Source organism: Mesorhizobium sp. LHD-90, from assembly GCF_030929505.1.
Taxonomy (GTDB): domain Bacteria; phylum Pseudomonadota; class Alphaproteobacteria; order Rhizobiales; family Rhizobiaceae; genus Kumtagia.
Map to the genome: position 1 here is coordinate 111847 of NZ_JAVFVV010000008.1, position 57671 is coordinate 169517.

Here is a 57671-nt window from a genome sequence, read left to right on the forward strand (position 1 = left end):
GGCGCGCCGGGCGCCCATTCCGATCGGCTCGATCAAGACCAACATCGGCCACACCGAACCCGCCTCCGGCCTGCTCGGCCTGATGAAGGCGATGCTGGCGCTCGAGAACAACTATTTCCCGGCCTCGCTGCATTTCGAGACGCCGAACGACGCCGTCGACTTCAACGCGCTCAACGTCCATGTGGCGGCCGAACCGATCGAGCTGCTGCACGGGAAACATGCGCGGCTCGCCGGCGTGAACTCCTTCGGCTTCGGCGGCACCAACGCCCATATCATCATCAGCGACCCGCAGACACCGCGCGAACGCGAGAAACCGGAAGCAGCCGGCAGGGTGTTCCTCGCCAGCGCGCATACGGCATCCGCACTGGATTTGCTGCTGAAGTCCTATCGGGCCACGCTCAAGGACGCGGCCCCGTCCGAACGGCGGCCGTTGATCGCCGCCGCCGGGGCGAACCTTCATCCGCTCAAGCATCGTTTCGTCGTGGCCAGCGACGATCCGGAAGCGATCGTGAAGGCGATCGATTCACGCACTCGCGACCGCGACAGCCGCGAGGCCGTGCAGGCCGAGGCGATCCACGACAACGCCAAGATCGCCTTCGTGTTCTCCGGCAACGGCTCGCAATGGGCGGGCATGGCGATCGACGCCTATCGCCGCAACACTGCCTTCCGCGACCGCTTCAACGTCATCCATGCGCTGTTCCAGGTACGTTCGCAGATCAGCCTGATCGATCTCCTCTTCGACGCTGAACTCGAAACCAAGCTGCAGGATACCAAGATCGCGCAGCCACTGCTGTTCGCCATCCAGGCGGCATTGGCCGATGTGCTGTCGCTGCTCGGCGTCAAGCCGGACGCCGTCTACGGGCATTCGGTCGGCGAAGTTGCCGCGGCTTACGTCTCCGGCGCGATCTCGCTTGTCGACGCGGTCTCGGTGGTGGCGAAACGGTCCTACCACCAGGACAGGCTGGCCGGGCTCGGGCGCATGGCCGCGATCCAGCTTTCGCCGGACGACGCACTCGCCTTCGTGCGCCGTCACGGCCTCGACGAGATCGCCATCGCCGCGGTCAACGCCAAGGGCTCGGTCACCGTCTCCGGTCCCAGCGAGCAGATCGTGGCGCTGAAGGAAATCATGAAGGCCGAGCGCGTGGTCGGCCAGGTGCTCGACATCAACTACCCGTTCCACCATCCGCTGATCGAGGTGGCCAAGGACGATTTCCTGGACGACATGTCGCAGATCGCGCTGCGGCCGTCGCAGGTGCCCTTCATCTCGACCGTCACCGGCGACGTACTCTCGGGCAACAGCCTCGACCCCGCCTATTGGTGGAGCAACGTCCGCGAGCCGGTGAATTTCCTCGGCGGCACGGCCACTGCCCTCGATATGGGCTGCACGCTTTTCGTCGAGATCGGCCCGCGGCCGATCCTCACCTCCTACCTGCGCGACACGATCAAGGACCGCGCCGTCGCGGCGTCCTCGATCCCGTCGCTGACACGCGAGGAAAGCGCTACCGATCCGGTCTCCACCGCCTATTCGCGCGTGCTCGCCAATGGCGGCGTCTTCGACCGGCGCAAGGCCTTCGGCCCGCGCAACGCCAGGATCGCGCTCCCTGCCCTGCCCTTCGAGCCGGTGCCGATGCGGCACGAATTCACCACCGACGCCATCGACCTCTACGGCCGCCTCGACGCTCCGCACACGCTCGCCGGCTGGCGCATCGACCTTTCCGGCGGAAGCTGGAAGAACCACATCGACGCGCATCTGTTCCCGGACCTGGCGGAACATGTGGTCGACCACAAATCGATCCTGCCAGGCAGCGCCTTCCTCGACATCGCGCTCTCGGTGGCACGCCAGTTCCTCGGCTCCGACGCGATCGAGGTGTCGAATCTCGAAATCCTGCGGCCGCTGGAACTGTCTGAAAGCCACCTGCGCGAACTGTCGACGACGGTCTTCGGCGATACCGGCGACGTCGAGATCAAGTCGCGCGACCGGCTGAGCAGCGACGACTGGACGCTGCATGCCATGGCACGCTGCCGCAAACTGTCGGCCGCGCAGCCGGCGCCAGTGGCGCCGGCCTGGAAACGCGTCGACACCAGGATCGTCAGCGGCGCAACTGCCTACGAGACCGCGCAGCAGTTTGGGCTGGACTACGGCCCGACCTTCCGCCTGATGCGCGAGGCGTCGCGCACCGACGACAAGCGCATCGACGTCGCCATCCTGCCACCCGAGGCTCCGAAGAACCAGCATGTAGGCTACAGCCTGCATCCCGTTTCGGTCGATGCGGCCTTCCACGGCCTTGTCGCCATGTTCGGCGAGCTTTCCGGCGATAGGCGCGGCGCGCCCTACATCCCAGTGCGATTCGGCACGGCCCGCCTCTATCGTCCCGGCGCGACGATCATGCGCGCCATCATCAACATCGAGCGGGTGTCTTCCGGCTCGATCAAGGCAGGTTTCACCTTGCTCGACAAGGCGGGTGAAGTCGTTGCGACCCTCGACGACTGCCGGTTCAAGCGCACCTTCCTGCGTCAGCAGAAGCCGCTGGAGGACGTGAGCTACCACCAGACGCTGGTGCCGAGCCGCCTGCCGACTTTTGCCGCCGGCGCCCGCGCCGCGGTCGGCGGAGAGCCCGCACGATTCTTCCCTGCACCCGCCGAATCGCAGGGCGACAGTTCCTCGGACATGCTGCAGGCCGCCATCTATCGCGCCAGCTTCGAGATCGCACGCAAGACCAGCCGCGGCGTCGGCGTCGTCGCGATCGACTCGCTTCCCGGCGACCTCGGCTTCCAGCGTTTCCTCGCCAACGGCCTCTACCTTCTGGAAGAGGTCGGGCTCGCCGAGCAGAGCGAGGGCAACTGGACGATCGAGGCCGATTGTTCGCTGCCCTCCGTTCCGGCCATCTTGAACGCGATCTACCGCGAACGGCCGGACCGGATCGCCGAGGTCGTCGCCGTCAACGACGTCTATTCCGAGGCGATGCAGCGGCTCGACGCCCTTCACGCGCCATCCGCGGCCGACGCCCGGCAGGACGAGGCCGGCAAGCCCAAACCGTCCGTCATCAGCGACACGATGCTGGAGAGCCTGCGGGTCCATTCGCCGGCGAGCGTCAGCCGCGTGGGCCGAATGCTCGAAGCCCTGGATGCGGCGGTCGAAGCCCGGAAAGCAACGCATCCGGTGCGGCGCATCGTCGAACTGGGCACGGTTTCACGCTCGGTCACGGCGAGCCTGGCGCGCATCGCCGCGCAGGCGGGCGCGGCCTTCGTCGCGGTCGAACCCCGCGACGCCGCGTTCGGGGAACTGTCGATCGCCTTCGAGAGCAATCCGCATGTGACGGTCGTGCGCCCTGCCGATCTCGCACAGGCCGGCGCCGTAGACGTCGTGGTCAGCGCCGCCGACCATGTGTTCGAACTGCTTGGAAGCGACGGGATGAGCGCCGCCATCGCCTCGATCAGCGGCGCCGGCACGCAGCTTCTGCTGTGTGCTCCGGCGCCGAGCGCCTTCAGCGATTTCGCCTTTGGCCTCAACGACGGCTGGTTCAGCCGCAGCAAGGGCGTCGAGTTCCCGATCGGGCAGCTTGCCTCCTCCGAGGACTGGCAGTCGCTGCTGCGCTATCTGACCTTCGACGACGCCTCCGTCGCGCGTCATGACTTGCCGCACGGCCCGATGATTACCGTCGAGGCCGTGCGCCGCGGCGAAGCCGGAGCCGTTCTCTCCATCGGAAAGCAGCCCGCGCTCGTTCTCCATGACGGCCGCCTGCCCGCCAAGGTCAGGACCGCGCTCGAGGACAACGGGATCGGCTTCCTGCGCTTCGCCGGCTCCGCCGACAAGGACCGCGCCGCCCTGACAACCGCCCTTGAGCGGTTCGGCGAAGGCGACGTGACCATCGTCTATCTTCCGGAGGCCGCGGAGGGAGACGGAACTGAGCGGCTTCAGCGCAGCGTGGTCGGGCTCGGCCTGATTGCGGAGGTGCTGCGGGGCCTCGCCGCGACGGACGCTTCTTCTCGCACGCTGCGCCTTGCGGTTCCCGCTTCGCCGGACGGGGCTGCGCTGCACGCCTCCGCCAGCGACGCCGGCCTGTGGGCCTTCCTGCGCGTGCTCCGCAACGAATACGAGGCCATCGAGGTGCATTCGCTCGACTTCTCCGGCGTGCCGGGCTGGAGCGTCGCGACCCGCATCGGCCGTGCGCTCGCTCTCGTCAGCGCCGGCGGCGACAACCGCGAATGGGCCTTCGACGCCGCCACCGGCGAAGCCCTCGAGGTACGCGTCGTTCCGGGTCCGGTCGCCGAAAGCCAGGCGCTGACGTCGGATTTCGAGGCCGCCACGGTGCGGCAGCGCGTGGCCTCGCAGGTCGCCAGCATCGCATGGCAGACCACCGTTGCCGCTGAACCCGGACCGGACGAGATCCGCATCGCCGTCAAGGCGACCGGCCTCAATTTCCGCGACGTGATGTGGGCGATGGGCATGCTGCCCGAGGAAGCGCTTGAGGACGGTTTCGCCGGCCCGACCATCGGCATGGAGTGCGCCGGCCATATCGACGCGATCGGCGCCGGGGTGACCGGCTTCGCGATCGGCGACGCGGTGATGGCTGTGGCGCCGGCCGCGTTCTCGACTCATGTCTGCGTGAAGCGGTCCGGCGTGGCGAAGCTGCCGGCCGGCGTCGATCCGGTTGCCGGCGCGACGCTGCCGGTCGCCTTCCTTACCGCCTACTACGCACTTGTCGAACTGGCGCGCCTGCGTCCCGGTGAAACGGTGCTCGTCCATGGTGGCGCCGGCGGCGTCGGCCTCGCAGCCCTGCAGATCGCCAAGGCGAAGGGCGCGAAGGTCATCGCCACGGCCGGGTCGACCGAAAAGCGCCGGCTGCTCGAGACGCTCGGCGCAGACCACGTCTTCAATTCGCGCACGCTGGAATTCGTCGACGACGTCCTTGCCGTGACCGGCCAGGTCGGCGTGGACATCGTGCTGAATTCGTTGTTCTCCGAGGCGATGGAACGCAGCCTGTCGCTGCTGAAGCCGTTCGGCCGCTTCCTCGAACTCGGCAAACGCGACTTCTATTCCGACACCAAGATCGGCCTCAGGCCGTTCCGGCGCAACGTCAGCTATTTCGGCATCGACGCCGACCAACTGCTCAACACGCTGCCGGACCTGAGCGCCAGCCTGCTGGCCGAAATCTCGACGATGTTCGAGAAGGGCGATTTGGCGCCCCTGCCCTATCGCGCCTTCCGGCACGACGAGATCGTCGGCGCCTTCCGGCTGATGCAGGGATCCGGCCATGTCGGCAAGATCGTCGTGACGGCGCCGGTTCCTGGCAGGGACCTTGTGCTGACGGCGCCCCGCTCCGGCCTCGCGCTGGATCGCGAGGGCATGCATCTGGTGCTCGGCGGCATTGGCGGCTTCGGACTCGCGGCCGCCAACTGGCTGGTCGAGCACGGCGCGCGCAACCTCGCGCTGTGCTCGCGGCGCGGCGTGCCGGACGAAGCGACCACGGCGGCGATGCGCAAATGGTCGGCCCGCGGCGTGGCCACCAGCGTCCTGGCCTGCGACATCACCGACGAGGCCGCCGTCCGGCGCATGCTCGACGAACTGCGCGCCCAGGCACCGCTGAAGACGGTGCTGCACGCGGCCATGGTGCTGGATGACGGACTGATCGAGAACCTGACCGAGGCGCGCGTGCGCGCTGTGGTCGAGCCGAAGGCCAAGGCCGCCGCGATTTTCGACCGGCTGACCCGCCAGGACGAAATCGACAACTTCATCCTGTTCTCCTCTGCCACCACGGTCGTCGGCAATCCGGGTCAGGCCAATTACGTGGCGGCGAACGGCTATCTCGAAGGGCTGGCGCGGGCGCGGCGGCGCGACGGCCTGCCGGGCCTGGCGATCGGCTTCGGCGCCATCTCCGATACCGGCTTCCTTGCCCGCAACACCGAGGTCAACGACATCTTGTCGAAGCGCATCGGCAAGACCGGCATGACCGCAGCCCAGGCGCTCGCCTATGTCGAGGACTACATGGTCCGCGATCCGGGCACCGTCGAAGCGGCGTCCGTGGCGATCGCCGAGATCGACCTCGCCATGGCCCGCCATCTCAAGACCGTTGCGACGCCGCTGTTTGCCGTGGTCGAGCGCTCCGCCAAGACCCAGTCGTCGGCCGGCGACGGTGAGATGATCGACCTCGTCGCACTCGTGGAGGGCAAGAGCCAGGAGGAAGGCGAGCTGCTGATCTTCCAGCTTGTCGCAGGCGAGATCGCCGCGATCCTGCGGGTGCCGGTGAGCGATGTTTCGCCGCTCAAGGTGATCAAGGATGTCGGCCTCGACAGCCTGATGGCTATGGAACTCGGCATGAGCTTCCGCCAGAAGACCGGCTTCGAGATGCCGCTTTCCAGCGTAACCCAGAGCACGACGGTCGGCGACGTGGCACGGAAGCTCTATCTCAAGATCACCCAGCGGGCCGGGACGGACGGCAGCGAAAAGGCGGATAATGCGGTCGTCGACCATCTTGCGACGCGCCACACCAATCCCGGCAAGGCAAGCGCGTAATGACCGACGGAGCGAACCAGAATTCCCGCGCTGTTCGGGATCAGGTGCTGAGCTTCATGAAGGATCATGCGCGGCCGGCCGGAGGCAAACGGGCCGCCCGCCCGGCGGTGGCGCCGCAGGTCAATCTGGCGCCCGCCTTCACCGACCTGCCGGAGCACAAGCAGATCGTGGCGCAGGCGGCAGCGGGGGACCAGCTCGGTATCGACAACCCGTTCTTCCGCAGCCATGCCGGGGCGGCCGGTGCGACGACCGTCGTCGACGGCAGGACGCTGATCAACTTCGCCTCCTACGACTATCTTGGCATGAACCGTCATGCCGAGGTTCTCTCGGCCGCCAAGAACGCAGTCGACCGCTACGGCATATCGGCATCCGCAAGCCGGCTCGTCGCCGGTGAGCGCCCCATCCATGGCGAGCTGGAATCCAAGATCGCCGGCTTCTACGGCGTGGAATCCGCCATCGTCTTCGTCAGCGGCTATCTCACCAACGTCGCCACGATCGGCACCCTGCTCGGCCCGGAGGATCTCGTCATCCATGACGAGTTCATCCACAACAGCGCGCTGATCGGCGCGAAACTGTCCGGCTCGCACCGTCGGCTGTTCCGCCACAACGACATGGACGACCTGGAGCGCGTGCTGCGTTCGGTGACGGGGCGGCACCGCCGGGTTCTTGTCGTGGTGGAAGGCGTGTATTCGATGGACGGCGACGTCGCCGACCTGCCCAGGCTGATCGAGCTCAGATCGCAATACGGCTTCTGGCTGATGGTGGACGACGCACATGCGCTGGGCGTCATCGGCGACACCGGGCGGGGCACCGCCGAGTATCACGGCTGCAACCCGCGCGACGTCGACATCTGGATGGGCACGCTGTCGAAGACGACGGCGAGCTGCGGCGGTTATGTCGCCGGCAGCGAGGCGCTGGTCACGCTGCTCAAGGGCAGCGCCGGTGGCTTCATCTACAGCGTCGGCCTCGCGCCGGCGCTTGCGGCGGCCGCCTGGACCTCGCTCGACCTGATCGATCGCGAGCCGGAGCGGGTTGCGCGCATGCGCCGCAACGGCCACCTGTTCTACGAGCTCGCCCGCAAGCGCGGCCTCGACACCGGCGTCAGCGTCGGCTGCTCGGTCATCCCGGTGATCATCGGCGATTCCTTGCGCGCCGCGCAGCTTTCCAACGACCTGATGGCGACCGGCATCAACGTCATGCCGATCATCCATCCCGCCGTGCCGGAGGGGCTGGCGCGGCTGCGCTTCTTCATCACCAGCGAGCACACGCCCGAGCAGATCGACTATGCGGTCACGCAGACGGCGGAGAAGCTGGAAGCGCTGGTCGAGCGCAATTTCGGCATTGGCTCCGTCGACATCGAGGCGGTGCTGCGCAGGATGGCCGCCGAAGCCTGAGCCGCGTGACGATGATGACCGGCTTTCGCTGCCGCGGCATCGGTCGGTGCCCAATGCCTGCCGGCAAAAACCCACCCGTTTGCAGCCTCAGAAATTATCCTTGTCCGGCCGGCGGCGCTGAGGCTCGTCCACGAAGCCGCCCGGCTGGTTGACCGTGTTCTCGTGCAGGCGTTCAGCGATGCTTGCCGCTCCCGCATTGACGCCTGATTCTGAATAAAAGTTGCCGCGCACATGGACGGTCGCGGCGATCAGCCGCACGAAGGCAGACACGAGTTTCGCATCCGGCGTCTTAGCCTCACGCCAGAACCGGTCGAGCGGCTGATCGTCGGTCATGCCCGGAACGTCGTAGATCGCCAAGCCAAGCGTCTTTACTGGAATGCCATGTTGCAGCCCGACCATGCCGGCTGTGGAATTGATCGTCACCACGCCTGCCGAATGGGCGATCATGCGATTGAGATTGCCGCCATCGATGAAATGGACGCGGTCGGCGACCCCATGACGCTGCGCATGCACCTTGATCTCATGCGGCCATTTGATCAGCCCGTTGTCGAGCGGGTGGACCTTGATCAACAGCCGGGCGTTCGGGTCCGCATTGTCGGCGAAGGACGAGATGACCAGCTTGATCGCCGTGCGCTGGCTCCGGAAGACCGAATAGCTGCGAATCTGGTAGTCCGTCTCCAACTGGAGCGGCATCACGAAATAGGGGGCGGAGCCATTCACCACCTTGGCGATGGTGGCCTCGGCCTCCTTTGCGCGCCGCTTTCCGCTGAGCAGCCGGCCGATCCATCCATAATATTCCGCCAGCGGGTGGAAGATCGCATGCCAGCGGTAATGCGGGTAGAAGAACCAGGCAAAGACGTTCGGCAGGTTGAACATCAGATCGAAGACGGCGTCCGACAAGAACGTCTGGCTGTAATGCGCGCGCAGGTCGGGTTCCGGAAGGCCGGCGGCGGCGCTTAGGATCGTCGCCGGATTGGCCGGGAAATGCGAGTGGTGGCCACTGCCACCCCTTTCGATCCGAATCCAGTCCGGCCGCAGATAGCCCATCTCGACGGCATAGACAGCGATCCCCCGCGCCTTGGCGGCGGCGATGGCGTCAAGGTGGTGGGGCCGTTCCTCGCCGAGCAGTACGAGGCCGGTGACGCGTTCGCGATCCATGATCGCCGCGACGAAGGCCGGCCAACGATCGAGACGGCCGCGATAGTTGATCGCGCCGGCACGGCGCCAGAACACCCAGTCGCCGGCGCATAGGTTGATGCGGATGCAGCGGTGGCCAAGCCGCTCCAGATTGTCGCCGATCCGCGCGAACAGCGGCGACGACGGCCCCTGCAGGAACAGGAACGTCTGCCGCTGCGTCGCCTCCCCGGCCTCCGCCGTCATCGCACCGCCCCGGCGGCGGAGATGCCGGCCAGCCCGTTGTCGAACCCCGCATGCCGGACCATGTCGGCGATGATGCGCCATGGCGCCTTCTCGGCCGGCGCTCTCGCCTGCATTGTCCCCGCCGCCGCGCGCGCCATCGGCACGATCAGATAGTCGGTGCGCGGGTCCGGAAAGGGATCGGCGAAGGACTTCAGAATTGGCGCATGGTCGCCGTAGAAGGCGAGCCAGATCGGACGATCCATGCGGTCGAGTTCGTCGGCGAGATGGCCGAGCGCGGCGTCGGAGCGTTCCAGGATCGCCAGATAGATCTGCAGCGGATCGTCGGCGGCGCCATGGCGGCCGGGCTTCCACGGTCCATGATTCTCCATCGACGCCGCGAACAGGAACTGGCCCTTGTCGGCATGGTCGTCGCGGCAGCAGTCCACCACCCTTTTCGAGAGCGTCAGGTCGGAGACGTAGGGTCCCTCGTGTTCGCGGTCGTGGTCAAAGGCGTCGAGCATGGTGAGCGCATCGAAACCAAGTTGCGGGAGGGCGCGGTCGCGCGAGAAGAACTGTCGGTCGTAGGGGTGTATAAAATGCGTCGACCAGCCCGCCTTGCGAAAACGATTGGGCCAGGCGACGTCCGCATAGGGGCCGGCGCGCAGATAAGGATGCGCGGCGTCCGGGCCAAGCTGTTCGGGCGGCAGGCCGGAAATCACCGAGAATTCCGTGCGCAGCGTGTAGCCGCCCTCGAAGATGCTGGACATCCGGCCCCATTCCGTCGCGCGCTCGCGCAAGCGGTCGAGATTGGGCAGCGCCAGCGGCGAGACGCCGAAATGGCGCATGTCCATGAAGGATTCCGACTGCCAGATGACCACCAGCGGCCGGCCGTCCTGCGCGCCCGCGATGGCCGGCGCGGCGATGCCGGGCTCGGCCGGCGCCAGCAACGGCGCCGGCCGCGTGCCCAGCCAGGCCAAAAAGCTGCAGGCGACCGCGGCCAGCGTTCCTAGCCTTACGGTCAGCAGCTTGATGTCCTGCCCGCCGGTCACGGACGCCGAGATCGTGGCAAGCATGCGCCGGGCGTGAGGCTCGAGCGGCAGCAGCCACGGAACGGCCGCCACCAGCACCATCAGCGCGATCAGTGCCGGCCGGTTCATCGCCGGGAGGACGGACGGCTCGAAGATCATGAACAGCGCCGACGCGCCGAAGACATAGGTAAACGCACCGGCCCAGAAGGCGACGTTCAGCCAGTTGGCGTAGAACAGCTCCTTGTGCCGGAACACCAGCATGACCAGCGCGATGTCGGAAAACACCAGGGGCTCGCGGATATATTCGTATTTGGCGCGCGAGATCAGCGTGAAGATTACAAAGGTGCTGACAGTGCCCGCCGCGGCGTAGAGCGGCCGCCAGGAGATGGCGAAGAACAGTGCGAAGATCACTGCGGCCACCACCGCGCGCACCAGCAGATCGGCCAACCGGCTCGCGTGCGGTGCTGGACGGTTTGCGGCCCGCACCTTTGCCGGCAAGGCAAAACGGTCGAGCGCCACCGTCACGGCAAGAGCGACGGCAAAGCTTGCCGCCACCAAAACCAGAGGGTGCCCGAAAGGTGCCAAATTCTATCCCCGTGAAGATGCCATCGCCATCGGATCGCATCCGCCAATAACAGAACGGCCGAACTCCCTCCGGTATTGCCGCCGGCGCGCGGTGTACGCACTTTTTCGGCGGCAAATCAAGGTGACATTCATGCGCGAGCCGACGACGGACCGGCGCGCGAATTGTTGCGCCGCCGCAGCCATGCTAACGACCTCGCGAATGGATCGGGCATGGCGCACGTCATCATAACCGGAGGTTCGAGCGGCATCGGCGCGGCGCTGGCGGAAGCTTGCGCGGCGCGCGGCGACGCCGTGTCGCTGATCGCCCGCAGCCAATCGCCGCTGGACGATGCGCGCGCCCGGCTGAATGCGCTGTTCGGCAAGTCCGGCGGCCGCTTCCACGCCGAGGCCGCCGACGTCGGCGAGGCGGCCGCAATCGCCGCCGCGATCGGGCGCTGCGAGGCGGCGCTCGGACCGTGCGAGACGCTGATTTGCTCCGCAGGTATCGTCGCGCCGGGCCGCTTCGAGGACCAGCCGGCCGACGCGTTCGAAAACCAGATCCGCACCAATCTGTTCGGCACGGTCAATGCGGTGCGCGCGGTCTATCCCGGCATGCTGGCGCGGCGAAGCGGCAAGATCCTGATGATCGGCTCGGGCGCCGGGCTGATCGGCATATTCGGCTACACCGCCTACTGCGCCTCCAAATATGCTGTGGCGGGCTTCGCCGAGGCCCTGCGCGCCGAGGCCCGGCCTTGCGGCATCACGGTGTCGATCTGCTTTCCGCCCGACACGGAAACGCCGCAGCTTGTCGCCGAACGGCCGATGCGCCCGCGCGAGGCCGAGGCGACGATCGGCACGGCCGGCCTGTGGTCGGCACCGGCGGTGGCGCGCGCCGCGCTCGCAGGGTTGGACCGAGGGCGATTCGCAATCTATCCGGGCATGCAGATGAAAATGCTCGGCATGTTCGGCTCGGTGGCCATGCCGTTCCTGCGCCCCTGGTTCGACCGCCGGATAGCGGCGACACGCCCGACATTCACCGAAAAATCCTGACGCGCCGCTCACCGCGCCAACAGCGCCTCGACCTCGGCAAGCGTCGGCATGGACGGTGCGGTGCCCGGCCGCGTCACCGAAATGCCGGCAACCGCGCAGGCGAATCGCACGGCCGCCAGCGGCTCCAGCCCACGCGACAGGCCGACGGCGAAACCGCCGTTGAAGGCGTCGCCCGCCCCGGTCGTCTCGACCACCGGCCCGGCGGCAAACGCCGGCACCAGTTCCGAAACCTTGCCGTCGTGCAGCAGCGCGCCTTTCTCGCCGAGCGTTATCAGCGCCGCGCCAGCGCCCTTTTCCAGGAACACCGCCGCCGCGCGCCGCGCATCGCCCACCGTCTCGACCCTGATGCCGGTCAGTTCCTCGGTCTCGGTCTCGTTGGGCGTGACGTAGTCGCAAAGCGCGAAGATCGCGTCCGGCAATTTTGCCGCCGGCGCCGGATTGAGGATGGTGGTCACGCCGGCGGCCTTGGCGATCTCCAGCGCGTGGATCGCCGCGTCGATCGGCTGCTCCAACTGGGTGACGAACACGCCGGCCGAGCGGATCAGCTCCGCATTGCGGTCGATGTCGGCCGGGGAGATCAGCATGGCCGCGCCGGGCGAGACGATGATGGCGTTGTTGCCGGTGCCTTCCTCCAGGAAGATATAGGCCGCGCCCGTATAACTCTCCGGCGTCTCGGTGACGGCCGGCCTCACGCCCGCCTCCTTCCAGGTGGCGAGCGCCATGTCGGCGAAGGGGTCGCGTCCGAGTCTCGTGATGAAGCTGACGTCGGCGCCGAGCCGCCCGGCGGCAACCGCCTGGTTCGAGCCTTTTCCGCCCGGTCCGAGCTTGAAGCCGTTGCCCAAAATGGTTTCGCCCATGCGCGGCTGGCGGGCGGCGCGATAGGCGGTGTCGGCGACGAACACGCCAAGGATGACGATCGGCTTGGGCATGATGTCACGCGTCCGGCGGGATGACGCCCTTGCGGAAGGCGAAGCAGCCGTAGAAGCGGCGCTCGCCGGTCTGGATCACGCAATAGGCCTGTTTGGAGCGCTCGTAGAAGGCGTAGCGCTCGACCGATATCATCGGCCAGGATTTTTTCTCGGCCGCGTCGATCTCTTTCTGCACTTCCTGCTGCACGGCGGGAATCTCGTCGGGCTTGCCGACGATCTCCATGCGCGCCGCGGCGTCGTCGACAAACGTGTCGAGCGGATAGACCGACAGCACCGCCTTCACCACTTCGGCGGCGGAAGCGTCGATCCTGAGCAGCTTTCCGAGCCGCGTCTGCCTGGCGACCGAATCCGACGGGAAATTCGTGTCGGCGATGATCAGGTCGTCGCCATGGCCCATGGCCCGGAGCGCCCGGAGCACGTCGGCGTTGAGCAGCGGGTTTATTCCCTTCAGCATTAAATCTCCTCCCGAACATCTTTGCAGCGCGCCCGCGGACGGACCGCCGAAATTCCTAAAGCCGCTTGCCTGTCGCCGGATCGAACAAGTGAACGGCTTCCACGCGCGGACGCAAGTTCAGCGTGTCGCCCGGCTTGAAATTGTGCCGTTCGCGGAACAGCGCCACCAGTTCGCCGCTACCGAAGCGCAGGAACACCATGGTCTCCGAACCGGTCGGCTCGACGACCTTGATCTCCGCCGGGAACCCGTCCGCTGCAAGTTCGAGGTGCTCCGGGCGCACGCCGTAGAGTACGTCCTGGCCATCGGCCACCTTTACGCCGGCGGGGATGGGCATCTTGACGCCGTCGATGTCGACCGCGCCGCCGGAAACCCTGCCCTTCAGCATGTTCATGGCAGGTGAGCCGATGAAACCGGCGACGAACACATTGGCGGGGCGATCGAAAAGGTCGAGCGGCGCACCCATCTGCTCGATGCGGCCGGCCTGCATCACCACGATCTTGTCGGCCATGGTCATCGCCTCGACCTGGTCGTGGGTGACGTAGATGGTGGTGGTCTTCAGCCGCTGGTGCAGTTCCTTGATCTCCGTGCGCATCTGCACGCGCAGTTTGGCGTCGAGGTTCGACAGCGGTTCGTCGAACAGGAAGACCTGCGGGTCGCGCACGATGGCGCGGCCCATCGCCACACGCTGCCGCTGGCCGCCCGAAAGCTGGCGCGGGTAACGTTCGAGATAGGGTTTCAGATCAAGGATTTCGGCCGCTTTGCTGACGCGGTCCGTGATGATTTTCGGATCGGTCTTACGGAGCTTCAGCGCGAAGGCCATGTTCTGCGCCACCGTCTTGTGCGGGTAGAGCGCGTAGTTCTGGAACACCATGGCGATGTCGCGCTTGGCCGGCGGCAGGTTGGTCACCTCGCGCTCGCCGATGGCGATGTTGCCGCCGCTGACGCTCTCCAGGCCGGCCACCATGCGCAGCAGGGTCGACTTGCCGCAGCCGGAGGGGCCGACCAGCACCACGAAGGCCCCGTCGGCGATGTCGACGCTGACCTCGTGCAGCACCTTGACCGGGCCAAAAGCCTTCGAAACGTTCCGGATCGCTACCTGCGCCATCGCTCCCCCGCGTGTCGGCCATGGCCGATTTTTGCGGCGAAGCTAACCAACCGAAGACGGCAAGTCCACAGCCGAACATCCCCCGACCCCGCGTTTTGTGACGGAGGACAACACGCCGGCCGGAATCGTCGAAACACCTGCGAAGCACGTCGAGATCGACGCCGTTGCCCGGGTTCACATCCCGGCGTCTATGCGACATTGCTGCGCGTCGGTGCTGGCGCGATCTCGACACGCTCCGGTGCGCGCAGTTCCGCTTCGAAAATGCAGACAAGCCCGGATTGCTCGAACCGTATTTCCATGTTGCCGCCGGGCTCGGATGAAAGAACACGCTTGAGCATTCGCGACCCGAAACCTCTGTGCACGCTCGCCTTGACCGGTGGACCGCCCCGCTCCTGCCATTTGATGCGCAGGCGCTGCGTCCCCTCGCCCCCTTCGACGGCCCACGAAATCGAAACGCTCCCGCTGGCGTCCGACAGCGCGCCGTATTTGATGGCATTGGTTGCAAGTTCGTGGAAGGCCATCGCCAGGGACAGGGCGAGGCTCGGCCGCAAGCGGACAGGCTCGCCGGCAATTTCGAGCCGGGCGATTTCGACATGCGGCCTCAGGGCGCCGATAACCACCTCGTCCAGGTCGGCGCCGCTCCAGTTTTCACTCGTCAGGATGTCATGCGCCTGAGCAAGCGAAGCCAGACGGCCTATCAATGCCTCGTTCGCCTGTTGCAGGTTCGTCGAGCCGCGTAGCGTCTGGTTGGCGATCGCCTGCACCACAGCAAGCGTATTCTTGACGCGATGGTTGAGTTCCTTGACCAGCAACCGCCTGTGCTCTTCGCTGCGTTTGCGTTCGGTGATCTCCATGCTCACCTGGACGGCGCCCACGATAGCTCCGGTGGCATCCCGGATGGAGCGCGCGCTGGTGAGCAGGACACGTTTCTCGCCATTCGGCAGCAGGTAGTCGAATTCCTCGTTGCTCGTCAGTTCGCCGCGCATGGCTTTGGTGAGCGGGCGGTCGTCGCGACTCACTTCCTGGCCGTCCCGGAAGGCGAGCGTGTCGATGACGTGATCCGGCGTGCCGATATGCTTCGCGGCATCGGCCGGCAGGCCCATCAACTCCGCCGCGAAGCGGTTGCGGATGACTTCGCGGCCGCGCGGGTCATAGGTGAACCAAACCGCGACCGGAACGGTCTCCAGCACGGATTGCAGTTCGTTGGTGCGTTCGGCCAGAACCTTTTCCGCAGCGACCATCGCATCGGAAATCTGCGCGAATTCGCTGACCGAAGTCTGCAGCGGCGCGACCGGCCGACGCTGGCCCAGCGCCTCGGCCCGTGCCGCCAGTTCCGCCGTGGTCTTGGCGAACCTGTTGCCGACGAAATAGGCCAGCGCCGCCGAAACGAGCACGGCGGCGAGACCTGCGGAACCGATGGCCGCCGCCGAGGACCACAGCGGCGCCTGGACTGTCGATAGCGGCACGTTCGCCGCGTAGAACCAGCCTGAGAAATCCGAGCGATAATAGCCTGCGAGCAGCGTGACGCCCTGCAGGTTGCGCGACGTGAAGGTGCCGGACGATCCGACCACTTTCTCCAGATATTCGGGCAGGCCGGGCTTGCCTGTCGTTTCGTCGTGCAGTTGCGAGCGCGCTACATAGCTGCCATTGCGGTCGCCAATGGCTACGATCCAACCGGCCGGAACGACCGGAAGCATCGCATCGCGCAAGCGGCTGGTCGGGATGGTGATGGCAAGGAGCCACTCTTCGTCCGCCGGCCCGTGCAAAGGCAACGCCACCGCGACGCGGTGTTCGCCCGACACGGGGTTGGCATACACGTCGCTTACCAGGCGTTGCCCGGCCTTCGCCTTCTCGACTTCGGCCGGCGCCAATGGCACGGCCGGCGGAAGACCGTCTGCGAAGGGCCTTTGTGTGTTGAAGAGCTGGCGGCGGCCATAGTCGCGCAGCAGGATCTCGCTGTCGGTGCGACTGACGAGACGCTGCGCCTCCTGGTGCAGCGTTTCGAGATCTCCCGCTGCGAGCGCAGGCGACTTGCCAAGGCCGTCCACCACCGTCAGCAACTTGCCGAGTTCGCCTTCGACAACCAGAGAAGCGGCCCGCGCTGCCTGCAAGGCTTCGCGCTGAAAGCGCTCGCGCTCATTCTCGGCATACTGGGCGAGAAGGTAAGCCCCGAACAGCCAAAGAGGCACCACCGCGGCGGCGATAAGGCCGAGCAAATGCAACCGCGCCGACGCTCGTGGCAAGCCCGAAATCCTCCCGTTGGGCGTAGTACCATAACCAACCCAGATACGACGGCAAGGCAGCTCATTCTTGCGTACCGCGTCACTCGGAAACGGATCTGGCCGAACCGCTCCTGACGCCTTCAACCAGGCCCAACGCATGCCAATCCCTGGCCTTCGATGAAACCCACGAAAATGCCTATCAAACGGGAAATGGAACGTCTGTTCCGTGGCTTCGATCGGCCGGATCAATTTCCGCCCCCTCGTTGACTCGGAAACGACTTGTGAGAATAGTGTCTCGAACTCACGAAACGACGATGCGCCGACAGACGCGCGACAACAAACGCCCGTCCGGAATCGGTGCAGGGGGAACAACCAAACGAAAATTGCCGGCCGGCCGGCCGCGACAGATTTTTGAACTCATGTCCGGGAGGAAAACGACATGAAATTAGGTCTCTACAACCAGTTGGTCCGCATGGGCGCGTCGCGACGCGACGTGCTCAAGGGCGCGGCGAGCATGGCGGCGGTCGCCGCGGCATCGTCCGCCGGGCTCGGCGCACTCACGGGAGAAGCTTCGGCGCAGGACAATGTGCGCGCCGAAATCCTGAAGATTCCGGGCGTCGGCAAGGGCTCGCCCACCGACGCCGATTGGCAGAAGGTCGGCGAACTCTGCCTCGGCGCCACCAAGGCCAACGTCAAGGAAGGCGAATTCGCCGGCGTCGAGCTGACCTTCATGGGGCTCAACAACCAGAATCTCCACAACTTCCTGTTCCGCGGCTTCCTGAAGCCTTGGGAGGCCTACACCGGCGCCAAGATCAACTGGATCGACCTCGCCCAGGCCGACTACAACGCCCGCCTGCAGCAGTCGATCGCCACCGGCACGGTCGACTTCGACATCCTGCAAATGGGCGCGCCGTTCGAGGGCGACACGGCCGGCCGCGGCCTCCTCGACGAGATGCCCGACTGGGTCGCGACCCAGATCGAGGCCGACGACCTCGTCAACTATCTGAAGGCGCCCGTCGGCACCTGGGACGGCAAGACCTATCGCATCACCATCGACGGCGACTGCCATACCTTCGCTTACCGCAAGGACTATTTCGGCGATGGCTCGATCAGCGGAATGGCCGATGTGCCGAAGCACTGGGAGGATTTCCCGGCGCTCGCCACCGCGCTCGCCGGCAAGAACGACCCGATCACCGGAACGCCGGCGTTCGGCTTCCTCGATCCGTTGAAATATCAGTGGGGCGGCTTCGGCTTCTATTTCCTCGGGGACCGCGCCTCCGCCTATGCCAAGCATCCGGAAGATGCGGCCTGGCTGTTCGACCCCGACACGATGAAGCCGCGCGTCAACAACCCGGCCTGGGTGCAGGCGATCCAGGACGTGTTCGATCTGGTGAAGGCCAACGCCTATCCGCCGGATCAGCTCAACGCCGATCCGAACGCTACCGCCTTCTCGCAGTTCCTCGGCGGCACCGGCGCGGCGCTCTGCTGGTGGGGTGACGTCGGCTCCAACGCCCGCACGTCCGACACTTCCGTGGTCGGCGACGTGGTCGGCTTCTCGATCAACCCCGGCGCCAAGCGTGTCTACAACGCCAAGACCAGCGCTTGGGAGGAGAAGGAGAATTTTGCTCCGAACATGGCTTATATCGGCTGGGGCGTTTACGTCACGAGCCGGGTCTCGGCCGACGAGAAGAAGCGCAAGGCTGCCTGGTCCGCGGCCGCCCACCTCGGCGGCAAGGACCTGTCGCTGTGGACCGCGGCGTATCCGTCGGGCTTCCAGCCCTACCGCAACTCGCACTTCCAATACGCGGAGTGGGAAGCGGCGGGCTATGACCGCGCCTTCGTCGAGGACTATCTGGGCTCGAACCTCGACAGCTACAACCACCCGAACGCGGCAATCGAGCCGCGCATCCCCGGCATCTTCCAGTACTACTCGATTGCCGAGGACGAGTTGGTTAAGGGTGTCAACGGCCAGTATCCCTCCGCCCAGGCGACTGCCGACGCTATCGCCGCGGCATGGGAGAAGATAACCGACCAGATCGGCCGCGAGAGCCAGATAAAACTCTACAAGGCCTCGCTCGGCATGTAGCTTGGCCGAAAGGCCTGAATATCGTCCCGGCGGCGCTGCCGCCGGGCTTTTTTTGACCGGCAAGCCGCGATAGGCTTTCCCTTAACGTATTGTCTGGAACGACCGCGTGTCCGAACAAGCCACGGCCATAGCCCAGAACATGTCGCTCGGCGCCGCGCTCGACACCATCGCGCCCGGTCGCCGGCGGCTGGGCCGCATCATTATGATGCTCGCCACGGCGGGCCTCGCCATCGTCGCTCTCATCCAGATCCTCTACGCCGCCGGCGCCATCGGCTTCGGCTTCTCGACCTGGCGGCCGCTGCTTTATGCCTACATCCTGTGGGGTGTGGCACTCGGCGTCGGCCAGGTGATGACGCGCGGCGAGGAAGGGCACCGCGCGCTGTTCCTGCTGCCCGCGGTACTCTTCACCGTCGCAATGGTGGTGTTTCCCACGCTGTTCGGCTTCTACATCGCCACGCTCGACTGGAATCTCAGCGGCACGCCGAAATTCAACGGTCTCGACAATTTCTGGCAGATGCTGCGCGACCCGTTTTACAGCAACGCGCTGCTCAACATGGTTTTCTACGTCCTGGCGGTGTTCGTCGAATACGTCATCGCCTTCGGCCTGGCGCTGCTCTTGAACGCCCAGATCCGCGCAAGAAAATTCTTCCGCGTCGTTTTCCTGCTGCCGCTGATGCTGTCGCCCGTCGCGGTTTCATGGATGATCGGCAAGTCGCTGATGGAATACCGCTTCGGCCCGGCAGCCACGCTGGCGCGAAAACTCGGCTGGGACAACCCCGCCTTCTTCGCCACGCCGTGGACCGCGAAAATATCGATCATGCTGCTCGACGCCTGGACCTTCATCCCCTTCCTGATGATCATGCTGCTTGCGGGGCTGCAGGCGATGCCGCGCGATATACTGGAAGCAGCGAAGGTCGACGGCGCCACCGCCTGGCAGACGTTCTGGGGCGTCACTTTTCCGCTGATGCTGCCGGTATCGGTCACCGCCCTCATCCTGCGCATCATCTTCAAGCTGAAGCTGGCCGACATCGTCATCACCGTCACCTCCGGCGGCCCCGGCGGAGCGACCGACACGGTCACCAGCTTCATCTTTCGCGAGTACCGCGACCGCTCCAACGTCGGTTACGGCACCATGCTCGCCATGGTCTATCTGATCATCATCATCGTGTTCGTGACGCTGCTGCTGAAACTCGCGAACCGCTTCGTGCGCAACGTCACCTGAGGATTGCGGATGACCGCCGAAGCCATCGAACACACCCCCTCCGAAGTCCGCTCGCCGGCCGCGTTCTTCGCAAGCCGAGTCTTCATCTACGGCGCGCTGATCTTCTGGGCCTTCGTCTGCCTGTTTCCGATCTACTGGACGATCACCACCTCGTTCAAGACGGCGCCCAACGTCACCCAGGGCCACTTGATTCCCTTCGTCGACTTCACGCCGGACTGGCGCGGCTGGCGTTCGCTCGGCCTGTCGCCCGACACGATCGGCAGTACCTCCACGGTGCGCGACGAATTCCTGAAGCGTTTCTTCAATTCGGTGATCACCTCGATCGGCGCCTCGGCGCTGGCGATCGTCATCGGCAGCCTCGCCGCCTACGGGCTCACCCGCTTCCGCTACAAGTTCATGTGGATGAAGAACGAGGACATTTCCTTCTTCTTCCTGTCGCAACTGATCCTGCCGCCCGTCGTGCTCGCCCTGCCCTTCCTCGCGCTCTACAAGGGTCTCCACCTGCTCGACACGCGCATCGGGCTGATCCTGCTCTACACGCTGATGGTGCTGCCGATCGTCATCTGGATCATGCGCGACCAGTTCAACTCGATCCCGGTGGAGCTGGAGGAAGCGGCCCTCGTCGACGGCCTGTCGGTGTGGGGCGCATTCTTCCAGATCGTGCTTCCCATCGCGCTGCCCGGCATGGTGGCCGCCTTCATCCTGTCGATGGTGCTGTGCTGGAACGAATATTTCTTCGCCGCGCTCCTTACCTCCACCAACGCCAACACCATCCCCGTCATGGTCGCCAGCCAGACCGGCTCGCAAGGCATCAACTGGTGGTCGATGGCCGCGCTCTCCACCGCCGCCATCGCCCCGCTGGCGATCATCGGCGTGCTGCTCGAACGCTATCTTATCAAGGGCATGACGGCGGGGGCTGTGAAGTAGAGGTAGAGCCCCCTCAGGCCGGCTCGATGTCGGTCAGGGCAAAATCGTCGCCCTTGTAGAGCAGCGGCTGTCCGAAATGCCGGCTGCACGCATACGCAAAACAGTCGCCCATGTTCAGCCGCGCAGGATGCCGTCCCTTGCCGTAGCGGTCGAACGCCTCGAGCGCGAGCTTGGTAGCTGGTGGTGGCACCGCGACCAACTGGATATCGCCGCGCTCGAGGTAGCGTTCGACCGAGCGCGTAGCCTCCGGGATTGGCATGCCATAGACCCGCGCCAGCGCGACCGTGGTTTCCCAAACCGCCATGGGCGAGATGATCTTGGCGCCGCGGGCCTCGAGCTTTTCGAGGATCAGCCCGGCATCGGGTTCGCTCGTAAGTACGGCCGTCAGAGCCGACGCATCGACGAACATCAGTCCCGCTCGTAGAGACTGTCGATGAACGCCTTGTCGGCCGGCCGCGCGCGCGACGGGTCGCCCTTCGCTTTCAATTCCCTGACGAAAGCCTTGGTGAAATCCGCCAGACTTTCCTTGCCGGCTTCCCGCTTCAGCTCATTTGCGAGCGCCTCATGTACGGCCTCGGTCAATCCCACGCCCTTGGTGGCCGCGACCTTGCGGGCAAGAGCTTCAGTCTGCGGGTTCCTTATGTGGAACGCCATTGGCTAGCCTCCTCTGGCTAGCCGTGTATACCGCTGCGGCTAGCCCGTTTCAAGACAACAGCAGCCGCAGCCGATCCAGAATCATCTCCACGCCCTTTCCACCCAGTTCGGCGTTGGCGTTACTGGCGCTCGCCGTGTACCAGCCCTTGTTCTCGGCAGTCCGATCCATCTCCACGGCTTCCGGGCACAGCGCCAGCATCAGCGACGTCTCGCCTTCGCCGGCGTGGTCGAACGGGAATTTCCCGAACATTTCAGGCCCCATAAGAGAATGCACCTGCACCCAGTTGAACGGGTTGGCGCCGGCCGCGTGGTCGGCATAATAATTGGCCGAGGCCTCGTCGCCCCACCAACCCTCGCCATGCTCCTTCTCAAGGAAGCGGAAGATCGCCTGCCGCCCGGCCGTCTTGAACGCCAGATCGGTCGGCATGCCGGCGACGAAATTCTCGGTCTGGTGATGAATGATCGCATGGATGTTGCGGAAACCAATGCGCAGCAGCGAGTAGAAAAAATCCTCACCGAACGCCGCCAGCGCCTTGCCGCCGACCTGCACCGAGCCGTTGCCTTCCGGCTTCTCCACCGCATAGCTCGCCGCGCCGTAATAGAACGACGGCAGGATGACCAGCGGCGTCTCCTTCTCGATCAGGTCCAGCGTCTTGGTGACAGCCAGCGTGTCCATGCCGACCGCCATGTGCTCGCCATGGTATTCGAGCACGCCGAGCGGCAGCGCCACCGGCCAGTTTTCAGCGATCGCCTGCCGGATCTGGTGTGGGAGCATCAGTTCGTAGCGCATGGGCTACTCCATGTTGGTATGCCGCGCCCGTATCTCTTCCGGCGAGGCGTTTTTCAGCGCCTTCAGTTTCAGCACCATCACCTCGAACAGCACGAACAGCGCGCCCTCGAAGGCCGAACCCATCGGCAGCACCGAGGTTTTGGCCGCGCCCCGGTCGCTGGCCATGGTCTGCGCCGGGATGAGCAGCGTCACGTCGGCCAGCTTCGCCGCACTACCGTGCGGCTCGGCCGTCAGCGCGACCACCGTGGCGCCGGCGTCCTTCGCCACCTGCATCAGCGTCAGTACCGTCGTCGTCTCACCCGGCCCGGAGGAAGCGAGAAAAATGTCGCCCTTGCCCAGCGGCGGCATGGTCATGTCGCCCACCACGCCGACCGGCATGCCGAGATGGAACAGGCGCATCGCGAAGCCGCGCATCTGCAAGCCTTCGCGCCCGAGCCCATGGGTGCCGATGCGCCCGGCCTGCGCCAGCATCTTGCAGACCTGGTCGACCTCAGTCTCGTCCACGCGGCCGAGCACCGCTCCCAACTCGTCCAGCGCGGTTTTGAACAATGTCGTCATGGGTCCGTTGAGATTCCGGTCAGGGTGAGGCGAAAATGGTGTTTTGTCGGGGTCGCAAAGCGACGAGCGGAGTGTACGTTTCGGTACACGAGCACCGGAAGCGCAGAAAAGCGCCATTTGCAGCCCACCCTGGCTGGAATCTCAATGGATCCATCATGATAATTCCGCCATCAAGTCCTTCGTCTGGCCGTAGACGCGCTTGAAGATTGAATACTGCTTGTCATAGACCCCGCGGAATTTCCCGCGCGGCGAGACTTTTCGCGCCGTCGGGTTCCACGCGCCGATATCGCTCTTTTTCGCCGCGCCGATCGCCAGCGCCGCCAGAAAAGCGTCGCCATAGCTTGCGCCGAACGAGCGCTCGCGCACCGTCTGCGGCATGCCGGAAACGTCCGAGGTCGCCTGGAGCCAGACGGGATTCTTGGTGCCGCCGCCCACCGCCAGCAGCGTTTTCGGCGCCTCGCCGATCTCGCGATAGGTTTCGAAGATCCAGTTGGTACCGCAGGCGATGCCTTCGACCGCCGCGCGATAAAGGTCGCCGCGACCGTGCGTCAGGTTCAACCCGAAGATCACACCCTTGGCGTTCGAGTCGTGGATTGGCGTGCGCTCGCCGGACAGGTGCGGCAGCATGATCACGCCGTTGGCGCCGGGCGGCGATTTTTCCGCCTCCTTGGTCAGCGTGCGGAATGCGCTTTCGAACGGCAGATCCTTCGCAAACTGGTCGCGGAACCAGTGGGTCAGCGTGCCGCTGGTCGCAAGGCCCGACATCGAGGCGTGCTCACCGGGAAACAGCCAGGGCGCGTACCAGAGCCGCCCGTCCTGGATGCGCCTTTGCGACAGCATGATGATGAAGATGGTCGATCCGTACATCACCATCATGTCGCCGGCTCTTGTCACGCCAACGCTGAGCGCTTCGGCGGCCGCGTCGATGGTGCCGGCAATCACCGGCGTGCCTGCCGCCAGCCCGGTCTCCCGCGCCGCCTTCTTCGTCACCTGCCCGGCTATGTCGGTCGTCCACAACACTTTTGGCAGCCGGTCGGGCTCGATGATGTCGGGCGCCAGTGCGGCGCTCCACCCTTTCACGTCGATCTCGTAGAGTGGCGAAAAATTCGCCGCCGAATAGTGGTCGACCACGCATTCGCCGGTCAGCTTCTGCACCAGATAGGTGGTCGAGGTGACGACTTTCGCCGCCTTTTCATAGAGTTCCGGGCGATTCTTCTTCAACCACAGGATTTTCGGGCCGACCGATTGTGTGGTCAGCGCATTGCCGCAACGGTCGAGGATTTTTGTCGCGCCGATCCGCTCCGTCAGTTCCTCGATCTCGACCACCGCCCGGTTATCCACGCCGTAGAGCGCAGCGTTCGACAGCGCTTCCCCTTCGGCATCGACCGGCAGCATGCAAGGGCCGATGGCGCTGGTGCCGATGGCCTTGATCGCCTTGGGGTCGATGCCGCTTTCGGCCAGCATCTTTTTCGAGATGAAGCAGAAATCGCCCCACCAGTCCTGCTTCGGCCGGTGTTCGGCCCAGCCGGGCTGCGGCACCAGCATCTTGTGCGGCCTTGCCGCCGTGGCGACGACGTTGCCCGATCCGTCGACGATCGCGCCTTTCGATTCGAAGGTTCCGATGTCGATGCCGAGTGTGTAGCTCATGCGATGAAATCGTCCCGCTCCAGGCTGAAACCCTTGTCGATCGAAGAAATCCCCGCCACCAGCAGGCGCGTAAGCTGCTCCAGATCGCCGAGATCGACTACCTCCAGCGAAGAGTGCGAATAGCGCATCGGAAAACCGACATCGATCGATGCTACCCCGCCCTCCACCAGTTGCACGTATGAGGAATCGGTCAGCGCGCCGGTATGGGCGCTGCGCTGCAACGGGATGTTTTCAGCCCGGCTCGCCGTCTCGAACAGCGACACCAGCGCCGGATGGGGAATCGTGCCGTTCAGCGTGCCGCGCCCGTGGAAGGAATAGAGGCTCATGCCCGGGCCGCCGCCCATGGTCACATTGCCGCGATAGGCCATGTCGGGCGTGTCGGTCGCAAGCAGCAGGTCAAGCTGGATGCAAATGCCTGGCTTCAGCACCTGTGCGGCCGTCAGCGCGCCGCGCAGGTTGAATTCCTCTTGCACGGAAAAGACAAAATGCACGGTCGCCCGCCTGGCGGCCTGGACAAGAGCCCGCGCCGCCTCGACGATCACCGCGCAGCCGGCGCGGTCGTCGACCGAGGTTCCGGCGATGCGCGTCTGGGAAAGCTCGATCACCTGCGGCCTATAGACGATCGGCGTGCCGATCAGCACGCCGGCGGCCTCCGCCTCGGCGCGGCTCGAAAAGCCAGCGTCGATATAGAGGTCCATATAGGGCACGACCTTGTATTTCTCGTCCGGCGTGGTGGCGTGGTGGCTCTTGTTGGCGATCAGGCCGACACGGTCCCTGCCCTCGCCGATACAGATCGTCACCGCCTGCGACGGCAGCGCCCGCTCGGGCACGCCGCCCAGCCGCTCGACGCGGATGAAACCGTCGTTCTCGATCTTGCGCACGACGAAACCGAGCTGATCCATGTGGGTGAACAGCATGACATCAGGCGCGCCCGTTTCGCCCTTCAGCGTGGCGATCAGGTTGCCGAGGCGATCGGTGGTGGTCGTCAGTCCCAGGGCTCGCAGTTCGGCGGCCAGATAGCGCCGCACGCGGCCCTCATGTCCGCTGAGGCCGGGGATCAGCATCAACTCGGTGAGGAGCGTGCGGAGGCGGTCGTGCATGGAGATGTCGTTAGCCATGGAGGCCTCTCCGTGCTGTTCGATGTGCCTTATGCACCCCCTCACCGGCCCTTCGGGCCACCTCTCCCCCTGCCCGAGGGAGAGGAGCGCCGGCCGCAAGATGAGCGCCAATCGCCGAAGCTGCTCTCCTCTCCCCCGGGCAGGGGGAGAGGTGGCCCGAAGGGCCGGTGAGGGGGTGCTTCAACTCCTCCAAAGTGAATTCCCTCACGCGCCCCGCGCCGCTCTTGCGAGCCGCATGAACTCCGCCGCGCGATCCGGGTCGACCGCGTTCCACGTATTGCCATCGACCTTCAGCGACGAACCGACGATGACGCCGTCGGCGATCTTCAGCACATCTGCGATCGTCGCGTGCTTGACGCCCGTGTTGGCCAGCACCGGCGTGGTCGGCAGCACCTTCTTGACTGCTTCCAGATCGCTCATCGAGGCCGCCTCGCCGGTGATCTGCCCGGAAACCAGGATAGCGTCCGGGATGCTCGAAAACACCGCCGAGCGGGCGCGGTCGGGCAGCGAGCGCTGGTCGAGCGAATAGGCGAATTCGGCCGAGACGTTGTAAAGCAGCGCCAGGTCGGAGCGATGCAGCCGGTCGCGGTAGCGCATCGCCTTGCCGGCATCCGGCGTCCACGGCCCCATGTCGGAAGCGTAGGTGCCCGTGAAAATCTCGCGCACGAAGGCCGCGCCCGTCGCAGCGGCCAGCGCGACCGACGCCATCGGATCCCACAGCACATTGACGCCGAACGGCACCGTGATCTTGTCGCGCACTTTGCCGATCACATAGGCCATGGTGGCGGTGGAAGCCGTATCGACCTGGAACTCGTAGGGCCGGTCATTCTCGTTGCCGAACATGACGGCGTCCACGCCGGCTTTCTGCAGGGCGCCGAGGTCCTTGGTCACGCCGTCGATCAGCGCCTCCAGCCCGCCCTTGGCGTCGTAGAGGGGCGACCCCGGCAGCGCGCCGAAATGCACCATGGCGATCACCGGCTTGCCGGCGCCGAAAACGTTCCTGAATTTCTGGGTCACTCTTGCCTCGAACCGCTTGTTTCCGGCGCATGCTTAGCAACCGGAAAAATGCCTGTCCAACGCTTCCACGGACTTTTGGTCGTACCACACAGTTGCTAGTGTCCGGTCCAAATTCGGAGAGGGAACGGTATATGAAAGTCAGGCATTTCGACCGGATCGGCAATGGCGGTCTGGATTTCACCGAACTCGGCTTCGGTAGCGCCCCGCTCGGCAACCTCTACCGCTCCATCTCCGACGACGACGCCCAGGCGATCCTGGAGAAAGCCTGGGATACCGGCGTGCGCTATTACGACACCGCGCCGCTCTACGGACTCGGCCTCTCGGAAACCCGGCTCAACCGCTTCCTGCGCGGAAAACGCCGTGACGACTATGTGCTGTCGACCAAGGTCGGCCGCCTCATGCGCGTCTCGACGCCGGAGGAGCGCACCGGCATCGGCAAGTTCTTCGACACCCCGTCGCGCCGCGAGGTCTACGACTACAGTTTTGACGGCGTCATGCGCTCCGTCGAATTCTCGCTGGAACGGCTCGGCATCGACCGTATCGACATCCTGTTCGCGCACGACCTCGACATCTTCACCCACGGCAGCAAGCAGGCCGCCGACGCCCGCATCGAGGAATTCATGCGCTCCGGCTATGGCGCGCTGGTCTCGCTGCGCGACCAGGGAGTCGTCAAGGCGATCGGCGGCGGCATCAACGAATGGCAGATGGCGCAGACGCTGGCCAAACGCGGCGACTTCGACCTGTTCCTGCTCGCCGGCCGCTATACGCTGCTCGAACAGGAGGCGCTCGACACCTTCCTGCCGCTTTGCCAGAATCGCGGCATCGGCATCGTGCTTGGCGGTCCCTACAATTCCGGCATTCTCGCCACCGGTGCGAAGCCCGGCGCCTTCTACAACTATTCCGAGGCGCCGCAGGAGATTCTCGATCGCGTCACCCGCATCGAGGCGGTGTGCAAGCGCCACGGCGTCCGGCTGATCGAGGCAGCGTTGCAGTTTCCGCTTTCGCATCCTTCGGTCGTCTCGGTCATTCCGGGCGGACAGCGAGTCGCCGAAGTGGAGAGCAATCGCGCGCTCGTCGAAACGAAGGTCCCGGCAAGCCTATGGGCCGATCTGAAGGCGGAAAACCTGCTCAGAAAGGACGCTCCGACAAACTGATTGCGGGTTTCGACAGGCGTGCGCGGCGCAAGGCGTTGAAGTTGTTGATTCTTCCGGACTTCACGCGGTCCCGGCGCGAGGCGTCCGGGCGCTTGGCGGGGCATGGAGCAATGCCTCTAAGTCTTTGAGAGAAAACGGAAAATGGAAAAGATCACCGATTGGGACGATGCCTACGCCAACCGCGCCTACATCAACGACGCAGATATCATCGTCGACGGGTGGCCGGTCGATGCCAAAACCTTCCGCGACACGCTTTCGCGGCAGGGCCGCATGCGCGCCGACATCGCCTACGGCCCGCATCCGCGCAACCGGCTGGACCTGTTCTTGCCTGAAGGAAAGCCACTAGGGCTGGTGGTAATCGTTCACGGTGGCTACTGGATGTTGTTCGACAGCAAGACCTTTTCGCATCTGGCCAAGGGCGCGGTCGAGCGAGGCTTCGCGGTCGCCGTGCCGAGCTATGTGCTGTGCCCGGAAGCCCGCATTTCCGACATCACCAGGCAGATCGGCGACGCCATTTCCGTCGCCGCAAAAGAAATCGGCGGCCCAGTTCATCTCACCGGCCATTCCGCCGGCGGGCATCTGGTCTCGCGCATGGTCTCGGCGACCTCGCCGCTTTCGGGTAACCTGTTGTCCCGGCTGCGAAAAACCGTCTCTATTTCTGGTGTCCACGACCTGCGCCCGCTGCTCAACACCAGGATGGTCGAAACGCTGAAGCTGGACTTGGCCGAGTCCGAACGCGAGAGCCCGGCCCTGCTTTCGCCTCTCGACGGGACAAAGATCACCTTCTGGGTCGGCGGCGACGAGCGCCCGGAATTCGTGCGCCAGACGCAATTGATGCAGGACGCTTGGAGCGGCGTGACGCCGGACATCGTCATCGAGCCGGCAAAACACCATTTTAGCGTCATCGAAGGGCTGACCGACCCCAACCATGCTCTGGTCCGTTCGCTGCTTGCCCTGTAAGAAGGGTCGCGTAGACAACCGGAGTTTCCATGCGAGCCGTCTTCGTCCAGCTTCAATGCGTTCCGGGCAAGACCTATGAGGTCGCCAATGCCCTGTACGAACGCGAGGTCGTGTCGGAACTCTATTCGACCAGCGGCGAGTACGACCTCTTGATGAAGATCTACCTCGAGGACGAGGTCGACATCGGCAAATTCATCAATGAAAACATCGCCAACGTGCCGGGCATCGTGCGCTCACTGACGACGCTGACTTTTACGGCGTTCTGAGCGAACCGTCTACGAGACCGTTCTGACTGCGGCCCCACGCTCGGCGCGGCGGGCCGCGATCTGCCGCATGGCAGCGACGCGGCGGCCAAGGATCTCATTGCGCATCGCCATCAGGTGCAACGCAAAGAACAGCACCGTGAAACCGACCGCCATCACCAGCAGCGGCCACAACAGGCTCGGATGGATGGTCGGTCCGTCGAGGCGGATCACCGAGGCGGGCTGGTGCAGCGTGTTCCACCATTCGACCGAGAACTTAATGATGGGGATGTTGACGAAGCCCACCAGCGTGATGATCGCCGCGGCGCGGGCCGAGCGCGCCGGATCGTCGAGCGCCCGCGTCAGCGCGATGATGCCGAGATACATCAGGAACAGCACGAAAACGGAGGTGAGGCGGGCGTCCCATACCCACCAGGTGCCCCACATCGGCTTGCCCCAGATCGAGCCCGTGAGCAGCGCCAGCACGGTGAATGCAGCGCCGATCGGTGCGGCGGACTTCAGCGCGACATCGGCGAGCGGGTGACGCCAGACCAGGGTGCCTACCGCCGAGATCGCCATCAGCGTGTAACACATCATCGACAGCCAGGCGAACGGCACGTGGATATACATGATCCGCACCGTGATGCCTTGCTGATAGTCTCCAGGCGCGGTGAAGGACAGATAAAGGCCGAAGGCAAGCAGAAGCACCGAAGCGGCGACAAGCCACGGCAGCAACCGGCCGGCAAGCATCAGGAACCGCGTCGGATTGGCGAGTTCTGTCCACCACCCCGTGCCGGAAACCCTGTCGCTGCCGCTTGTCTCGCTCATCGGCTTTACATAGCCCGCGCGCCGTATCGCCGCAACGCGACGAAAGGTCGAAGCTGCTTTCCGTTCCGCCTACGGTTCCCGCGCAGCCTCAGGCAGCCTCGTCCTTCAGCGAGATGCGGCTCAAGCGGCGGACCTGGTCATCCGACAGCAGGCCGCCGGCGCGCAGCAGCGCGGCGAAGCGGCCGTTCCTCGCCGACAGTTCGCCGAAGCCGCCCATCTCGACGACGCGGCCCTTGTCCATGAAGATCACGAGATCGGCGTCGCGCACGGTGGTCAGCCGGTGCGCGATGATGAACGTCGTGCGGCCCTTGCGCAACGCGTCGATGGCGTCCTTGACGCGAGCCTCGGTCTCCACGTCGAGGGCGCTGGTCGCCTCGTCGAGGACGAGGATAGGCGCGTTCTTCAGAATGGCGCGGGCGATTGCCACGCGCTGGCGCTCGCCGCCCGACAGGTGGCCGCCACGCTCGCCGACCCGGGTGTCATAACCTTCGCTCTTGGCGAGGATGAACTCCTGTGCGGCGGCCGCCTCGGCGGCGGCGTGGATCTCGACATTGCGCGCGCTGTCGCGCCCGATGCGGATGTTGTCCTCGATCGAGCGGTTGAAAAGGCCGGCATCCTGGAACACCGCGGCGATCGACTGCCGCAGCGAATGCTTGGTCACCGTGGCGATGTCGGTGCCATCGATCAGGATGCGGCCGTGCCTGGGCGTGTGCACGCGCTGCAGGAGGTTGATGAGCGTCGTCTTGCCCGCGCCGGTCGGGCCGACGATGGCAACCGTCTGGCCTGCCTTCACCTCGAAGGAAACGTCCTCGAGGCCTTCGCCGGTATCGGGGAAGGCGAAGCTGACATCGTCGAACCGCACCTGGCCGCTGACGTTCTCCAGTTCGCGGAGGCCTTCCGGCTCGGCGGCGACCGCGGCGGCCTGCTCCAGATCATAGAACGCCTCGAGCTTGGCGCGCGCCTCGAAGATCTGGTTGGCAAAGGCCGAAAGCTGGTCCAGCCTGCTGATCAGCAGCGTAGCGAAGCCGGTGAAGGCGACGATGTCGCCGATGCGCAACTGGCCGCTCTGCACGAGCAGCGCGCCGATCAAAAGCACGACCATCATCGAGATCGTCGCCGACAGCCGATGCAGTGCGCTGGCCAGCGCCCACCAGTCGAGCACCGGGAACTGCGCGTCGAGCAGGCGGCGCGTGTAGGTCTTGAGCGCCTCGGTCTCCTGTGTGACGCGGTTGTAGCTCTGCAGCACGGTGACGTTGCTCACAGAATCGGTGACGTGGGAGACGACCTCGTGGAAGTGCGTCTCGACACGCGCCTGGCCGTCCTTGGTCTTGCGCATCACCAGCCGGCCGACCGCGACATAGACCACGCCGAGCATCAGCAGCACACCGGACATGCGCAGATCCATGGCCATGGCCGTCGGGATGAGCAGCAGCAGCGCGACGGCCGTCGACAGGTGGGTGCGCATGAATTCCAGCCAGAGGGCGAACAGCGTCTCGACGGCGCGCAAGAGCGTGTGGAGGGCGTTGGAGGTGCCCCGCTTTTGATGCCAGGAGAGCGGCATTGAGATGACCCGCTCGAAGGATTCGCACAGCACCGAAACACGGCGCGCATGCGCCAGGCGGTCGGCGCCACGCGCGACCAGAACGAATGCGACGATGTTGAAGGCGCCGAGCCCGGCCCAGAGCGCGAGCGAGTCGACGAGGTCGTCCTTGTTGGCGATGGCGTCGATGATCTGACCGAACAGAACGGGCTCGGCGATGGTGACCATGCCAAGCGCGACATTGGCGGCGCAAATCAGCGCCACCTTGTGCTTTTCAGCCGCAAGGTACCTCAGCGCCCGCCAGTACACCTCAAACAAAGTCACGTGATTACCTCATACGTGAAACATTGTGCGTTGCAGCAATCCGGGAAGACGTACTGGCTGCGGCTCCGCACTTCAATGGCCGACTACACATCGGGTTCCCCCAAATCGAACAAAAGATCACAACATCGCGCAACTTTTCGTGATCGGATAACGATTTGAGATATAAGGAAAAATGGCCACGCTGCGGCAGAATAATGGCGGATTCTGACCGATTTGTGATCTTAGCCTTTGGCACCCTTCAGTTGTATGACGTTCGACCGTTCGTCGGCCTGAGGCCGTTTCTCCAGGCGGAAGCGCCCCGCCTTCGCCTTCTTGCCATTGACCTGAACGTTCACCTTGCCCGTGCCGGCCTCGCGCGAGACCTTTATCTCGTAGCGCTTCCCTGCAACGGTCAGCGTCGCCGAGAAACCGTCCCAGGCGTCGGGAATCGCTGGTTCCACAAGCACTTCGTCGCCCTTGCGGGTGATGCCGAGAATGCCTTCCACCGCCGCGCGATAGAGCCAGCCGGCCGAGCCCGTGTACCAGGTCCAGCCGCCGCGCCCGCCTTTGTCGTCGCTTGAATAGACGTCCGCGGCAACGACGTAGGGCTCGACGCGATAGCGCTCAGCCGCCGCCTCGTCCGTTGCGTGGTTGATCGGATTGAGCATGCGGAAGCAGCGCCACGCGTCGTCCGTCCGCCCCATTCTTGCCAGAGCGATGACGAACCAGGTCGCCGCATGCGTGTACTGGCCGCCGTTCTCGCGCACGCCCGGCGGATAGCTTTTTATGTAGCCGGGCTCTTTCTTAGTCTTCGAGAAGGCCGGTGTGAACAGCTTGACGATGTCGAGTTCGGGATCGACCAGCCGTTCGTACGCCGACTGCATCGCCTGCTCCGAGCGCTCGCGGTCGCCGCCGGCCAATACGCTCCATGACTGCGCGATGGAATCGATCTGGCATTCGTCCGATTTGTGCGAACCGAGCGGCGAGCCGTCGTCATAGCTTCCGCGCCTGTACCATTCCCCGTCCCAGGCGGAATGTTCGAGCGCCTTCTTCAGCTTGGCCGCATGGCTTTGCCACTTCGTCGCGTTCGCGGCGTCTCCGCGGTCGCGCGCGATCGGCGAAAAGTCGCCCAGCACCTTGAGCAGGAACCAGCCCAGCCAGACGCTTTCACCCTTGCCGTGGAGACCGACGCCATTCATGCCGTCGTTCCAGTCGCCGCCGAGGATGAGCGGCAGCCCGCTTTCGGCCGACCGGGAAATCGCGAGATTGAGAGCGCGCGCGCAATGCTCGTAAAGTGTCGCGGTCTCGCGTGTCGGCTCTGGCGTGAAGAAGGCGTCGTGCTCCCCTTCCTTGAGAACCTGGCCCGAGATGAACGGCACCTTCCTGTCGAGGATTGCCCGATCGCCGGTCACGTCGACGAAATGGGCGGTCGCATAGGCCAGCCAGACGACGTCATCCGAGATCGTCGTTCGCACGCCGGCGCCTGTGCGCGGCAGCCACCAGTGCTGTACGTCGCCCTCCGGGAACTGGCGCGATGCCGCATTGAGCACCTGCTCACGCGCGAGGCTCGGATCGTGAAGGAGGAAGGCCAGCGTATCCTGCAACTGGTCGCGGAACCCGAAGGCGCCGCTCGCCTGGTAAAAGGCCGAGCGCGCACGGATGCGGCAGGCGAGGCTTTGATAGGGGAGCCAGTTGTTGACCATCGCATCGAGGCTCTTGTCCGGCGTCTCGACCTGCAGCGTGTCGAGGAAGCCGCGCCAAGTCGCCTCGTTTTCGGCCAGACGTTCGTCGAAATCCTTGGCCCGGTGGCGCGCGACAAGCATGCCCGCTTCTTCGGGCGAGCCGGAATCGCCGATCAGCCAGATAACCGTAGCCTCCGCGCCCGGCGCGATCTCGATCTCGCGCGCCATGGCGGCGCAAGGATCGAGCCCGGCCTCGACCCTGCCCGAGAGCGCCAGCCCGCCGGCAGCAGCCGCCGGCCACTCCACCGAGCCTTGCGGCCCAATGAATTCGCCACGGTCGGTGGTCAAAGACTGAGCCTTCTCGTCGCTCGCCAGGAAGGCAAATCGGTCGGAGAAATCCAGGCTGTAGGGATTGCGGGCGAGCAAGGCGCCAGTCTCGGTATCGATCGACGGCACGATATTCGGCGCTGAAAGCGCGCGATTGTTGCCCAGCACCCATTCGGCATAGGCGTAGACGGTGACCTTGGCTTCCAGCGAGCCGGTGTTGCGCAGTTTCAGCCGCGCCACCTTCACCGGATCCTTGGGATCGACCACCTGCGTCAGTTCGAGCGACAGCGTGCCTCGCTTGGCGAGGAATGTGCTGTGGCCTTGGCCGTGCCTGGCCTCATAGGTCATCGCCGGATCGCGGGCCACCGCCGCGAATGGCGAAAACAGTCTGCGGCTGGCGTGGTCGTAGGCATAGATGGCCTCGCCGGGGCGGTTGACAACCGGGTCGTTCGACCACGGCGTCAACTGGAAGTCGCGACTATTTCGGCTCCAGGTGAAGGACGCGCCTTCGGCGGAGGTGTGGAAGCCGAAGGACTGATTGGCAATGACATTGATCCAGGGCTGCGGCGTGGTGCGCGTTCCGGCAAGCCGCACGACATAGTCGCGGCCGCCGTCGGCGAAACCGCCGAAACCGTTCCAGAATTCCAGCCCGGAACCGTCAGCGGCGATATCCCGTCCCTCAATGCGGACCGGCAAACGGCCGTCGTCCACGCCGGCGGCCAGTTGCGCGGCCGCGATCTGAGCGTCGCGCGCTTTGAGCGCCTCGGCTTCGGCGCGCTCCACCTGATCGAATACGGTGCCGTTGCGCGTGTGCAGCACGATCCGCGCCACGGATAGCAGAGTCCGGTAGGATTCCTCGTCCATCAGGTCGCGCCGGACGGCGAAAATATGCTGGCGCGGCCCGAGCTCCGTGCCACGCAAACGGCTGTTCTCGCAAAGCGATTCGATCGCCTGCTGCAGGTCCTGCACATAGGACGCCGCCTGCTCGTTGAGTATCACCAGATCGGCGACCATGCCTCTGGCGCGCATGTATTCCTGATAGCGGAGCGCCTGCGCGACGATTTCCAGGTCGGCGACATCGCCGATGCGCACGGTGAAGATCGGGAAATCGCCGGAGATCGCCATCGGCCACAGCGTCGACTGCTTTCCAAGGCCCGCCGAGATCGTGTCCGGGGCGGCGCGCAGGAACGGATCCGGATAGATCAGGTAGCGCGCCAGGCGCTGAATGTTGGAGGCGTCGGCGAGACTCAGCCCCATATGGCGGGTCTGCACCTGCGAGCGCGTCCAGGACAGCATGGCCTGGCGGGCAAAACTGTCGGGGTGGTCGAGCAGCGCGACCATGGCATCCAGCTCGCCGCGATTGGCGCCGACCACCGTCCAGAACGTCAACTGCACCTTCTTGTTGGCAGGCACGCGCACACGCCGCCGCAGTGCCATGATCGGATCGAGCACGAAGCCGGCACCGCCGCCCAGCGCTGCGCCGCGGTCGAACGCGGCCGGATCGGCGATGGTGCGGCCTCGGCCGATGAAGGCACGGCGGTCCGTCTCCGCCTCGGTCTCGCGGGAAACGCCCGAAGCGTCGGAAACGAAATGCGCCGCCTCGATGTCCGGCTCGTTCGACGCCCGCTTGCGGCGGCGCGCGAAGATGGTGTTGCCACCTCGTCCGATCTCGGTCTCGACGAACATCTTCGAGAACAGCGGATGCGCCACGTCGTTGGCGTCCAGCCCCAGCACGAATTCGGCGAAGGAGGTCACCTCGATGTGGCGGTCGACGTCGCCGTCATTGTAGATGCTGATCCGCCTGCCTTCGCCATTGCCTTCCGACACGACGATGCATTCCAGCTCGGAGCGCAGCGTGCCGACGGTCTTGTTAAAGGTCGCCTTGTCGTCGGTGAAATGAGCAAAGACTTTTTCGCCCGCGGCGCGGCGCGGCTCGACGGTGGCCGACCACCAGTCGCCGGTCTCCACGTCGCGCAGGAAGATGAAGGAGCCGTCGCGATCCTCGGACGGATCGCCTCGCCAGCGGGTGATCGCCAGATCCTGCCAGCGGCTGTAGCCGACGCCAGTGGCCGTCACCATCACAGAGTAGCGACCGTTGGACATCAGGTTGGTGGCGCGCAGCGCATGCGCCGGGTTGAGAATGGTGCGGCTGTCGTTGCTGGTCTCGTCCGGCTCGACGCCGACCTCGTCGTCGGCCTCGGTGCGCACGGTGGCCACCGGAATGTCGCGCGGCGCCTTTTCCTGCAGCAGCAGTTCGGCCGCCTCGATCACCGGATCGCTGTGGAAGCGGTCGCGCAGTCTTCCCTCGAAGATGCCGTTGGCGACCGCCGCGATCGACATGCCCTGGTGGTGGGCATAATAGTTGTAGACGATCGCATGGTCGGTGCCCTCCGGCACGCGCTGCGGGGTAAAGTCCACCGCATCGTGGAAGCCATAGCGCCCGAGCGCACCGATGGAACGCAGCCGTTCGAGGTTGCGGACCGCTTCGCGGGGCATGAACTGCGCCGCAAGAATTGTCGCATAGGGGGCGATCACGGTGTTCTGCGCAAGACCGCGTTTCAGGCCGAGGCCCGGCACTCCAAAATTCGTGTACTGGTAGGTCATCTCGCGGTCGCGCGCGTTGTAGGCGGCTTCCGAGATGCCCCACGGAATGCGCTTCGATCGCCCATATTGGATCTGGCGGTGGACGATCAGCTTGTTGGTCTGGTTGAGGATGCCGCCTTGCGGCTCTTTCATCACCAGCGGCGGCATCAAATATTCGAACATCGAGCCGGACCACGAAAGCAGCGCGCCCTTGAAGCCGATCTCGACGATCGGCCGGCCGAGCCGGAACCAGTGGTCGGTCGGGATATCGCCCTTGGCGATGGCGAACAGGCTGGTTAGGCGCGCTTCCGAGGCGAGAAGATCGTAGCAGGCCTCGTCGAGCTGATGCTGCTCGACCCGGTAGCCGATCGACAGGAGCTTGCGGTCCTGCCTCAGCAGGAAGGAGAAATTCATCTCGAAAGCGAATTTGCGTGTGCGGTCCCTGAGCTCGATCAGCTTGTCGCGCAAACCGTCGACTGCCTTGTCGTCGCTGTGCGCGTCATGCACATGCGCCTCGCAGGTCGCCAGCAGCTTCTCCGCCCAGTCGGAGAGCGCCTCGCTCTTCTGCGAATTGACCTCGGCATGCATGGCGCCAGCGAGCTTGCGGATCTCGCCCGCCAGCACGGTCAGGTTGATGGTGCGGATCGAGGCCATTTCCGGCTGACCCTTGATCGTCTCGACGGCGCGCTGGACGCCCTCGATGCGGTCGCGCAGACGCTGGCGCAGCGGCCGGAGCTGGCGTCGGTCGTCCGGCAGTTCGTCAAGCGTTTCATCGAGGATCGTGACGGTGTCGAGCAGGCCGTCGAACTCGCCCTGCAGATGCACGGACGGTGCTTCCGACCACTCGTTGCACGCGGCCGCCACCGCGACAAGGTGGCCGGCCAGATTGCCGCTGTCTACCGCCGAAATGTACAGCGGATAGAGCGGCCGCAGCGTGTTGGTCTCGTACCAGTTGTAGAGATGGCCCTTGAAGCGCTCCATACCCTCGATCGTCGTCATGGTCTGGTCGATGCGGGTGACTGCTTCCGAAAGGCTGATCCAGCCGAAATCGCGCGCCGAGACGACGGACAGCAGGTAGACGCCGATATTGGTCGGCGAGGTGCGCGGCGCGACAACGGGGATCGGCGTTTCCTGGAAATTGTCGGGCGGCAGAAAATGCTGCTCGGCGGTGACGGTGGCTTCGAAATAGGCCCAGGTGCGCCTGGCGATCGCCCTCAGAGTCTTGCGGTCCGCGGTCGAAACCCGCAGCCGGTCCTCGGTTTCGGCCGAGCGGCTGATCAGCCAGGCGAAAGCCGGCGAGCCCGCCCAGAAGATGGCGAAGAAGAAGGCGACGAAGGCGCCGGTGGAATCCGCCATGACGGGAATGACCAGCCCGACAATGGCGACGATGACCGCGCCGTACATCATGCGGTAGTAGGAGATCAGCGTGTTGTCGCCGGATTTGTACGCCTGCGAGGCGGTGCGCCATTCCAGCATGTGCTTGCGGCTGACGAACAGGCGATAGAGCGTGCGGATGATGGCGTCGCCCATCATCCAGGCCGTATGGGCCATCAGAACGATCTTCAGCGCCACCATGGCGGTTGCGAACACCGCGTCGCGGAACAGCGCGTTGAAATGACCGCGCGCCGTGGCGTCGTTGCTCTTCGGCAATATGGCGTCGACCACGTCGAAGGTCGGCGCCATGAACAGGCTGAGGATAAGCAGCGCCTGCCATTGGGCGGCCTGCGTGAAGGGCAGCAGCGCCCAGCCGGCGATCGTCGCCATTACCCAGAAGATCGGAGTGATCGAGCGGCGCAGATTGTCCACCATCTTCCAGCGCGATATCGCGGGGACGCCGGAAGCGGGATCGAGGATGAAGGGCAACAACTGCCAGTCGCCGCGCGCCCAGCGATGATGGCGCGAGGCGTCGACCGAGTAGCGGGTCGGATAGTCCTCCACCACTTCCACGTCGGTGACCAGGGCGGCGCGGCTGTAGGCGCCTTCCAGCAAATCGTGGCTAAGGACGGTGTTTTCCGGGATGCGCCCCCTCAGCGCCGCCTCGAAGGCGTCGACATGATAGAGGCCCTTGCCGGTAAACGTCCCCTCCCCGAACACGTCCTGATAAAGATCCGAGACGGTGAAGACGTAGGGATCGAGACCGCGATTGGCAGAGAATACGCGCTGGAAAAACGAGGCCTCGTCTCCCGTGGTCAGCGATGCGGTGACGCGTGGCTGCAGGATCGAATAGCCGTGGATGACCTTGCCGGTCTTGGCGTCGTATTCCGGCCGGTTGAGCGGATGCGCGAGCTTGCCAACCAGTTCGGTGACCACCTCGCGGGTCATCTTGGTGTCGGCGTCGAGCGTCATGACATAGACGATGTCGCCCGGCAGCGCATGCTCGGTCGGTAGGAAAGTCGTATCGGCGTCGCCACGCAGCAGCAGGTTCAGCTCATGCAGCTTGCCGCGCTTGCGCTCCCAGCCCATCCAGCAGCCTTCGGACTCGTTGAACAGCCGGCGGCGGTGCAGCAGATAGAATTTCGGCGCGCCGTACGACGGATAGCGCTCGTTGAGGCCCGCGATCTCGGCACGCGCATGCTCCAGGATTTCGAGATCCGCCGTGCTCTGCTCGGTATCGCTGTCCGGCCAATCGGAGAGCAGCGCGAAATGCAGCGCGCCCTTCATGTTGGCAAGATGATGCACCTCCAGTGTGCGCACTGCCTCCTCGACGTCGTCGCGCGAGTTGATGAGTGACGGCACAACAACCAGCGTGCGCGCCGCCGGCGGTATGCCCCCCTTGAATTCGTAGCCGGGTAGCCTGGTCGGCTTGAGGAACAGCAGCACAACGGTGTTGAAGAAGGACATCGCGCCTTCGCTCGCCGGAACGGCGAACGGGACAAGCATCAAGGCGATGGCCCAGCCTGGCAGGCCGATGCCAGCCAGCGCCATGCCGGAAGCAATCAGCAGCACCACCGTGAGGATGAAAACCGGAACCACGATGCCCAGCCATCCTGTTGAGCGGAAGGCGCGGACCAGCCGGCGGCCGAAACCCGGCTTGTAGCCGATCGCCGTCTCCAGCTCCGGACGCCGCTCCCCGACCAGGAAGAAGCCGACATCGCTGCCGGTCGGCCGGCCATGTTCGTCGGGGATGGAGCCCTGCCTCGGCGACATGCCGGCCAGCTCGGTCGCCCGCTGCGCGACTTCGAATTCAGACAGGCCCGATCGGCGGGCGAGTTCCTCGATCTCGCCGCGATACTGGTTGCGGGATTCGAAATCGAGGTCGGCATAGTCGCCGCGCTGGCGCAGCAATTCATCGATGCGGCTGACGCCCTCGAACCATTCCGGCCAGTCGACATCGTTGATGAGGCGCAGCCCGCGGATAATGTTGCCGGCCGTGACGTTGCCGGCGGACAGAGTCCGGTGCTCACCGAGCGTGATCTCCTCGGCGTCAGAGCCGGATTTCTCCAGTTCGTCCTCGAGCCAGGTCAGCGCCTCGCCGGCGTTGTGCGACCCGTCTCGCAGCCGGTAAAGCAGTTGCGTCGAAAAAGTCGTATCGCGGGCATGCGCCGCATAGGGCGCCATGATGGTGCGGCGATCCTCGCCGTCGCTGGAGGCCAGCACTCGGTCCGCCAGGTCGTTGGCGGTGTGGCGCATCTCGCGGGCGCGCTTGACGCGCACGGCGATGCGGCGAAGGTTCTCGACCAGCACGAAACGCAGCAGCGACGGAAGCGCCCACAGTTCGCCGATGCGGAACGGCACCACGCCCTGGTAGCCGTCGACCAGCGCCCGCAGCATCTGCGAAGAGACGGCGCTGTCGGAGTGAGCCACATAAATCCAGGCGAGCGCTAACGCCCTCGGCACTTCGCCGCCGCCCGGCAGCTTCATCGTCGGCAGTTGCCGGTAGAAGCGCTTTGGCAGATCGCGCTTGACCTGGAAAATCGTCTCCTCGACCACGTAGTTGTTGTCGAGAAGCCATTGCGCGGCCGGCGTTATCGGCTCGCCATGCGCCTGCGCCGAATTGATGGACCGGTAGGTCTCCAGAATCTTGGCGGCATTGTCGCGGTGGCGCGCCTGGAAATCGAACTCGGTGAGGCCGTAGAAGCTATCCAACTCGTCGCGAGCGAGGCTTTCGCCCAGCGCCCGCAGGCGGTCCTCCTGGAGGAAAGTGGAGCGGATCGGCTGCTCGCCCGCAGCGGGCAGCAGCAGGTTTGCAGTCTGGATGGTTTCGGGCCGAGCCTGAATGTTCATGAAGCAGCAGATTCCAGGGTACAGACAAGGGGACCGCGACGAACGCCGCAGCCTGAATCAGCGTTTAACCGTTTCAGATGGCAAAAGTTGCATCGCAACACGAGCCGACCTCAAATTCAGCCGCGACACGAAGACGTTCGAAACCCAATCGCCCGGCAATCGCCGAAATCCGCGGAACCCGACCGGTCGGCGATGCAAAGCGGCGAGATTTTGGCTTTTTCGTGATTAAAATCAGCGCGTCCCAAATATCGCGGACGCGGGGTCAGGCGCGCCGGATTTCAACCGTATAAACTAGGGCGAACGGATCGGGGCGAAGCCTTGCTTCGGTCCGGTCATTCGACCAGATCGCGGTGTCGTGGCGGGTGAGGTTCGTTGGACCGTCACCCAAGTCCACTTGCAACCGTCCTTCCGCGCAAAAGATGGCCACGTCATGACCATGCGGCGCGATATCCAAGGTTTCAACCAGATGCAGACGGCGGACGGCATGCGCGACGCGCCCGCGCCGCGACATGACGTTGAGGTCGAGAACGGGACCTGAAACCAGATCCGCCGAGGCGGAAGCGTCCGCCGCGAAGAAATGCGGGGCGGAGGATGTTGTCAGTTCGACCGGCTCGTCCCTTCCCACCCGCAGCCGGATTCCTTCGCCTTCAAGGATCGACAAGGTCCGATCTATTCCGGGAAATGCGGAGAACGGGCCGTCGGTCTCGACCGTGGCCATCGACAGCCGCCAGTCGAAATCGTCAAGGCCCGAGCCCTGCGGCGACACGGCGATCTCGGCCGTCGTGCCGCCGCCGTTCTTCCATCGCATGACGCGATGGTCGGCGGCGCGGATGACGGTGGGACCACTCACCAGAGGATGCCAGGAAGGTCGAGTTGATGCTCGCGGGCGCAATCGAGCGCGATGTCGTAGCCGGCATCGGCATGGCGCATGACGCCCGTCGCCGGGTCGTTCCACAAAACACGCTCCAGCCGCCGTGCAGCGTCTGGCGTGCCGTCGGCGACGATGACCATTCCGGCGTGCTGCGAAAAGCCCATGCCGACGCCGCCGCCATGATGCAGCGACACCCAGGTCGCGCCGGAGGCGGTGTTCAGCAGAGCATTGAGCAGCGGCCAGTCGGACACGGCGTCCGATCCGTCCTTCATCGACTCGGTCTCGCGGTTAGGCGAGGCTACCGAGCCAGAATCGAGATGGTCGCGGCCGATGACCACCGGCGCCTTCAATTCGCCCTTGGCCACCATCTCGTTGAAGGCGAGGCCCAACCGATGGCGGTCGCCGAGCCCGACCCAGCAGATGCGCGCCGGCAGGCCCTGGAAGGAGATGCGCTGGCGCGCCATGTCCAGCCAGTTGTGCAGGTGGGTGTTGCCGGGCGTCAACTCCTTCACCTTGGCGTCGGTGCGATAGATATCCTCGGGATCACCCGACAGAGCGGCCCAGCGGAACGGGCCGATGCCGCGGCAGAACAGCGGACGGATGTAGGCAGGCACAAAACCGGGGAAGGCGAAGGCGTTCTCAAAACCCTCGTCCTTGGCAACCTGGCGGATGTTGTTGCCGTAATCGAGCGTCGGCACACCGGCGTTCCAGAAGCCGACCATCGCCTCGACATGCTCACGCATCGAGGCGCGCGCCGCCTTCTCCACCGCCTTCGGATCGCTGACGCGCTTCTCGCGCCATTCGGCCAGCGACCAGCCTTTCGGCAGGTAACCGTTGAGCGGATCGTGGGCGGAAGTCTGGTCCGTCAGCATGTCCGGCCGCACGCCACGCCGCAGCAGTTCCGGCACGATATCCGCCGCGTTGCCGAGCAGGCCGACGGATTTCGCCTCGCCGGCCTTGGTCCAGCGCTCGATCATCGCCAGCGCCTCGTCCAGCGTGTCGGCACGCTCGTCGACGTATCGCGTGCGTAGACGGAAATCGATCGAGTCGGGATTGCATTCGATGGCGAGGCAGGAGGCGCCAGCCATTACGGCGGCCAGCGGTTGCGCTCCGCCCATGCCGCCGAGACCGGCGGTAAGAATCCACTTACCCTTGAGATTGCCGCCATAATGCTGGCGGCCGGCCTCGACGAACGTCTCGTAGGTGCCCTGCACGATGCCTTGCGTGCCGATGTATATCCACGAGCCGGCCGTCATCTGGCCGTACATCATCAAGCCCTTCTTATCGAGCTCATTGAAATGCGCCCAGTCGGCCCAGTGCGGCACGAGGTTGGAGTTGGCGATCAGCACGCGCGGCGCGTCGGCATGGGTGCGGAACACGCCGACCGGCTTTCCCGACTGCACCAGCAGCGTCTGGTCGTTCTCCAGCGTCTTTAGCGCGGCGACGATGCGGTCGAAATCGTTCCAGGTGCGCGCCGCACGGCCGATGCCGCCATAGACCACCAGCTCGTTGGGGTTCTCGGCCACGTCGGGGTCGAGATTGTTCATGAGCATCCGGAGCGGCGCTTCGGTCGTCCAATATTTCGCATTGAGCTCGGGCCCTCGCGGTGCGCGGACTTCGCGGATGTTGTGGCGCGGATTGGTCATAATGCGCTCCTTCGGCGGCGGCGTTCAGGCGGCGAGGCGCCTGGCGACGGTTTCGAGTTCAATCAGGATTGTTTTGAGATGGACGCGCAGCCGCTGCGCCTTCGCCTCGTCATAAGCGAAGGGCGTCGCCTCGCTGGCAAGGTGCGTTGACTGGGTCAGTTCCATCTGGATGGCGTGCACACCCTTCAATGGCTGCCCATAGTGGCGCGTCGTCCAGCCACCCTTGAAGCGGCCGTTGACGACGTGGGTGTAACCCGTCGCTTTCGCGCAGATTTCTTGCGTTGCCTTCTCGATCTCCGGGGCGCAGGTCAGCCCGCTGTTGGTGCCGATGTTGAAGTCGGGCAGCGTTCCCTCGAACAGGAACGGGCAGACGGAACGGATCGAATGGCAATCGTAGAGGATGGCGACGCCATGTTCCGCCTTCACCCGCTCGATCTCGGCGGCGAGCGCGGCGTGGTAGGGCTTGTGGAAAGCCTCGAGCCGCGCGGCGATGTCGGTCTCGCTCGGCGCTTCGCCTTTCCGCCAGATCGGCTGGTCGTCGAAATCGGTCAGCGGCACGAGGCCAGTGGTGTTCTGACCGGGATAGAGGCTTTGCCCCGATGGATCGCGATTGGCGTCGACGACATAGCGGTGGAACGTCGCCCGCACCATCGTTGCGCCGGGCAGCAGGCCGTCATAGAGCCGGTCGACATGCCAGTCCGTATCCCTGAGTTTTTGGCCCTCGTCGTTCAGACGTTCCCGGATGTCGGCGGGCACATGCGTGCCGGTATGCGGCAGGCCGAGGATGACCGGCGAAGAGCCGCGCGTGACTTTGACGGGGGTCATGCGTCCAGCTCCGGTAATATTCCCGCGCTAACGCTTCCGTTGAGAGTGCCGGACAGAACGAGGTCCGCCCCGGCAGCAAGATCGTCGGCCATATAGCGGTCGACCTCAAGATCGGGCACGGCCGCTCGGATCGCGGCGTGCGCCTTGAGCAGTTCGGTTCCGGTCTTCAGCGGGCCGCGGAAATCGACGCCCTGGGCGGCGGTAATCGCCTCGATGCCGATGATGCCGGCCAGGTTCTGCGTCATCTGCAAGAGCCGCCGCGCGCCGTGGCAGGCCATCGAGACGTGGTCCTCCTGATTGGCGGAGGTCGGCGTCGAATCCACTGAAGCCGGATGCGACATCTGCTTGTTTTCGCTCATCAGCGCGGCGGACGTCACCTCGGCGATCATCAAGCCGGAATTAAGCCCCGGTTTCTTCGCCAGGAAGGCCGGCAGGCCGAAGGACAGCGCAGGATCGACCAGAAGCGCGATGCGCCGCTGGGCGATCGCGCCGATCTCGCAGACCGCGATGGCGATCTGGTCGGCGGCGAAGGCGACCGGCTCGGCATGGAAGTTGCCGCCGGACACCACCGAGCCGTCGGCCAGCACCAGCGGATTGTCGGTGACGGCATTGGCCTCTGTCTCCAGCGTGCGCGCGGTCATGCGCAGCAGGTCGAGGCAGGCGCCGTCGACCTGCGGCTGGCAGCGGATGCAATAGGGATCCTGCACCCGCTCGTCGCCTTCCAGATGGCTGTCGCGGATTTCCGAACCTTTGAGCAGCGCGCGCAAGGCGGCCGCCGTGTCGATCTGGCCGCGATGGCCGCGCAGTTCATGGATTTCGGCATGGAACGGCGCGGAGGAACCCATCGCCGCATCGGTCGACAGCGCGCCGGTGATCAGTGCGGCCCGCGCCGCTCGATGCGCGCGGAACAGGCCGGTCAGCGCCAGCGCCGTCGACACCTGCGTGCCGTTGATCAGTGCAAGGCCCTCCTTCGCGGCCAGCACGATCGGCTTGAGCCCTGCCTTGGCAAGTGCGGCCTCAGCCGGCATGCGCGCGCCTTCCAAGAACACGTCGCCAACGCCGATCATCGCCGCCGTCATATGCGCCAGCGGCGCGAGGTCACCCGAGGCGCCGACCGAACCCTTTTCCGGGATCACCGGCACGATGTTTTTGGCCAGCATCGCTTCGATCAGCGCGATCGTTTCGGGCCGCACGCCGGACGCGCCGCGGCCGAGCGAATTCAGCTTCAGCGCCATCACCAGCCGCACGATCCCGGGGGCCAGCGGCTCGCCGACGCCACAGCAGTGCGACAGGATCAGGTTGCGCTGAAGCGTCTCGACGTCGCCGGCCGGAATACGCACGCTGGCTAGCTTTCCGAAGCCGGTGTTGATGCCGTAGACCGGATCGCCCTTGGCGACGATGCCGGCAATCACCGCCGCACCGGCGGCGATGCGGTCGCGGCCGGCCGGGTCGAGCGACGGCACCGCGCCGTCGAGCACCGCGCGCCAATGGTCGAGCGGAACGGTTCCGGGCCGCAGGACGATCTCGTTCATTGGCCCCTCCAGACGCGCTGATGCAGCGGATTGAATCCCATGCGGTAGACCAGTTCGGCCGGCCGCTCGATGTCCCAGATGGCGAGGTCGGCCCATTTGCCGGCCTCCAGCGTGCCGGTTTCGCCGGCGATATCCAGCGCCGCGGCGGCATTGCGGGTGACGCCGAGCAGGCACTCCTCCACCGTCATGGAAAACAGCGTGGCCGCCATGTTCATGGTCAGAAGCAGCGAGGTCAGCGGCGAGGTACCGGGGTTGCAGTCGGTCGCCACCGCCATCGTCACGCCGGCATCGCGGAAAAGCTGGATCGGCGGTTTTTTGGTCTCGCGGATGAAATAATAGGCGCCCGGCAGGATCACGGCGACTGTGCCGGCCTTGGCCATCGCCGCCGCGCCGTGCTCGTCGGTGTATTCGAGGTGGTCGGCCGACAACGCGCCATACCGGGCCGCGAGCGCGGCGCCGCCGAGATTGGAAAGCTGGTCGGCATGCAGTTTTACCGGCAGGCCCAGTGCCTTGGCCTTGTCGAACACGCGGGAGATCTGTTCGGGCGAGAAGGCTAGCCCCTCGCAAAAGCCATCGACAGCGTCGGCAAGCCCTTGCGCCGCGATCGCCGGCAGCATGTCGTCAGCGACCTTCGCAACATAAGCATCCTTGTCGCCGGCAGCCTCAGGCGGCAGCGCATGGGCGCCGAGAAAGCTGGTCCTGACGGAGACGGCCCGTTCCTGCCCCAGCCGCCGCGCCGCACGCAGCGACTTCGCCTCGTTGTCGGCATCGAGCCCGTAGCCGGACTTCACCTCCACCGTCGTCACGCCCTCGGCGATCAGCGCGTCCAGACGCGGCAAGGTCTGGCGGACGAGTTCGTCTTCATTCGCCGCGCGGAGCGCCCGCACCGACGATACGATGCCCCCGCCCGCTTTCGCCACCTCCTCATAGGTCGCCCCGGCCAGCCGCATCTCGAACTCGCCTGCGCGATTTCCGGCATGCACGAGGTGCGTGTGGCAGTCGATCAGCCCGGGCGTGATCCAGCGCTCCCCGCAGTCGACCATATCGGCGTTGGCGGCCAAGCCCGCCGGCAGATCGGCTTCGGGCCCGGTGAAGGCGATCTTGCCGTCAACCGCCGCGATGGCGCCATGCTCAACGATGCCCAATCCGGGGAGTGCAGGCGACATGGTCGCAAGCTGGGCATTGCGCCATATGCGCGTACCCACCGCTGCTCTCCGTCCCGTCACGGCCATCACTTTTCCATTTCCCAATCGACCTCAATATGTATATACATAATGAACAAAGATGCAAGCGGGCGATTGAACATGACCGGTATTTTCGCAAGGGAAGCGCTTCTGCCCACCGGCTGGGCCTCGAATGTCCGAGTCACGTTCGAGCGCGGCGCTATCGTCAGCATCGAGCATAACGCCTCTCCAGCCCAAGCTGATGAGCGCGCCGCTATCCTGCTGCCCGCCATGCCCAACCTCCACAGCCATGCGTTCCAGCGCGGCATGGCCGGGCTGGCGGAGACGCGCGGCCCCGGTGACGACAGTTTCTGGTCGTGGCGCGAGGTGATGTACCGCTTCGCCCTATCGATGACGCCGGAACAGGTCGAGGCGGTCGCCGCCCAGCTTTACATGGAGATGCTGGAAGCAGGTTTCGGCCGCGTCGGCGAATTCCACTATCTCCACCACGACCGCGACGGTCGGCCCTATGCGAACATCGCGGAAATGGGCGAACGCATCGCCGCAGCAGCATCGGAAACCGGCATCGGGCTCACCTTGCTGCCGGTCTTCTATGCGCATTCGGGGTTCGGAGGCCTCGTGCCGAACGACGGCCAGCGGCGATTCATCAACGATATCGACTCTTTCTCAAGATTGCTTGAAGCAAGCCGCGAGGCGGTAGCGGGTCTGTCCGACACAATCGTCGGCGTCGCGCCGCACAGTTTGCGCGCCGTCACGCCAGACGAGCTCGCCACCGTCACGCGCATGGCCCTATCGAACCCCATCCATATCCATGTCGCCGAACAGACCCGCGAAGTCGACGACTGCATTGCCTGGTCTGGCGTCCGTCCGGTCGAATGGCTGCTCGCCAACGCGCCGGTCGGCGAAAACTGGTGCCTTATCCACGCGACCCACATGACCGATGGCGAAACCGCGGCAATGGCGAAAAGCGGGGCGATCGCCGGCCTGTGCCCAGTCACCGAGGCAAATCTCGGCGACGGCATCTTTGCCGGCCGCGCCTTCCTCGACCAGGGCGGAAGGTTCGGCGTCGGCTCGGATTCCAATGTGCTGATCGGCGTCGCAGACGAATTGCGCCAGCTTGAATATTCGCAGCGCCTTCTTCACCGCCAGCGCAACGTGCTGGCGCCGCCCGGCGGCTCGAACGGTAGGGCGCTGTTCGACGCAGCACTCGTCGGCGGCAACCAGGCGCTCGGCGGGCGGCCTTCCGGCATCGCTGTCGGCGGCGCGGCAAGTCTTGTCTCGCTCGCTTCCGGACATCCTTCGCTTGCCGGCAAGTCGGGCGACGCTATCCTCGACGCCTGGATCTTCGCCAACGGTGCGAAAATCGACTGTGTCTGGGTCGCGGGCCGCAAATGCGTGGCGGAAGGCAGGCATTTCGACCATGAGGCAATTGCCGAGCGCTTCAGGAAGACAATGATCGCGCTCTCGGCGGTTTGACGGAGATTCGCTGGCGATGGCGTTGACGGAAATAGCGGATCGGCCTGCCGGCGAAGACGCGCCGTCGCTGCACCAGCGCATCCTGTCGGACATTTCGGAAAAAATCGTCTCCGGCGAATGGGCGCCGGGCCACCGCATCCCGTTCGAATACGAGCTATCGGCCACCTACAATTGCTCGCGCATGACGGTGAACAAGGCCCTGTCGCAACTGGCCAAGGCCGGCATGATCGAGCGGCGCCGGCGCTCCGGCAGCTTCGTGCGGCGACCGAAGTCGCAAGCCGCAATTCTCGAAATCCACGACATAAAGACCGAGGTGCAGGCGCTCGGCCTGCCTTACCGCTACCAGTTGGTGTCGCGGCGCATGCGGCGTGGCACGGCGGACGACCGCGAGCGACTGGGCCTGACCGAGCCATCCACCGTCATAGCGCTGACGTCATTGCATTTCGCGGGCCATCGTCCGTTCTGTCACGAGGACCGACTGATCAGCCTGAGAACCGTGCCCGACGCAGAGCACGAGGCTTTTGCCGAGATCGCACCCGGCCCGTGGCTCGTCGGCCGTATCCCGTGGAGCGTCGCCGAGCACCGCATCCGCGCCGCCGGCGTGGACGCCGGGGTCGCGTCCACGCTCGATATCGACGCCGGCACGCCGTCGCTGGTGGTTGAGCGCCAGACCTGGAGCGCCGACCAGCCGGTGACGCATGTGCGCTTCACCTATGCGGGCGATGGCCACACGCTGGTCGCCCGCTTCACGCCGGCGCAGGGGTAGCGCTAGGGACAGTTCGCCTCCTTTCGGTAGCAGCCCGTGGCGGCTCAGAAGCCGCACGGACCGAAAGGCAAACTTTCCCCGACACTTACCCGGCGCACTTATTCTCAGATCGCCGCGGTGATGATGATCTCGACCTTGTATTCCGGTCCGGCCAGCTTTGCCTCGCCGGTGGCGCGGGCCGGTGTGTTGCCCTGCGGCACCCAGGCGTCCCACACGGCATTCATCTCCTGGAAGGTCGACATGTCGGCCAGCCAGATGATCGCCTGCAGGATCTTGGTCTTGTCGGTCCCGGCTTGCGCAAGCAGCCCGTCAATCGTGGCGAGGATCGCCTTGGTCTGCGACGTCACGCTTTCACCGGGCGCGCCGACCTGGCCGGCGAGATAGACGGTGTTGCCATGGATGACGATGTCGCTCATGCGTGGACCGACACCAAGCCTCTTGACGCTCATATTCATTCCTTCCTGAGAGTTGCCGGACTATTCCGGGCGTGAAACGCGAAACCGGTTGGGCGAAAGCGCCGGCACGATCGCCTCCATCTCGGCCGGCAGCGTCGCCCGCCTTATCAACGCTCCGGCCAGCCGTGACAAGCCGGGAGACGTCTGGATTCCGTAGCCGCCCTGCCCCGCAAGCCAGAAGAAACCATCCGCCGTCCGGTCGAACCCCGCGACCGGCGTGCGATCCGGAGCGAAGGTTCTTAACCCCGCCCAGCTTCGCTCGACATGCGTCACCGGCATCGTCACTGCCTGCTCGAAGCGGTGCAGCCCCTCCGCCAAGACCATGTCGTCCGGAAAGGCGTCATGCGGCTCGACCGGATCCTCGTCGGACGGCGAGACGAACAGTCTCCCGCCGTCCGGCTTGGCGTACCAGGTCTCGGCGGCATCGTTGAGCAGCGGCCAGCGGCGGATGTCGTAGCCTTCGGGGCCGGGCAGGACGGCCATCGACCGCCGCAGCGGCTGCAGCCCGACGGGTTCGATGCCGAAAGACCGCGCGACGGTATCGGCCCAGGCGCCACTGGCATTGACAACGACCGGCGCGGCGATTCGGAAATCCCGTGTCTCGACGATCCAGCGTCCCTCGGTCCGCTCGGCGGACAGAACGCCATTGTCGGTCACCAGCCGTACGCCGCGGGCTTTCGCCGCCTTCAGCCAGCCCTGGTGCAGCGCGGCGACGTCGATGTCCTGCGCGTCTTCCTCGTAGGAAGCCGAAACGAGCGTTTCCTTGCGCAGGATCGGCACCATTGCCATTGCCTCGGCGATCGAAATCTCGCGTATTCCTTCCGCCTCGGCGAGCAGCTTGGCATATTCCTCCGCAGTCTCGGCGCTGGCAACATAAAGCACGCCGCGCTGGGAGAGTAGCGGATGGGGAAAAAGCCCCCTGTCAGCGCCGTGGAAGAGCGGAGCGCTGGCACGGGTCAGCGTGCGGATGACCGCGTTGCCGTAATTCTGGATGAACAGGGCGGCCGAGCGCCCAGTCGAATGATAGCCCGGCCGGTCTTCCCTCTCGACGATCACGACGCGGAAATCGCGCGCCAGATCGGCCGCCACGCCCGCGCCGGCAATACCCGCGCCAATGACGAGAACGTCGGTCTCGATCGTTTCGGCCATGACGCTCTCCATGCTGCCGCCCCGGATGCCTACGACCTACCGACGTGGAAAAGCCCCCGCAAGCGCACCGCTGTTCGCCAGCGCCGCAAAGCGATGGTCCAGGCGCGAGCCGGAAGGTTGCGGCGCGCCGCGCGCGGTGGCATGACAGCCGCAGAAGAATTACGGAGTTTCGACCATGGACATCCGCCAGGTTACCGACGACTACGCCGTTTCCGGCCAGATCGCCACCGACGACATCCAGGCCATAAAGGATGCCGGCTACAGGAGCATCATCTGCAACCGCCCCGACGACGAGCAGCCCGGCCAGCCCAGCGCCGCCGACATCGCCACCGCCGCGGAAGCCGCCGACCTCGTCTTTCGGCACATCCCCTTCGTCAGCGGCCAGATGACCGAGGATGACGTCCAGAAGATGGTCGAGGCGCTGGACGAAATCCCGGGGCCGGTTTTCGCCTATTGCCGCTCCGGTGCACGCTCCACCAACATCTATATGGCCGCCAAGCAGGCAAAGGGATAGCGCGCTAGGCCCTCGCTACCTCTCACCCGCTTCGACTTCTTCCGCAACCGGTGCCAGGCATGACGCGTATGGCGTCAAGCCTGGCCACCGGGCGAAGGTCACTCCAGCGTTGGATCACTCGGGATAGGTTTCAGCACCCTCCGGCGTCGGCTTGTTGAAAAGGATGAATACCAGGGGATTGCCGGGTTCGGTCATTGCGTCGCTGCGCTGGCCTGTCACCTCTCCGGCCACGCCGCTGGCATATTCCGCAACCACCTCGCCAAAACTGTTTCGCTGGATCGCCACCTTCTGTCCGGCCTCGACCTTGTCGTTGAGCTTGACCAGATGCTCGACGATCCCGCCCTGGGTCGCCAGGACCGGGAACGCACTATTGCCGACAAAGACAGGCACGTCCTTGCCCGTGCGTCCCATCGGCCCGGCCACGATGCCGTGATGCTTGAGCACGTTCATCGTGCCTTCCACGAACAGCGTGATCATCTCGAGGTCCAGATGGCGGGCAGCCCCGATCTCCGGGCAAAAGGACGGGATGCCCGCGGCGATAAACGCGTTGTGGAGGACACTGGGATATGTAGGGTTGTCGAAGATCTGGCCGACGGGATAGAGTTCCGCCATCGCCTTGATCTCGGGCACGTCCATCTCGGCAATATTGAATGCGGCGACCTCGAATCCGGTCGTTCCGGTATGGAAGTCGATCGCGAAGTCGGCGTTTGGCCGCAGCAGCCGGTTGAACAGCAACCCGGCATGCCGGCTGGCCGCGGTGATGTCGTTCTCATTGCCGGGCCACACCCGGTTCATGTCGACAAGGTCGATGCCCCTGCCCTGGTTGGGCCATCTGCGCTGCATGCTTTCGATTGCCGGGCGGGCAATGTCTGTGACCGCCACCACCGTTCCGGACATCTGCGCCGGATCGAGCTGGTTCATCACCGTCTGGACCGTATGCATGGAACTCATCTCGTCGCCGTGGACACCGCTGGTCAGCACGACGCGCTTGCCCGGCTTCGCTCCCTTGGCGACGGTCACGGACACATACCAGTGCTGGCCGCTGGGCATCCGCACACCCTGAAAATACAGGAAGTGCTTCTTGCCGGGTTCCAGGTCGTTGACGTCGAGCGTGCTGACGACCTTTTTTCCCTCGATAACCTCTCCCGTATAGACCGTTCCCGATATCGGATCGGTAGATGGTTTTGCCGCCTCCTGGGCATTTGCGGCAAGAGTGTTGACGGCAAGGGCCGCCGACGCGCCGACCGTGGCGATCGACGCGATCATGAAGTCGCGGCGCCCGAGGCCTTCTTGAGGTCTGTCCGACATGACGGGGATCCTTTGCGATGTGAAAAGCTGCGTTCGAAAACGACGCGCAGATCGACTATAAAAACCGCCACTCAACTTGCAACCACGAGTGGGCTCACGGGGTTCACAAAGGCAGCGCGCCGGTCTCCTTGAGCGTGTCCAGCACGATGGCGGTCTTCACATGCTGCACGGAATCGTGCGGCAGAAGTTCGTCATTGACGAAACGCGACAGCGCCTTCAAATCCGGCGTCACCACCTTCAGGTAATAATCCATCTCGCCGGTCAGCGCATGCGCCTCCTGCACCTCCGGCAGGCGCGAGATCAGTTCGGCGAAGCGGCGGGCGTTGTCGCGGTTGTGGGTCGCCAGCGTCACGGAGACCACACTGACCAGCGAAAAGCCAAGCCGCTCTCGGTCGAGCAACGCCCGGTAGCCGGCGATAAAACCTTCCTCCTCCAGCCGCTGGCGACGTCGCGAGCATTGCGAAGGCGACAGGTTCACGCGTTCCGACAGGTCGTTGTTGGTCAGCCGCGCGTCCGCTTGCAGCAGCGCCAGTATCTTGCGGTCGAAATCGTCGATGCGTTCGTCCTGCATGGCATCCACCCTCATCATGCACGATCCGTGCATGAGGGCTGCACGAAACATCACCGAATGCAAGCACAATGCGGCCCGATCGGAGTATGATTTCCGGCAGTCCGCAATTCGACCGACCGGAGGCCATCATGGGTCCCTTCCCGCACGACGCACCGCCCGCGAAGATCAGCAAGGCCAACCCCGCCGGCACCGACGGTTTCGAGTTCGTCGAATTCGCGCATCCCGAGCCGGAAAAGCTGGCAACGCTGTTCCAGCGTATGGGTTATGCTGCAGTCGCGCGCCACCGGACCAAAAACATCACCATCTGGCGGCAGGGCGACATCAACTATGTGCTGAACGCCGAGCGCGGTTCGCATGCGATGAATTTCGTCGAGAAGCACGGCCCCTGCGCGCCATCCATGGCCTGGCGGGTGGTCAATGCGCAGCATGCCTTCGACCATGCCGTGTCGAAAGGCGCGACGCCCTATCGCGGCAATGACAAGGCGCTGGACGTGCCGGCCATCGTCGGCATTGGCGGCTCACTGCTCTATTTCGTCGACCACTATGGCGAGAAGGGCTCGGCCTACGATCAGGAATTTGAGTGGCTGGGCGAGCGCGATCCAAAACCCGAAGGCGTCGGCTTCTATTTTCTCGACCACCTCACCCACAATGTCTATCGCGGCCAGATGGACAAGTGGTGGGCGTTCTACCGCGAGCTCTTCGGCTTCAAGCAGATCCATTATTTCGATATTGACGGGCGCATCACCGGCCTGGTCAGCCGGGCCATCACCAGCCCCTGCGGCAAGATCCGCATCCCGCTGAACGAGTCCAAGGACGACACCAGCCAGATCGAGGAATTTTTGAAGAAATACAAGGGCGAAGGCATCCAGCACATCGCCGTGGGTACCGAGGACATCTATGGCGCCACTGATCGGCTGGCCGGCAACGGCTTGAAATTCATGCCTGGCCCGCCGGACACTTATTATGAGCGCTCCTTCGCCCGCGTTTCCGGCCATGACGAGCCGATCGAGCGCATGAAGAAGCACGGCATCCTGATCGACGGCGAAGGCGTGGTCGACGGCGGCATGACAAAGATCCTGCTTCAGATTTTCTCCAAGACCGTGATCGGCCCGATCTTCTTCGAGTTCATCCAGCGCAAGGGCGACGAGGGTTTTGGCGAAGGCAATTTCCGCGCCCTGTTCGAGTCGATCGAGGAGGATCAGATCCGGCGCGGCGTGCTGCACGCAAACAAGGCTGCCTAACGGCACCTTTGCCCCGCAATCAGGGCTGGCAGAAATGCCGGCCCTTTTTGTTTATGCGAGCAAGGAGCTTTGCTATAATAGCGCCGCTGTAAATCGGGGCACACATCATGCGGCCGCACGAATATTGGTCTGAAACGCCCGCCGATCGAAAAGCACGGGTTCTACGACAGGAGTCCGATCGCGACAGCTTGGTGAACGATCATATGGAACTGGTCTACAGCGCAGACATCAACGAGATTTTCGCGGAATTGCTTCGCCTGCATGCAATCGTGAAAGACGAGCGAACACAGGAACTGATCGACCGCGTTTTCGCCGACGCCGACCGTTTCGCCAGAGGCTAGTTTGCGCCCGCTTGGTCATCTAGCCTCAGCCGGGCCACCTCCTCCCTTCTGAATTTCCAATCGTAGTCGAGAAAATACTCGTCCAGTTGCGGCGGCTTGACCGAGGTGCCGGACAGCATCGCGTGTACCTGGCCGCGATGGTGGATCTCGTGGATAAACAGATGCGCCAGGAGGTCGCCGATGCGTTCGGGGATCATGCCCGCCTCGCCGCGATCCGTGAGGACGCGACGATCGAGATCGGCCGGAGACAGGCTTTCGCAAAATGCCAACAGCCGCCGGTCGAAGGCTGACTGGCGTTCCGCAAGCTCCTTCGCGTCGCCGCTGTCGACATAGGTGTCGAAGATTTTCGTGCCGACGCCGCGCTCTTCCACCATGTCGAGATAGAACAGATCGACCGACAGGATGTGGTTCAGCGTCTCCTTGAGCGATGGGAAGAAGCTGGTGCGCGGCGCCTCCAATTCACCGGGCTGCAAGGCCTGCAAGGCGCGATAGAGCCGGTCGTTCGACCACAGATTGTTTTCGGCCATCCGGCGAAAGTGGGTAAGCTGGCCCATCCTCATCCCTCCGGCAGCCGGGAAAGATAAATGCCCGCCCCGAGCAGCGCGAAGCCGAGAAGATTGACCAACAGCAGAACGTTCATACGTCGCCGCATGCCTTGAGTCTCGGCATCGCGCGCCACGCCCGAATTGGTAACTGTGTGGAAGATCATGGCGTTGCGCGGAAAGCCGGAGGTGTTTGTCAATGCCGGCGAGCGCGCCTCGATCCGATAGGACAGCCGGATCGCCAGGATGAAGACGGAGACCATGACGAGCCCCCAAAGTCCGGTGACGATCGGGAACATCAAGTTCATCGCCTAACCACCCGTCGGCCGCACGGTCTGCTCGATGGCGCCGAAGATCGAATGGCCGCTCCGGTCCTTCATCTCGATGCGCACCGTGTCGCCGAAGTGCATGAACGGCGTTACCGCAGCGCCGGTCTCTATGGTCTCGACCATGCGCTGCTCGGCGATGCAGGAATAGCCCGCGCCGCCCTCCGACACCGGCTTGCCCGGCCCGCCGCCCAGCTTGTTGGACACCGTGCCCGAGCCGATGATGGCGCCGGCGGCGAGCGGCCGCGTCTTCGCCGCATGGGCGATCAGTCTTGGAAAGTCGAAAGTCATATCGACGCCGGCATTGGCCCGGCCGAACGGTTTGCCGTTGAGTTCCACCAGCAGCGGCAGATGCAGGCGGCCGCCGTCCCAGGCGTCGCCCAGTTCGTCCGGCGTGACCGCCACCGGCGAGAAGGCGGAGGACGGTTTCGACTGGAAGAAGCCAAAACCTTTTTCCAGTTCCGCCGGGATCAGCCCGCGCAGGCTGACGTCGTTGACCAGCATGACAAGCCGGATGGCCGCGGCCGCCTGTTCGACCGACGCGCCCATCGGCACGTCGTCGACGATGACCGCCACCTCGCCCTCGAAATCGATGCCCCAGGCCTCGTCGGACATGGCGATGGCGTCGCGCGGCCCGAGGAAGGAATCCGAGCCGCCTTGATACATCAGCGGATCGGTCCAGAAGCTTTCGGGCATGTTGGCGCCGCGCGCCTTCCGCACCAGCTCGACATGGTTCACATAGGCCGAGCCGTCGGCCCACTGATAGGCGCGCGGCAGCGGCGAATGCGCGTCATGCTCGTGAAAACGCGAGGTCGGCACCGCGCCGGTCTCCAGCGATTCGGCCATTGCCGAGAGATGCGGCGACAGCCGCAGCCAGTCGTCGAGCGCGGCCTGCAGCGTCGGCACTAGGAAGGAGGCATCCGTGTAGCGCGTCAGGTCGCGCGACACGACCACAAGCTGCCCGTCGCGGGAGCCGTCCTTCAGGCTGGCAAGCTTCATGCGTGTTCTCCTCCCGCCCTGACCGCCTGAGGCGTCCAGGAGTCTTGTATAAACCAGAAAGCCCTCACGCCTCCACGAAGACCTGAAAGCCTCCGTAAATCAAGCGCTTCATGTAGGCAGGCATATTCTCCATGCCCGGCTTCATCCGCTCGTCGGCCATTACCTTCTTCATCACCTCGTCGCGGTGCTCGCGGGATTTGTAGGTGACGTAGGAGAAGATGACGAGTTCGTCCGCCTCCTTCTTCACCGCCAGCGGGAATGACGTCACCTCGCCGTCCGGCACGTCGTCACTGTAGGCTTCCACATAAGAGAGCGCGCCGTGTTGCATCCAGACGGTCCGGCCAAGCTCGGCGTTCTTCTTGTACTCTTCGAATTCCGCCTTCGGCACGGGCAGAACGAAGCCGTCGACATAGGTCATGATCTTCTCCTCTCAGCCACCGTGGCTGTCCCGAGGACGATCGAGTCAGCTGCCTGCCGACATTCTACATACGAAAACGGGACGGCGCGACCGGCCCGCATGATGCTGCCCGTCACCTGACAGCATTGCCGCTGCGAGAAGCGGAGCGGCGTCAGCCGATCAGGCGCGGATACTGGACGCGGGGCGGCAGGCGGTGATGCACCAGCGCCAGCGCCACGAGGCTGACACAGCCGATCAGGATGGTCACGAACAGCGAGGCGCTGCTTGCCGGAGAGGCCAGCGCCACCAGCGGCACCGCGCCCGCCGGTGGATGGGTGATGCGCAGGATCAGCATGCCGGCGATTGCCGCGCCGACCGCGACAGCCGAAACCCAGAGTACGCCCGGAAAAGCCAGTGCGACCGCCACGCCGATGATCGTCGCCAGCAGATACCCGCCAAAAATGTTGATCGGCTGCGCCAGCGGGCTCGCCGGCTGGCCGAACAGCAGGACCACGGTGGCGCCCAGCGGCGCGATCAGCAAGGGCAGGCCGGTCAGCGACGACAGCGCGCCGACGCCGCCAATGCCGATGATGGCGCCGATGCCGGATTTCAGATGCGAAACCGCCCGGCCGTTCGGCTCATGGCGGACGATAAATGGCACGATGTGACGGCGCATGCGGGAACCCGGCGATGAAGGCCCGGCTCGATAGCAATTTGCCTACGCAACAGGCAACGAACAAAATTCGAATTTTGGGCAGAAGATGAAAATTTCATCGCGCCGGCCCTTGCCCGAGCGATGTCCTCACCAGTCCATCACCACTTTTCCGGAATTGCCTGACTTCATCGCCTCAAATCCGGAAACATAATCGTCGACGCCGATGCGGTGGGTGATCAGGCCGGTGACGTCGAGCGGCCCCTGCACCAGGGCGATCATCTTGTACCAGGTCTCGAACATCTCGCGGCCGTAGATGCCCTTCAGATGCAGCATCTTGAAGATCACCTTGTTCCAGTCGATCTCGAAACCGGTCGGCGCGATGCCCAGAATGG

At 64.8% G+C, this 57671-nt stretch carries 45 protein-coding genes (2 of these 45 only partly in view); 14 read left to right on the plus strand and 31 right to left on the minus strand.

Annotated elements, in window-relative coordinates; all coding sequences use genetic code 11:
* Both RB623_RS13095 and RB623_RS13100 read left to right on the plus strand, forming a co-directional pair.
* A protein-coding gene (locus RB623_RS13095; protein ID WP_308057285.1) for a type I polyketide synthase crosses the window boundary here: on the plus strand, positions 1 to 6514 show its 3' portion. 980 nt of this gene lie to the left of the window's left edge; only the last 6514 of its 7494 coding nucleotides appear in the window; its start codon lies off the left edge, out of view; the stop codon is at positions 6512 to 6514.
* On the plus strand, positions 6514 to 7908 hold the full coding sequence (locus tag RB623_RS13100; protein WP_308057286.1) for an aminotransferase class I/II-fold pyridoxal phosphate-dependent enzyme: 1395 nt from the start codon (positions 6514 to 6516) through the stop codon (positions 7906 to 7908). Before RB623_RS13095 ends, RB623_RS13100 begins: the two co-directional genes overlap by 1 nt.
* Before the next feature lie 87 nt (positions 7909 to 7995).
* Here RB623_RS13100 and RB623_RS13105 read toward each other — a convergent pair whose 3' ends face one another.
* Together RB623_RS13105 and RB623_RS13110 are read right to left on the minus strand one after the other, a co-directional pair.
* The gene (locus tag RB623_RS13105; protein ID WP_308057287.1) at positions 7996 to 9288 is read right to left on the minus strand and encodes a capsular biosynthesis protein; all 1293 of its coding nucleotides are present in this window, start codon (positions 9286 to 9288) and stop codon (positions 7996 to 7998) included.
* Positions 9285 to 10880, minus strand: a complete 1596-nt coding sequence (locus RB623_RS13110; RefSeq protein ID WP_308057288.1) for an LTA synthase family protein — start codon at positions 10878 to 10880, stop codon at positions 9285 to 9287. Before RB623_RS13110 ends, RB623_RS13105 begins: the two co-directional genes overlap by 4 nt.
* A gap of 210 nt (positions 10881 to 11090) precedes the next feature.
* Here RB623_RS13110 and RB623_RS13115 point away from each other — a divergent pair, with 210 nt between their 5' ends.
* Positions 11091 to 11909 (plus strand): SDR family oxidoreductase, encoded by an 819-nt coding sequence (locus tag RB623_RS13115; protein ID WP_308057289.1) that lies wholly within the window; start codon positions 11091 to 11093, stop codon positions 11907 to 11909.
* An 8-nt stretch (positions 11910 to 11917) separates the two neighbouring features.
* Here the strand turns inward: RB623_RS13115 and rbsK are convergent, their stop codons facing one another.
* The 4 genes from rbsK to RB623_RS13135 all read right to left on the minus strand — a co-directional run bounded on the left by rbsK (position 11918) and on the right by RB623_RS13135 (position 16991).
* On the minus strand, positions 11918 to 12838 hold the full coding sequence (gene rbsK, locus RB623_RS13120; protein WP_308057290.1) for a ribokinase: 921 nt from the start codon (positions 12836 to 12838) through the stop codon (positions 11918 to 11920).
* Positions 12839 to 12842: 4 nt separating this feature from the next.
* Entirely contained in the window at positions 12843 to 13292 is a 450-nt protein-coding gene (locus RB623_RS13125) for an RbsD/FucU family protein (protein ID WP_308057291.1), read from the minus strand.
* 55 nt (positions 13293 to 13347) lie between these two features.
* Complete coding sequence (locus RB623_RS13130; protein WP_308057292.1) at positions 13348 to 14397, minus strand: sn-glycerol-3-phosphate ABC transporter ATP-binding protein UgpC; 1050 nt, start codon at positions 14395 to 14397, stop codon at positions 13348 to 13350.
* A gap of 188 nt (positions 14398 to 14585) precedes the next feature.
* Complete coding sequence (locus RB623_RS13135) at positions 14586 to 16991, minus strand: HWE histidine kinase domain-containing protein (protein WP_308057293.1); 2406 nt, start codon at positions 16989 to 16991, stop codon at positions 14586 to 14588.
* Positions 16992 to 17058: 67 nt separating this feature from the next.
* On the opposite strand from RB623_RS13135, the gene RB623_RS13140 reads away from it, so the two are divergent.
* The 3 genes from RB623_RS13140 (at position 17059) to RB623_RS13150 (ending at position 20854) form a co-directional block, all read left to right on the plus strand.
* Positions 17059 to 18705, plus strand: coding sequence for an extracellular solute-binding protein (locus RB623_RS13140; protein WP_308057294.1), 1647 nt, complete (start codon positions 17059 to 17061; stop codon positions 18703 to 18705).
* A 139-nt stretch (positions 18706 to 18844) separates the two neighbouring features.
* Positions 18845 to 19927, plus strand: coding sequence for a sugar ABC transporter permease (locus RB623_RS13145; RefSeq protein ID WP_308057438.1), 1083 nt, complete (start codon positions 18845 to 18847; stop codon positions 19925 to 19927).
* A gap of 9 nt (positions 19928 to 19936) precedes the next feature.
* Entirely contained in the window at positions 19937 to 20854 is a 918-nt protein-coding gene (locus tag RB623_RS13150; protein WP_308057295.1) for a carbohydrate ABC transporter permease, read from the plus strand.
* 13 nt (positions 20855 to 20867) lie between these two features.
* On the opposite strand, the gene RB623_RS13155 is transcribed toward RB623_RS13150, so the two are convergent.
* The 7 genes from RB623_RS13155 to RB623_RS13185 all read right to left on the minus strand — a co-directional run bounded on the left by RB623_RS13155 (position 20868) and on the right by RB623_RS13185 (position 26638).
* Positions 20868 to 21263 (minus strand): type II toxin-antitoxin system VapC family toxin, encoded by a 396-nt coding sequence (locus tag RB623_RS13155; RefSeq protein ID WP_308057296.1) that lies wholly within the window; start codon positions 21261 to 21263, stop codon positions 20868 to 20870.
* A complete protein-coding gene (locus RB623_RS13160; RefSeq protein ID WP_308057297.1) occupies positions 21263 to 21508 on the minus strand; it encodes a type II toxin-antitoxin system VapB family antitoxin in 246 nt (81 codons plus the stop codon). The genes RB623_RS13155 and RB623_RS13160 overlap by 1 nt, the downstream gene beginning before the upstream one ends.
* A 49-nt stretch (positions 21509 to 21557) precedes the next feature.
* Complete coding sequence (locus RB623_RS13165) at positions 21558 to 22298, minus strand: creatininase family protein (protein ID WP_308057298.1); 741 nt, start codon at positions 22296 to 22298, stop codon at positions 21558 to 21560.
* Positions 22299 to 22301: 3 nt separating this feature from the next.
* Positions 22302 to 22856: a 6-phospho-3-hexuloisomerase gene (hxlB, locus tag RB623_RS13170; protein ID WP_308057299.1), complete on the minus strand. Its 555-nt coding sequence runs from the start codon at positions 22854 to 22856 to the stop codon at positions 22302 to 22304.
* 153 nt (positions 22857 to 23009) lie between these two features.
* Positions 23010 to 24503 (minus strand): FGGY-family carbohydrate kinase, encoded by a 1494-nt coding sequence (locus tag RB623_RS13175; protein ID WP_308057300.1) that lies wholly within the window; start codon positions 24501 to 24503, stop codon positions 23010 to 23012.
* On the minus strand, positions 24500 to 25621 hold the full coding sequence (locus RB623_RS13180) for a M42 family metallopeptidase (protein ID WP_308057301.1): 1122 nt from the start codon (positions 25619 to 25621) through the stop codon (positions 24500 to 24502). The genes RB623_RS13175 and RB623_RS13180 overlap by 4 nt, the downstream gene beginning before the upstream one ends.
* A 204-nt stretch (positions 25622 to 25825) precedes the next feature.
* Entirely contained in the window at positions 25826 to 26638 is an 813-nt protein-coding gene (locus RB623_RS13185) for a BtpA/SgcQ family protein (protein ID WP_308057303.1), read from the minus strand.
* 131 nt (positions 26639 to 26769) lie between these two features.
* Here RB623_RS13185 and RB623_RS13190 point away from each other — a divergent pair, with 131 nt between their 5' ends.
* The 3 genes from RB623_RS13190 (at position 26770) to RB623_RS13200 (ending at position 29018) form a co-directional block, all read left to right on the plus strand.
* Positions 26770 to 27792, plus strand: coding sequence for an aldo/keto reductase (locus tag RB623_RS13190; protein ID WP_308057304.1), 1023 nt, complete (start codon positions 26770 to 26772; stop codon positions 27790 to 27792).
* Positions 27793 to 27933: 141 nt separating this feature from the next.
* Positions 27934 to 28752 (plus strand): alpha/beta hydrolase, encoded by an 819-nt coding sequence (locus RB623_RS13195; protein ID WP_308057305.1) that lies wholly within the window; start codon positions 27934 to 27936, stop codon positions 28750 to 28752.
* A gap of 29 nt (positions 28753 to 28781) precedes the next feature.
* A complete protein-coding gene (locus RB623_RS13200; RefSeq protein ID WP_308057306.1) occupies positions 28782 to 29018 on the plus strand; it encodes an Lrp/AsnC ligand binding domain-containing protein in 237 nt (78 codons plus the stop codon).
* 9 nt (positions 29019 to 29027) lie between these two features.
* Here RB623_RS13200 and RB623_RS13205 read toward each other — a convergent pair whose 3' ends face one another.
* The 8 genes from RB623_RS13205 to hutI form a co-directional block, all read right to left on the minus strand.
* Positions 29028 to 29822 (minus strand): heme ABC transporter permease, encoded by a 795-nt coding sequence (locus RB623_RS13205; RefSeq protein ID WP_308057307.1) that lies wholly within the window; start codon positions 29820 to 29822, stop codon positions 29028 to 29030.
* A gap of 88 nt (positions 29823 to 29910) precedes the next feature.
* Positions 29911 to 31686, minus strand: coding sequence for a glucan ABC transporter ATP-binding protein/ permease (locus tag RB623_RS13210; RefSeq protein WP_308057308.1), 1776 nt, complete (start codon positions 31684 to 31686; stop codon positions 29911 to 29913).
* A 221-nt stretch (positions 31687 to 31907) separates the two neighbouring features.
* Positions 31908 to 40481 carry a GH36-type glycosyl hydrolase domain-containing protein gene (locus RB623_RS13215; protein WP_308057309.1) on the minus strand — a complete coding sequence of 2858 codons (8574 nt, stop codon included), beginning with the start codon at positions 40479 to 40481 and terminating at the stop codon, positions 31908 to 31910.
* Between the two features lie 262 nt (positions 40482 to 40743).
* Complete coding sequence (locus RB623_RS13220; protein ID WP_308057310.1) at positions 40744 to 41331, minus strand: HutD family protein; 588 nt, start codon at positions 41329 to 41331, stop codon at positions 40744 to 40746.
* Positions 41328 to 42998 (minus strand): urocanate hydratase, encoded by a 1671-nt coding sequence (gene hutU / locus RB623_RS13225; RefSeq protein ID WP_308057311.1) that lies wholly within the window; start codon positions 42996 to 42998, stop codon positions 41328 to 41330. Before hutU ends, RB623_RS13220 begins: the two co-directional genes overlap by 4 nt.
* 24 nt (positions 42999 to 43022) lie before the next feature.
* Positions 43023 to 43823 carry an N-formylglutamate deformylase gene (gene hutG, locus RB623_RS13230; protein ID WP_308057312.1) on the minus strand — a complete coding sequence of 267 codons (801 nt, stop codon included), beginning with the start codon at positions 43821 to 43823 and terminating at the stop codon, positions 43023 to 43025.
* Positions 43820 to 45355, minus strand: coding sequence for a histidine ammonia-lyase (gene hutH, locus RB623_RS13235; RefSeq protein ID WP_308057313.1), 1536 nt, complete (start codon positions 45353 to 45355; stop codon positions 43820 to 43822). The genes hutG and hutH overlap by 4 nt, the downstream gene beginning before the upstream one ends.
* Positions 45352 to 46587, minus strand: a complete 1236-nt coding sequence (hutI, locus tag RB623_RS13240) for an imidazolonepropionase (RefSeq protein WP_308057439.1) — start codon at positions 46585 to 46587, stop codon at positions 45352 to 45354. Before hutI ends, hutH begins: the two co-directional genes overlap by 4 nt.
* Before the next feature lie 72 nt (positions 46588 to 46659).
* Between hutI and RB623_RS13245 the strand changes: the two genes are divergently transcribed.
* Together RB623_RS13245 and hutC are read left to right on the plus strand one after the other, a co-directional pair.
* Positions 46660 to 48015, plus strand: a complete 1356-nt coding sequence (locus tag RB623_RS13245; RefSeq protein ID WP_308057314.1) for a formimidoylglutamate deiminase — start codon at positions 46660 to 46662, stop codon at positions 48013 to 48015.
* A gap of 16 nt (positions 48016 to 48031) precedes the next feature.
* On the plus strand, positions 48032 to 48781 hold the full coding sequence (gene hutC / locus RB623_RS13250) for a histidine utilization repressor (protein ID WP_308057315.1): 750 nt from the start codon (positions 48032 to 48034) through the stop codon (positions 48779 to 48781).
* Positions 48782 to 48885: 104 nt separating this feature from the next.
* Here the strand turns inward: hutC and RB623_RS13255 are convergent, their stop codons facing one another.
* Together RB623_RS13255 and RB623_RS13260 are read right to left on the minus strand one after the other, a co-directional pair.
* Entirely contained in the window at positions 48886 to 49230 is a 345-nt protein-coding gene (locus RB623_RS13255; protein ID WP_308057316.1) for a RidA family protein, read from the minus strand.
* Positions 49231 to 49257: 27 nt separating this feature from the next.
* Entirely contained in the window at positions 49258 to 50385 is a 1128-nt protein-coding gene (locus RB623_RS13260; protein ID WP_308057317.1) for an FAD-binding oxidoreductase, read from the minus strand.
* Positions 50386 to 50560: 175 nt separating this feature from the next.
* Here RB623_RS13260 and RB623_RS13265 point away from each other — a divergent pair, with 175 nt between their 5' ends.
* Positions 50561 to 50899: a TIGR01244 family sulfur transferase gene (locus RB623_RS13265; RefSeq protein ID WP_308057318.1), complete on the plus strand. Its 339-nt coding sequence runs from the start codon at positions 50561 to 50563 to the stop codon at positions 50897 to 50899.
* Positions 50900 to 51013: 114 nt separating this feature from the next.
* On the opposite strand, the gene RB623_RS13270 is transcribed toward RB623_RS13265, so the two are convergent.
* The gene (locus RB623_RS13270; RefSeq protein ID WP_308057319.1) at positions 51014 to 52207 is read right to left on the minus strand and encodes a succinylglutamate desuccinylase/aspartoacylase family protein; all 1194 of its coding nucleotides are present in this window, start codon (positions 52205 to 52207) and stop codon (positions 51014 to 51016) included.
* 103 nt (positions 52208 to 52310) lie between these two features.
* A complete protein-coding gene (locus RB623_RS13275) occupies positions 52311 to 52778 on the minus strand; it encodes an Lrp/AsnC family transcriptional regulator (protein WP_308057440.1) in 468 nt (155 codons plus the stop codon).
* Positions 52779 to 52906: 128 nt separating this feature from the next.
* Between RB623_RS13275 and hppD the strand changes: the two genes are divergently transcribed.
* Entirely contained in the window at positions 52907 to 54019 is a 1113-nt protein-coding gene (gene hppD / locus RB623_RS13280) for a 4-hydroxyphenylpyruvate dioxygenase (protein WP_308057320.1), read from the plus strand.
* 107 nt (positions 54020 to 54126) lie between these two features.
* Positions 54127 to 54360, plus strand: a complete 234-nt coding sequence (locus RB623_RS13285) for a hypothetical protein (RefSeq protein ID WP_308057321.1) — start codon at positions 54127 to 54129, stop codon at positions 54358 to 54360.
* Here the strand turns inward: RB623_RS13285 and RB623_RS13290 are convergent.
* The 6 genes from RB623_RS13290 to tdh all read right to left on the minus strand — a co-directional run.
* Positions 54357 to 54914: a DinB family protein gene (locus RB623_RS13290; RefSeq protein WP_308057322.1), complete on the minus strand. Its 558-nt coding sequence runs from the start codon at positions 54912 to 54914 to the stop codon at positions 54357 to 54359. The two genes, RB623_RS13285 and RB623_RS13290, sit on opposite strands and share 4 nt — an antisense overlap.
* 2 nt (positions 54915 to 54916) lie before the next feature.
* Entirely contained in the window at positions 54917 to 55210 is a 294-nt protein-coding gene (locus RB623_RS13295) for a hypothetical protein (protein ID WP_308057323.1), read from the minus strand.
* A gap of 3 nt (positions 55211 to 55213) precedes the next feature.
* Positions 55214 to 56227, minus strand: coding sequence for a fumarylacetoacetate hydrolase family protein (locus RB623_RS13300; RefSeq protein WP_308057324.1), 1014 nt, complete (start codon positions 56225 to 56227; stop codon positions 55214 to 55216).
* A 64-nt stretch (positions 56228 to 56291) separates the two neighbouring features.
* Positions 56292 to 56645 (minus strand): DUF1428 domain-containing protein, encoded by a 354-nt coding sequence (locus tag RB623_RS13305; RefSeq protein WP_308057325.1) that lies wholly within the window; start codon positions 56643 to 56645, stop codon positions 56292 to 56294.
* A 151-nt stretch (positions 56646 to 56796) separates the two neighbouring features.
* Positions 56797 to 57300 carry an HPP family protein gene (locus tag RB623_RS13310; RefSeq protein WP_308057326.1) on the minus strand — a complete coding sequence of 168 codons (504 nt, stop codon included), beginning with the start codon at positions 57298 to 57300 and terminating at the stop codon, positions 56797 to 56799.
* Between the two features lie 126 nt (positions 57301 to 57426).
* A protein-coding gene (gene tdh / locus RB623_RS13315; protein ID WP_308057327.1) for an L-threonine 3-dehydrogenase crosses the window boundary here: on the minus strand, positions 57427 to 57671 show its 3' portion. 790 nt of this gene lie beyond the right edge of the window; the window shows 245 of its 1035 coding nt (coding positions 791-1035); its start codon lies beyond the right edge, outside the window; it ends in the stop codon at positions 57427 to 57429.

Excerpts from the sequence above, each read along its gene's own strand:
- RB623_RS13100 (WP_308057286.1), top strand. The coding sequence starts at position 6,514 with ATGACCGACGGAGCGAACCAGAATTCCCGCGCTGTTCGGGATCAGGTG.
- RB623_RS13105 (WP_308057287.1), bottom strand. The coding sequence starts at position 9,288 with ATGACGGCGGAGGCCGGGGAGGCGACGCAGCGGCAGACGTTCCTGTTC.
- RB623_RS13115 (WP_308057289.1), top strand. The coding sequence starts at position 11,091 with ATGGCGCACGTCATCATAACCGGAGGTTCGAGCGGCATCGGCGCGGCG.
- rbsK (WP_308057290.1), bottom strand. The coding sequence starts at position 12,838 with ATGCCCAAGCCGATCGTCATCCTTGGCGTGTTCGTCGCCGACACCGCC.
- RB623_RS13125 (WP_308057291.1), bottom strand. The coding sequence starts at position 13,292 with ATGCTGAAGGGAATAAACCCGCTGCTCAACGCCGACGTGCTCCGGGCG.
- RB623_RS13130 (WP_308057292.1), bottom strand. The coding sequence starts at position 14,397 with ATGGCGCAGGTAGCGATCCGGAACGTTTCGAAGGCTTTTGGCCCGGTC.
- RB623_RS13140 (WP_308057294.1), top strand. The coding sequence starts at position 17,059 with ATGAAATTAGGTCTCTACAACCAGTTGGTCCGCATGGGCGCGTCGCGA.
- RB623_RS13145 (WP_308057438.1), top strand. The coding sequence starts at position 18,845 with ATGTCGCTCGGCGCCGCGCTCGACACCATCGCGCCCGGTCGCCGGCGG.
- RB623_RS13150 (WP_308057295.1), top strand. The coding sequence starts at position 19,937 with ATGACCGCCGAAGCCATCGAACACACCCCCTCCGAAGTCCGCTCGCCG.
- RB623_RS13155 (WP_308057296.1), bottom strand. The coding sequence starts at position 21,263 with ATGTTCGTCGATGCGTCGGCTCTGACGGCCGTACTTACGAGCGAACCC.
- RB623_RS13160 (WP_308057297.1), bottom strand. The coding sequence starts at position 21,508 with ATGGCGTTCCACATAAGGAACCCGCAGACTGAAGCTCTTGCCCGCAAG.
- RB623_RS13165 (WP_308057298.1), bottom strand. The coding sequence starts at position 22,298 with ATGCGCTACGAACTGATGCTCCCACACCAGATCCGGCAGGCGATCGCT.
- hxlB (WP_308057299.1), bottom strand. The coding sequence starts at position 22,856 with ATGACGACATTGTTCAAAACCGCGCTGGACGAGTTGGGAGCGGTGCTC.
- RB623_RS13175 (WP_308057300.1), bottom strand. The coding sequence starts at position 24,503 with ATGAGCTACACACTCGGCATCGACATCGGAACCTTCGAATCGAAAGGC.
- RB623_RS13180 (WP_308057301.1), bottom strand. The coding sequence starts at position 25,621 with ATGGCTAACGACATCTCCATGCACGACCGCCTCCGCACGCTCCTCACC.
- RB623_RS13190 (WP_308057304.1), top strand. The coding sequence starts at position 26,770 with ATGAAAGTCAGGCATTTCGACCGGATCGGCAATGGCGGTCTGGATTTC.
- RB623_RS13195 (WP_308057305.1), top strand. The coding sequence starts at position 27,934 with ATGGAAAAGATCACCGATTGGGACGATGCCTACGCCAACCGCGCCTAC.
- RB623_RS13200 (WP_308057306.1), top strand. The coding sequence starts at position 28,782 with ATGCGAGCCGTCTTCGTCCAGCTTCAATGCGTTCCGGGCAAGACCTAT.
- RB623_RS13205 (WP_308057307.1), bottom strand. The coding sequence starts at position 29,822 with ATGAGCGAGACAAGCGGCAGCGACAGGGTTTCCGGCACGGGGTGGTGG.
- RB623_RS13215 (WP_308057309.1), bottom strand. The coding sequence starts at position 40,481 with ATGAACATTCAGGCTCGGCCCGAAACCATCCAGACTGCAAACCTGCTG.
- hutU (WP_308057311.1), bottom strand. The coding sequence starts at position 42,998 with ATGACCAATCCGCGCCACAACATCCGCGAAGTCCGCGCACCGCGAGGG.
- hutG (WP_308057312.1), bottom strand. The coding sequence starts at position 43,823 with ATGACCCCCGTCAAAGTCACGCGCGGCTCTTCGCCGGTCATCCTCGGC.
- hutH (WP_308057313.1), bottom strand. The coding sequence starts at position 45,355 with ATGAACGAGATCGTCCTGCGGCCCGGAACCGTTCCGCTCGACCATTGG.
- hutI (WP_308057439.1), bottom strand. The coding sequence starts at position 46,587 with ATGGCCGTGACGGGACGGAGAGCAGCGGTGGGTACGCGCATATGGCGC.
- RB623_RS13245 (WP_308057314.1), top strand. The coding sequence starts at position 46,660 with ATGACCGGTATTTTCGCAAGGGAAGCGCTTCTGCCCACCGGCTGGGCC.
- hutC (WP_308057315.1), top strand. The coding sequence starts at position 48,032 with ATGGCGTTGACGGAAATAGCGGATCGGCCTGCCGGCGAAGACGCGCCG.
- RB623_RS13255 (WP_308057316.1), bottom strand. The coding sequence starts at position 49,230 with ATGAGCGTCAAGAGGCTTGGTGTCGGTCCACGCATGAGCGACATCGTC.
- RB623_RS13260 (WP_308057317.1), bottom strand. The coding sequence starts at position 50,385 with ATGGCCGAAACGATCGAGACCGACGTTCTCGTCATTGGCGCGGGTATT.
- RB623_RS13265 (WP_308057318.1), top strand. The coding sequence starts at position 50,561 with ATGGACATCCGCCAGGTTACCGACGACTACGCCGTTTCCGGCCAGATC.
- RB623_RS13270 (WP_308057319.1), bottom strand. The coding sequence starts at position 52,207 with ATGTCGGACAGACCTCAAGAAGGCCTCGGGCGCCGCGACTTCATGATC.
- RB623_RS13275 (WP_308057440.1), bottom strand. The coding sequence starts at position 52,778 with ATGCAGGACGAACGCATCGACGATTTCGACCGCAAGATACTGGCGCTG.
- hppD (WP_308057320.1), top strand. The coding sequence starts at position 52,907 with ATGGGTCCCTTCCCGCACGACGCACCGCCCGCGAAGATCAGCAAGGCC.
- RB623_RS13285 (WP_308057321.1), top strand. The coding sequence starts at position 54,127 with ATGCGGCCGCACGAATATTGGTCTGAAACGCCCGCCGATCGAAAAGCA.
- RB623_RS13290 (WP_308057322.1), bottom strand. The coding sequence starts at position 54,914 with ATGGGCCAGCTTACCCACTTTCGCCGGATGGCCGAAAACAATCTGTGG.
- RB623_RS13295 (WP_308057323.1), bottom strand. The coding sequence starts at position 55,210 with ATGAACTTGATGTTCCCGATCGTCACCGGACTTTGGGGGCTCGTCATG.
- RB623_RS13300 (WP_308057324.1), bottom strand. The coding sequence starts at position 56,227 with ATGAAGCTTGCCAGCCTGAAGGACGGCTCCCGCGACGGGCAGCTTGTG.
- RB623_RS13305 (WP_308057325.1), bottom strand. The coding sequence starts at position 56,645 with ATGACCTATGTCGACGGCTTCGTTCTGCCCGTGCCGAAGGCGGAATTC.
- RB623_RS13310 (WP_308057326.1), bottom strand. The coding sequence starts at position 57,300 with ATGCGCCGTCACATCGTGCCATTTATCGTCCGCCATGAGCCGAACGGC.